55 protein-coding genes, 2 tRNA genes and 1 rRNA gene (1 of these 58 running past the window's edge) are annotated in these 55366 nt (G+C 41.4%); 24 read left to right on the top strand and 34 right to left on the bottom strand.

Annotated elements, in window-relative coordinates; genetic code table 11:
- From BN3283_RS14605 to sufB, 9 genes are all read right to left on the bottom strand, one after another.
- A 16S ribosomal RNA gene (locus BN3283_RS14605) occupies nucleotides 1-106 on the bottom strand; the annotation flags it as partial.
- A 126-nt stretch (nucleotides 107-232) separates the two neighbouring features.
- Nucleotides 233-436, bottom strand: coding sequence for a hypothetical protein (locus BN3283_RS02350; RefSeq protein ID WP_146216431.1), 204 nt, complete (start codon nucleotides 434-436; stop codon nucleotides 233-235).
- A 270-nt stretch (nucleotides 437-706) separates the two neighbouring features.
- A complete protein-coding gene (gene queG, locus BN3283_RS02345; protein ID WP_059025512.1) occupies nucleotides 707-1633 on the bottom strand; it encodes a tRNA epoxyqueuosine(34) reductase QueG in 927 nt (308 codons plus the stop codon).
- Nucleotides 1634-1695: 62 nt separating this feature from the next.
- Nucleotides 1696-2010 carry a metal-sulfur cluster assembly factor gene (locus BN3283_RS02340; protein ID WP_041502236.1) on the bottom strand — a complete coding sequence of 105 codons (315 nt, stop codon included), beginning with the start codon at nucleotides 2008-2010 and terminating at the stop codon, nucleotides 1696-1698.
- A 12-nt stretch (nucleotides 2011-2022) separates the two neighbouring features.
- Nucleotides 2023-2439, bottom strand: coding sequence for a SufE family protein (locus BN3283_RS02335; RefSeq protein ID WP_041502237.1), 417 nt, complete (start codon nucleotides 2437-2439; stop codon nucleotides 2023-2025).
- Between the two features lie 63 nt (nucleotides 2440-2502).
- Nucleotides 2503-3723 (bottom strand): aminotransferase class V-fold PLP-dependent enzyme, encoded by a 1221-nt coding sequence (locus BN3283_RS02330; RefSeq protein ID WP_059025511.1) that lies wholly within the window; start codon nucleotides 3721-3723, stop codon nucleotides 2503-2505.
- Between the two features lie 7 nt (nucleotides 3724-3730).
- A complete protein-coding gene (sufD, locus tag BN3283_RS02325) occupies nucleotides 3731-5092 on the bottom strand; it encodes a Fe-S cluster assembly protein SufD (protein WP_059025510.1) in 1362 nt (453 codons plus the stop codon).
- Nucleotides 5093-5148: 56 nt separating this feature from the next.
- Nucleotides 5149-5916 (bottom strand): Fe-S cluster assembly ATPase SufC, encoded by a 768-nt coding sequence (gene sufC, locus BN3283_RS02320; RefSeq protein WP_059025509.1) that lies wholly within the window; start codon nucleotides 5914-5916, stop codon nucleotides 5149-5151.
- 92 nt (nucleotides 5917-6008) lie between these two features.
- Nucleotides 6009-7454, bottom strand: coding sequence for a Fe-S cluster assembly protein SufB (gene sufB, locus BN3283_RS02315; RefSeq protein ID WP_041502241.1), 1446 nt, complete (start codon nucleotides 7452-7454; stop codon nucleotides 6009-6011).
- Nucleotides 7455-7669: 215 nt separating this feature from the next.
- Here sufB and thiL point away from each other — a divergent pair, with 215 nt between their 5' ends.
- Both thiL and BN3283_RS02305 read left to right on the top strand, forming a co-directional pair.
- Complete coding sequence (gene thiL, locus BN3283_RS02310; protein WP_059025508.1) at nucleotides 7670-8719, top strand: thiamine-phosphate kinase; 1050 nt, start codon at nucleotides 7670-7672, stop codon at nucleotides 8717-8719.
- Between the two features lie 10 nt (nucleotides 8720-8729).
- Entirely contained in the window at nucleotides 8730-9338 is a 609-nt protein-coding gene (locus tag BN3283_RS02305) for a hypothetical protein (RefSeq protein WP_059025507.1), read from the top strand.
- Between the two features lie 36 nt (nucleotides 9339-9374).
- Here BN3283_RS02305 and rbp read toward each other — a convergent pair whose 3' ends face one another.
- Nucleotides 9375-9680 (bottom strand): RNA-binding regulator, encoded by a 306-nt coding sequence (gene rbp / locus BN3283_RS02300; RefSeq protein WP_041502244.1) that lies wholly within the window; start codon nucleotides 9678-9680, stop codon nucleotides 9375-9377.
- Between the two features lie 236 nt (nucleotides 9681-9916).
- Here rbp and BN3283_RS02290 point away from each other — a divergent pair.
- Both BN3283_RS02290 and BN3283_RS14735 read left to right on the top strand, forming a co-directional pair.
- Nucleotides 9917-9989, top strand: a tRNA-Phe gene (locus BN3283_RS02290).
- A 98-nt stretch (nucleotides 9990-10087) separates the two neighbouring features.
- The gene (locus tag BN3283_RS14735; RefSeq protein ID WP_082667044.1) at nucleotides 10088-10276 is read left to right on the top strand and encodes a TetR/AcrR family transcriptional regulator; all 189 of its coding nucleotides are present in this window, start codon (nucleotides 10088-10090) and stop codon (nucleotides 10274-10276) included.
- Here the strand turns inward: BN3283_RS14735 and BN3283_RS02285 are convergent.
- On the bottom strand, nucleotides 10246-12462 hold the full coding sequence (locus tag BN3283_RS02285; RefSeq protein WP_059025505.1) for a tetratricopeptide repeat protein: 2217 nt from the start codon (nucleotides 12460-12462) through the stop codon (nucleotides 10246-10248). The genes BN3283_RS14735 and BN3283_RS02285 overlap by 31 nt on opposite strands.
- Before the next feature lie 205 nt (nucleotides 12463-12667).
- Nucleotides 12668-13216, bottom strand: coding sequence for a DJ-1 family glyoxalase III (locus BN3283_RS02280; RefSeq protein WP_059025504.1), 549 nt, complete (start codon nucleotides 13214-13216; stop codon nucleotides 12668-12670).
- Nucleotides 13217-13506: 290 nt separating this feature from the next.
- On the opposite strand from BN3283_RS02280, the gene BN3283_RS02275 reads away from it, so the two are divergent.
- From BN3283_RS02275 to BN3283_RS02255, 5 genes are all read left to right on the top strand, one after another.
- Nucleotides 13507-14382, top strand: a complete 876-nt coding sequence (locus BN3283_RS02275; RefSeq protein ID WP_041502254.1) for a Cbp1 family collagen-binding glycoprotein adhesin — start codon at nucleotides 13507-13509, stop codon at nucleotides 14380-14382.
- A 228-nt stretch (nucleotides 14383-14610) separates the two neighbouring features.
- Nucleotides 14611-15435: a type I methionyl aminopeptidase gene (gene map, locus BN3283_RS02270; protein WP_041502481.1), complete on the top strand. Its 825-nt coding sequence runs from the start codon at nucleotides 14611-14613 to the stop codon at nucleotides 15433-15435.
- A 244-nt stretch (nucleotides 15436-15679) separates the two neighbouring features.
- On the top strand, nucleotides 15680-16552 hold the full coding sequence (locus BN3283_RS02265; protein WP_041502255.1) for a helix-turn-helix domain-containing protein: 873 nt from the start codon (nucleotides 15680-15682) through the stop codon (nucleotides 16550-16552).
- Nucleotides 16553-16798: 246 nt separating this feature from the next.
- A complete protein-coding gene (locus tag BN3283_RS02260; protein WP_059025503.1) occupies nucleotides 16799-18718 on the top strand; it encodes an AAA domain-containing protein in 1920 nt (639 codons plus the stop codon).
- A 369-nt stretch (nucleotides 18719-19087) separates the two neighbouring features.
- On the top strand, nucleotides 19088-19597 hold the full coding sequence (locus BN3283_RS02255; RefSeq protein WP_041502257.1) for a bacterioferritin: 510 nt from the start codon (nucleotides 19088-19090) through the stop codon (nucleotides 19595-19597).
- 55 nt (nucleotides 19598-19652) lie between these two features.
- Here the strand turns inward: BN3283_RS02255 and BN3283_RS02250 are convergent, their stop codons facing one another.
- Together BN3283_RS02250 and BN3283_RS02245 are read right to left on the bottom strand one after the other, a co-directional pair.
- Nucleotides 19653-20951 (bottom strand): NAD(P)/FAD-dependent oxidoreductase, encoded by a 1299-nt coding sequence (locus BN3283_RS02250; protein ID WP_059025502.1) that lies wholly within the window; start codon nucleotides 20949-20951, stop codon nucleotides 19653-19655.
- Between the two features lie 287 nt (nucleotides 20952-21238).
- Entirely contained in the window at nucleotides 21239-22624 is a 1386-nt protein-coding gene (locus BN3283_RS02245; protein WP_059025501.1) for an OmpP1/FadL family transporter, read from the bottom strand.
- 185 nt (nucleotides 22625-22809) lie between these two features.
- Between BN3283_RS02245 and BN3283_RS02240 the strand changes: the two genes are divergently transcribed.
- The gene (locus BN3283_RS02240; RefSeq protein WP_041502260.1) at nucleotides 22810-23016 is read left to right on the top strand and encodes an RNA-binding S4 domain-containing protein; all 207 of its coding nucleotides are present in this window, start codon (nucleotides 22810-22812) and stop codon (nucleotides 23014-23016) included.
- A 432-nt stretch (nucleotides 23017-23448) separates the two neighbouring features.
- Here BN3283_RS02240 and BN3283_RS02235 read toward each other — a convergent pair whose 3' ends face one another.
- Nucleotides 23449-23883 (bottom strand): OsmC family protein, encoded by a 435-nt coding sequence (locus BN3283_RS02235; RefSeq protein ID WP_059025500.1) that lies wholly within the window; start codon nucleotides 23881-23883, stop codon nucleotides 23449-23451.
- A gap of 633 nt (nucleotides 23884-24516) precedes the next feature.
- On the opposite strand from BN3283_RS02235, the gene BN3283_RS02230 reads away from it, so the two are divergent.
- The 4 genes from BN3283_RS02230 to BN3283_RS02215 all read left to right on the top strand — a co-directional run bounded on the left by BN3283_RS02230 (nucleotide 24517) and on the right by BN3283_RS02215 (nucleotide 28209).
- A complete protein-coding gene (locus BN3283_RS02230; RefSeq protein ID WP_059025499.1) occupies nucleotides 24517-25839 on the top strand; it encodes a tyrosine-type recombinase/integrase in 1323 nt (440 codons plus the stop codon).
- Between the two features lie 175 nt (nucleotides 25840-26014).
- The gene (locus BN3283_RS14455) at nucleotides 26015-26848 is read left to right on the top strand and encodes a hypothetical protein (protein WP_147625524.1); all 834 of its coding nucleotides are present in this window, start codon (nucleotides 26015-26017) and stop codon (nucleotides 26846-26848) included.
- 107 nt (nucleotides 26849-26955) lie between these two features.
- A complete protein-coding gene (locus BN3283_RS02220; protein ID WP_059025497.1) occupies nucleotides 26956-27246 on the top strand; it encodes a helix-turn-helix domain-containing protein in 291 nt (96 codons plus the stop codon).
- 3 nt (nucleotides 27247-27249) lie between these two features.
- A complete protein-coding gene (locus BN3283_RS02215; RefSeq protein WP_147625523.1) occupies nucleotides 27250-28209 on the top strand; it encodes a DUF6371 domain-containing protein in 960 nt (319 codons plus the stop codon).
- Between the two features lie 191 nt (nucleotides 28210-28400).
- Here BN3283_RS02215 and BN3283_RS14450 read toward each other — a convergent pair whose 3' ends face one another.
- The gene (locus BN3283_RS14450) at nucleotides 28401-28610 is read right to left on the bottom strand and encodes a hypothetical protein (RefSeq protein WP_147625522.1); all 210 of its coding nucleotides are present in this window, start codon (nucleotides 28608-28610) and stop codon (nucleotides 28401-28403) included.
- Between BN3283_RS14450 and BN3283_RS14445 the strand changes: the two genes are divergently transcribed.
- From BN3283_RS14445 to BN3283_RS02195, 4 genes are all read left to right on the top strand, one after another.
- Nucleotides 28576-29310 carry a rolling circle replication-associated protein gene (locus BN3283_RS14445; RefSeq protein WP_434059163.1) on the top strand — a complete coding sequence of 245 codons (735 nt, stop codon included), beginning with the start codon at nucleotides 28576-28578 and terminating at the stop codon, nucleotides 29308-29310. The two genes, BN3283_RS14450 and BN3283_RS14445, sit on opposite strands and share 35 nt — an antisense overlap.
- Nucleotides 29311-29321: 11 nt before the next feature.
- On the top strand, nucleotides 29322-29483 hold the full coding sequence (locus tag BN3283_RS14440; protein WP_154665521.1) for a hypothetical protein: 162 nt from the start codon (nucleotides 29322-29324) through the stop codon (nucleotides 29481-29483).
- A gap of 4 nt (nucleotides 29484-29487) precedes the next feature.
- Nucleotides 29488-29913 (top strand): DUF5675 family protein, encoded by a 426-nt coding sequence (locus tag BN3283_RS14730; protein WP_350308227.1) that lies wholly within the window; start codon nucleotides 29488-29490, stop codon nucleotides 29911-29913.
- 186 nt (nucleotides 29914-30099) lie between these two features.
- On the top strand, nucleotides 30100-31200 hold the full coding sequence (locus tag BN3283_RS02195) for a hypothetical protein (RefSeq protein ID WP_059025492.1): 1101 nt from the start codon (nucleotides 30100-30102) through the stop codon (nucleotides 31198-31200).
- A gap of 60 nt (nucleotides 31201-31260) precedes the next feature.
- On the opposite strand, the gene BN3283_RS02190 is transcribed toward BN3283_RS02195, so the two are convergent.
- On the bottom strand, nucleotides 31261-31983 hold the full coding sequence (locus BN3283_RS02190; protein WP_059025491.1) for a leucine-rich repeat domain-containing protein: 723 nt from the start codon (nucleotides 31981-31983) through the stop codon (nucleotides 31261-31263).
- Between the two features lie 309 nt (nucleotides 31984-32292).
- Nucleotides 32293-32535, bottom strand: a complete 243-nt coding sequence (locus tag BN3283_RS02185) for a SymE family type I addiction module toxin (protein ID WP_059025490.1) — start codon at nucleotides 32533-32535, stop codon at nucleotides 32293-32295.
- Nucleotides 32536-32892: 357 nt separating this feature from the next.
- On the opposite strand from BN3283_RS02185, the gene BN3283_RS02180 reads away from it, so the two are divergent.
- Nucleotides 32893-34776 carry an AAA family ATPase gene (locus BN3283_RS02180; RefSeq protein ID WP_059025489.1) on the top strand — a complete coding sequence of 628 codons (1884 nt, stop codon included), beginning with the start codon at nucleotides 32893-32895 and terminating at the stop codon, nucleotides 34774-34776.
- Complete coding sequence (locus BN3283_RS02175; RefSeq protein WP_059025488.1) at nucleotides 34763-35674, top strand: hypothetical protein; 912 nt, start codon at nucleotides 34763-34765, stop codon at nucleotides 35672-35674. The genes BN3283_RS02180 and BN3283_RS02175 overlap by 14 nt, the downstream gene beginning before the upstream one ends.
- Before the next feature lie 282 nt (nucleotides 35675-35956).
- Here the strand turns inward: BN3283_RS02175 and BN3283_RS14430 are convergent, their stop codons facing one another.
- From BN3283_RS14430 to BN3283_RS14420, 3 genes are all read right to left on the bottom strand, one after another.
- Nucleotides 35957-36202, bottom strand: a complete 246-nt coding sequence (locus tag BN3283_RS14430) for a hypothetical protein (protein ID WP_147625518.1) — start codon at nucleotides 36200-36202, stop codon at nucleotides 35957-35959.
- A gap of 74 nt (nucleotides 36203-36276) precedes the next feature.
- On the bottom strand, nucleotides 36277-36501 hold the full coding sequence (locus tag BN3283_RS14425) for a hypothetical protein (protein ID WP_147625517.1): 225 nt from the start codon (nucleotides 36499-36501) through the stop codon (nucleotides 36277-36279).
- A gap of 67 nt (nucleotides 36502-36568) precedes the next feature.
- Nucleotides 36569-36727 carry a hypothetical protein gene (locus tag BN3283_RS14420; RefSeq protein WP_154665520.1) on the bottom strand — a complete coding sequence of 53 codons (159 nt, stop codon included), beginning with the start codon at nucleotides 36725-36727 and terminating at the stop codon, nucleotides 36569-36571.
- Between the two features lie 129 nt (nucleotides 36728-36856).
- Here BN3283_RS14420 and BN3283_RS02165 point away from each other — a divergent pair, with 129 nt between their 5' ends.
- Entirely contained in the window at nucleotides 36857-37546 is a 690-nt protein-coding gene (locus tag BN3283_RS02165; protein WP_059025486.1) for a hypothetical protein, read from the top strand.
- 379 nt (nucleotides 37547-37925) lie between these two features.
- On the opposite strand, the gene BN3283_RS02160 is transcribed toward BN3283_RS02165, so the two are convergent.
- The 5 genes from BN3283_RS02160 to BN3283_RS02140 form a co-directional block, all read right to left on the bottom strand.
- A tRNA-Lys gene (locus BN3283_RS02160) sits at nucleotides 37926-37998 on the bottom strand.
- 117 nt (nucleotides 37999-38115) lie between these two features.
- On the bottom strand, nucleotides 38116-38721 hold the full coding sequence (locus BN3283_RS02155; RefSeq protein ID WP_059025485.1) for an IMPACT family protein: 606 nt from the start codon (nucleotides 38719-38721) through the stop codon (nucleotides 38116-38118).
- A 28-nt stretch (nucleotides 38722-38749) separates the two neighbouring features.
- Entirely contained in the window at nucleotides 38750-40177 is a 1428-nt protein-coding gene (gene dnaA, locus BN3283_RS02150; RefSeq protein ID WP_059025484.1) for a chromosomal replication initiator protein DnaA, read from the bottom strand.
- Nucleotides 40178-40545: 368 nt separating this feature from the next.
- Nucleotides 40546-41733 carry an MlaD family protein gene (locus BN3283_RS02145; protein ID WP_059025523.1) on the bottom strand — a complete coding sequence of 396 codons (1188 nt, stop codon included), beginning with the start codon at nucleotides 41731-41733 and terminating at the stop codon, nucleotides 40546-40548.
- Between the two features lie 10 nt (nucleotides 41734-41743).
- Nucleotides 41744-42832 (bottom strand): N-acetylmuramoyl-L-alanine amidase, encoded by a 1089-nt coding sequence (locus BN3283_RS02140; RefSeq protein ID WP_041502264.1) that lies wholly within the window; start codon nucleotides 42830-42832, stop codon nucleotides 41744-41746.
- 166 nt (nucleotides 42833-42998) lie between these two features.
- Here BN3283_RS02140 and BN3283_RS02135 point away from each other — a divergent pair, with 166 nt between their 5' ends.
- Nucleotides 42999-45563 carry a putative LPS assembly protein LptD gene (locus BN3283_RS02135; protein WP_059025483.1) on the top strand — a complete coding sequence of 855 codons (2565 nt, stop codon included), beginning with the start codon at nucleotides 42999-43001 and terminating at the stop codon, nucleotides 45561-45563.
- Nucleotides 45564-45597: 34 nt separating this feature from the next.
- Here BN3283_RS02135 and rlmB read toward each other — a convergent pair whose 3' ends face one another.
- Nucleotides 45598-46341 (bottom strand): 23S rRNA (guanosine(2251)-2'-O)-methyltransferase RlmB, encoded by a 744-nt coding sequence (gene rlmB, locus BN3283_RS02130; protein WP_041502266.1) that lies wholly within the window; start codon nucleotides 46339-46341, stop codon nucleotides 45598-45600.
- A 10-nt stretch (nucleotides 46342-46351) separates the two neighbouring features.
- The gene (locus BN3283_RS02125) at nucleotides 46352-48310 is read right to left on the bottom strand and encodes an ABC-F family ATP-binding cassette domain-containing protein (protein ID WP_059025482.1); all 1959 of its coding nucleotides are present in this window, start codon (nucleotides 48308-48310) and stop codon (nucleotides 46352-46354) included.
- 294 nt (nucleotides 48311-48604) lie between these two features.
- On the opposite strand from BN3283_RS02125, the gene pruA reads away from it, so the two are divergent.
- A complete protein-coding gene (gene pruA / locus BN3283_RS02120) occupies nucleotides 48605-50236 on the top strand; it encodes an L-glutamate gamma-semialdehyde dehydrogenase (RefSeq protein ID WP_059025481.1) in 1632 nt (543 codons plus the stop codon).
- 150 nt (nucleotides 50237-50386) lie between these two features.
- Here the strand turns inward: pruA and BN3283_RS02115 are convergent, their stop codons facing one another.
- Nucleotides 50387-50995 (bottom strand): recombinase family protein, encoded by a 609-nt coding sequence (locus tag BN3283_RS02115; protein ID WP_041502269.1) that lies wholly within the window; start codon nucleotides 50993-50995, stop codon nucleotides 50387-50389.
- 341 nt (nucleotides 50996-51336) lie between these two features.
- Between BN3283_RS02115 and BN3283_RS02110 the strand changes: the two genes are divergently transcribed.
- Nucleotides 51337-51630, top strand: a complete 294-nt coding sequence (locus BN3283_RS02110) for an HU family DNA-binding protein (RefSeq protein ID WP_041502270.1) — start codon at nucleotides 51337-51339, stop codon at nucleotides 51628-51630.
- Between the two features lie 102 nt (nucleotides 51631-51732).
- Here BN3283_RS02110 and pyrI read toward each other — a convergent pair whose 3' ends face one another.
- The 5 genes from pyrI to BN3283_RS02085 all read right to left on the bottom strand — a co-directional run.
- Complete coding sequence (gene pyrI / locus BN3283_RS02105; protein WP_041502483.1) at nucleotides 51733-52191, bottom strand: aspartate carbamoyltransferase regulatory subunit; 459 nt, start codon at nucleotides 52189-52191, stop codon at nucleotides 51733-51735.
- A 14-nt stretch (nucleotides 52192-52205) separates the two neighbouring features.
- Nucleotides 52206-53117 carry an aspartate carbamoyltransferase gene (pyrB, locus tag BN3283_RS02100; RefSeq protein ID WP_041502271.1) on the bottom strand — a complete coding sequence of 304 codons (912 nt, stop codon included), beginning with the start codon at nucleotides 53115-53117 and terminating at the stop codon, nucleotides 52206-52208.
- A 228-nt stretch (nucleotides 53118-53345) separates the two neighbouring features.
- Nucleotides 53346-54542, bottom strand: coding sequence for a bifunctional phosphopantothenoylcysteine decarboxylase/phosphopantothenate--cysteine ligase CoaBC (gene coaBC / locus BN3283_RS02095; RefSeq protein WP_059025522.1), 1197 nt, complete (start codon nucleotides 54540-54542; stop codon nucleotides 53346-53348).
- A gap of 98 nt (nucleotides 54543-54640) precedes the next feature.
- Nucleotides 54641-54997, bottom strand: coding sequence for a DNA-directed RNA polymerase subunit omega (locus BN3283_RS02090; RefSeq protein WP_041502272.1), 357 nt, complete (start codon nucleotides 54995-54997; stop codon nucleotides 54641-54643).
- Between the two features lie 17 nt (nucleotides 54998-55014).
- A protein-coding gene (locus BN3283_RS02085) for an outer membrane protein assembly factor BamD (RefSeq protein ID WP_052634406.1) crosses the window boundary here: on the bottom strand, nucleotides 55015-55366 show its final stretch. It continues 524 nt past the right edge of the window; 352 of the gene's 876 nt are visible here — the last part of the coding sequence; its start codon lies off the right edge, out of view; its stop codon occupies nucleotides 55015-55017.

The raw sequence follows: 55366 nt of genomic DNA, 5'->3' as shown, positions 1-55366 counted from the left end.
GTGCCGGTCGCCGGCAGAGTGTTGCCACTCCCCGCTGCCCCTCGACTTGCATGTGTTAAGCCTGTCGCTAGCGTTCATCCTGAGCCAGGATCAAACTCTTCATGATAATAAAAATCTTTACTTTTTTGTTCTTCCTGTCCCGGTTTAATTCGCGCGCTAATGACAACGTGTGTCATCAAAAGCGCCGCTCGCTTTTTGTCACTTCAATATCTTTAAGAACTCGTCTGTCTATCTACCGGCTCCCGCCTTTTTTAGTGGCGAAAGCGGATGCAAAGATAACACCTTTCACCCATTCCCTCCAAATCTTTTTCCACTTTTTTTCAAACTTTTTTCCGGCTTTCCCGTTATATCTCTCTTCACCCGGTGTCAATCCATTTTCCTCTGAAAACGGCGACAAAGATATAATTTCATCCTCTTTTTTTCCAAATTTTTTCACCCCAATTTTTAATAAAAATTCACCTCCCAACGCATCGACCTGCTTTTCAATCGTTTGGAAATAAAAAATGGCTTTTCCCCACCTGACACGGGATATGGCAATGGTATCGCCCTGTTCTCCCTCCCCGGAAACATCTGAAATTTCAGACTGTAAATTAGAAGTATTCTATGATTTAGTGATTTAATGATTACGTGATTAAGAGATTAAGAGATTGGGGAAAATTTACAATTCGGACTCTATACTTACGATTTAAAGGGACAAGCTCAAAACTCAGTCATAAAATGACGTATCCACAAGGTTATCCCGCAACTTATTTAATCCCGCACGAGCTAAAGGCGAATCTTTAAATCGCGTTTCGAATGTTTTCTCATCCAATTGAAGCCATTGCTCCTTTGTCCATTCCATGATCTCTTTTCCGGGTTGAAACTCAACTACCTCATTAAATATTCCTTTCCGGTTCCAAGGACAAACCTCCTGGCAAATGTCACACCCGAATACACGCAAACCCATTTTCTGCCGAACAAAATCCGGGATTTCCCCCTTGTTCTCTATTGTATGATAAGAAATACACCGTCGCGCATCCAAGGAATAGGCCGTTAATGCTCCCGTAGGACAAGCCTCCACGCAACGATTGCAATTCCCACAAAAACGACTTTCGAAAGAGGAAGAATAGGTATCAAACTCCAGATTCGAAATAATTACCCCGATAAAACAAAAAGAGCCCCACTTCCGGTGAATAAGCAAGGTATTCTTACCGATCCAACCTAACCCGGCCCTCCTGGCCCATTCATGTTCGAATACCGGAGCGGAATCGACAAACACGCGTCCATTCACGGACCTATTCGCCTCTTCTTTTAATAAAGCAAACAACCGATGCAATCGTTCCTTCAAAACAAAATGATAGTCTTTACCATAGGCATAACGGGCAAAGACCGGAGTCCCTTCAGCCTGTCGACGGCACGGATAATAATTGGTCAGCGTGACAATTACCGAACGGGCTCCTTCAACCAACAACCGCGGATCACCTCTCTTTTCAATATTATTTGCCATGTAGGACATCCCGCCATGCTTTCCTTCTCCAAGCCATTCAAGTAAACGTTCCTTTTCCCGCGGCAAGGCCCCTGCCAGAGCTACACCGCAAGCATCGAAACCGGTCTCTTTCGCGTATTTCTCCAATGTCGAAGAAGATAAAACCATATAACTACTTATTAAAACAAAGAGAGTGTTTAACCACCCTCTTTCCATATCTTTCGAATAAATCAGATCCCGAATCCCAACTCCAATTTAGCCACCTCACTCATTTTCTCCGGTCCCCAAGGCGGGTCGAATACCAAATTAACGGTAACCTCTTCTATACCGTCTATCGTCATAACGACATCATGTACCTCCTGAACGATTTGATCGGCAATAGGGCATCCCGGGGCCGTTAAAGTCATAGTTACGATCACCTCATCTTTTTTCGGAAATTCAATACCGTATACTAACCCTAACTCCCAAATATTTACCGGAACTTCCGGATCATATACGGTCATCAACTTCTCTATCACCAAATCTTCCATTAAACTTTTTCCCATAATCCCCCGATTTTACGCCTTCGAATAAGCTAAAGCATAATACTTAATCTGTTTGATCATAGACAACAATCCATTCGAACGGGTCGGTGAAAGATGCTGTGTCAAACCGATTTGATCGATAAAACTCAAGTCCGCATCCACAATATCCTTCGGACGCTGCCCGGAAAAAACCCGCACCAACAAACCTGCAATCCCCTTGGTTATGATCGCATCGCTATCGGCCACAAAGTAAAGCTTGTCCTCCTTCATTTCCGCGTGAAACCATACCCTCGATTGGCATCCCTTAATCAGGTTATCATCTGTTTTACAAGCCTCATTCATAGACTCCATTCCCGTGCCGATCTCAATCAGATAAGCATACTTATCCATCCAATCATCGTACATGGAAAACTCTTCTACGATCTGATGCTCTATCTCTTCTATTGTCATTTGATCCTCTTATTTACCTATTCTCTGTTTACATTACAAATGTATTAAAAAACGGAAAATATACTACATCCGGAAAAGTTTTTCCACCTTTTTCACTCCCTCGCACAGCCTATCGATCTCTTCCCTCGTATTATACATTCCGATAGAAGCCCTTACCATCCCGGTAACATCATAATGCTGCATCACCGGCTCGGCACATAGCTGTCCCGTCCGCACAGCAATTCCCATCTTATCTAACAAGGTTCCCATATCAAAATGATGAATCCCCTCGATTCCAAAAGAAATGACAGAAGATTTTTCAGGTGCTTCCCCGTATAATCTGATATTCGGAATTTCCCGCATACGCTCCATGGCATATCGCAATAATTCATGTTCATAAGGGGCAATCTGGGCCAAACCCACGGAATCCACATATTTAATAGCCTCTCCCAATCCTATTATTCCTATAAAATCAGGAGTTCCCGCCTCAAATTTAAAAGGAAGATCATTGTAGGTCGTTTTTTCAAAACGCACCTCCTTGATCATCTCTCCTCCCCCTTGCCAAGGTGGTAGTACTTCCAACAGATTCTTTTTCCCGTACAAAACACCGACTCCGGTCGGCCCGTATATCTTATGACCGGAAAATACAAAGAAATCGCAATCCAAGTCCTGCACATCAACCGGAATATGTTGTACGGCCTGTGCCCCGTCGACCAGCACGTAAGCACCGAAACCGCGAGCCGCTTCTATTATCCGCCGTACCGGATTTACCGTACCCAATACGTTTGAAACATAGGCTACCGCTACCAACTTCACCCGTTCACTCAACAGGGCCGAAAAAGCCTGCATATCCAGCTCTCCGTTATCCTTGAAAGGAACGACCTTCAACACGGCCTTTTTCCGGTCACACAACATCTGCCAAGGTACGATATTGGCATGATGCTCCATTTCCGTAACCAATATCTCGTCACCTTCATGAATAAAAGCTTCCCCGAAAGAGTGAGCCACCAGATTAATACTCTCCGTTGTTCCCCGGGTAAAAATCACCTCTTCCACAAAAGCCGCATGGATAAACTCCCGAACGATCTCCCGCGCTTCCTCATTCGCATCCGTACATTTATTACTTAAAAAATGTACTCCCCGATGCACGTTCGAATTATAACGGAGATAGTACTCGGTCATCTTTTCCACGACACTACGAGGTCGCTGCGAAGTCGCACCGTTGTCTAAGTAGACCAGAGGTTTACCGTAAACTTTCTCTTCGAGTATCGGAAAGTCTTCTCTTATTTTACAGACATCCAACATAATCCCCCTATTTTTTACAATGCATCACGCAATTGTGACATTTTGTTAACTCTCCTCTTAACCTCTTTTCAACCAATTCATCTATCTTTTCTCTCAAAGGCTCCAGCTTCACTCGTCTTACAATCTCGTGAGCAAAACCGAACATCATCATCATGCGCGCCTCAGCCGCACCGATTCCCCGCGAGCGTAAATAAAACATAGCCTCTTCATCAATCTGCCCCACCGTAGCACCATGACTGCATTTCACATCGTCGGCATCAATTACCAACTGAGGTTTCGTATTTACTTGTGCCGTATCCGTCAACAACAGATTGTTATTAGCCTGGTAAGCTTCTGTTTGCTGCGCGTCGGGACGAACCGTAATTCTTCCCGCGAAATTAGCCACGGCAGCATCATCCAATACTCCTTTAAAATGCTCATTACTCGTACAACGAGGAGCCATATGATCAATCGACGTGAAATTATCCACATGCTGCTTTTTATCCGAAAGATACATCCCGTACAGATTACATTCACATCCCTCTTCGGTTAAAGCTGCAAACAAATTATTCCGGATAAAACCTCCGTATAAAGAAATAACATTTGCATCATAGCGGGAATTACGTTTTTGCGAAACAAAAACGCTATTGATCTGAGATGCTTCTATATGCTGATTCTGAACATGATAATACTCGAAAGCGGCGTTTTCCCCCACAACGACCTCGGTCGTATTATTGGAAAGAAAAGAATCATCCGACAAGGTATGATCGCAAACCAAAACCGTTGCCTTAGCCTCCCTACCGATGATCACCAAATTACGCTGGAACGACATCAGATCCGCATTAGCCCGCATCAGATTAACCACCTGCAAAGGCTTATCCATTATCACCCGATCCGGAACATAAACAAAGATTCCGTCCTGCGCAAAAGCCGTGTTCAACGAAATCAAACTATCGTTTTCGCCCGGTTTCGCGTATTGATTATAATGGGTTTCAAACAACTCTTTATGCTTTCGACTCGCTTCGGACAGACTGCAAACAACAACTCCTTCCGGTAGCTCCAGCTTACCGTTACCATCGAAGAACCAACCATTTATAGTCAAGACCAGATTCGTATTCAAGTCTGGAACATTACATTGAAAAATCTCTCCGAGATCCACTCCCTGCTTTATATTTTTCAACACGACTTTATAATCCCGGTCAAAAACAGGAAGCAAGTTCGAATAAAGGTAATCTTCTGTCTTATACGGAATCCCTCCGATGGTTTCGAAACGACGAAAAGCCTCTTCCCGGTACCGATTCATAATCTCTCCGCACCCCTCCCTCAACAAATTCCGTCCCTCCTGAAAAAGAGCCTTAAAATCATTATTTATTTTCTCTATTTTTTCCATTCCCAGTAATTTGCATTTATTTTAGTCCCCATTCCGGAAGACGTCGTGTTCCACGTCTATTTAGACTCTTCAATCTCTTTCTTTATCCAATCGTAACCGTGTTTTTCCAACTCCGCAACCAATTCCTTCCCGGCCGTTTTTACAATACGGCCGTCATACAACACGTGTACTACATCCGGTATGATATAATCCAATAAACGTTGATAGTGTGTAATCACAATAGTCGAATTATCCGGCCGCTTCAATTTGTTCACCCCATTAGCAACAATTCTCAAGGCATCTATATCCAATCCGGAATCCGTCTCATCCAAAATCGCCAATTTGGGTTCTAAAACCGCCATTTGAAAAATCTCGTTTTTTTTCTTTTCGCCTCCCGAAAAACCTTCATTCAAAGAACGATTCAATAACTTACTATCAATTCCCACCAACGCCATCTTCTCTCGAATCATCTTTAAAAAATCCCCGGCAGGGTAAAGCGGAAGCCCTTCGTACTTGCGATGCTCGTTTACGGCTGTCTTCAAGAAATTCACCGTACTCACTCCAGGGATTTCCACCGGGTATTGAAAACTTAAAAATATACCTTCACGAGCCCGGTCTTCCGCCGGCAACTCTAACAAATTCTTACCGTTAAACCAAATCTCTCCCTTGGTAACCTCGAAACACTCCCGTCCGGTCAACACGGCCGACAAGGTACTCTTTCCCGCCCCGTTAGGTCCCATGATAGCATGCACCTCTCCCTTCTTAACGTCCAAGTTGATTCCCTTCAATATCTCTTTTCCGTCTATAACGGCATGTAAATCTCTTATCTTTAATAATTCTTCCATAATCTTAGCTTTTTATCGATCCCGTAATTCCCTTTTTTAAATCACCCAATCACTTAATCTCTCAATCACTTAATCTCTCAATTATTATATTCTTATCCGACGCTACCGGCTAAACTGATCTGCAACAACTTTTGTGCTTCCACCGCAAATTCCATGGGCATTTTGTTGATAACATCCCCCGCGTAACCCTTAATAATCAACCCGATCGCATCCTCGGTAGATATGCCGCGCTGATTACAGTAAAATATCTGATCTTCACCTATCTTGGATGTCGTCGCTTCATGTTCCACTTGCGCTGTCGGATTAGCGACCTCCAGGTACGGGAATGTATGTGCCCCGCACTTATCGCCCAACAACAAGGAATCGCATTGAGAAAAATTCCGGGCATTCTGACAACTCTTTACCACCTTCACCTTTCCCCGGTATGAATTAGAACTATACCCCGCAGATATACCTTTCGACACGATACGACTACGGGTATTATTTCCGATATGAATCATTTTAGTTCCGGTGTCTGCCTGTTGGTAATTATTGGTTACGGCCACGGAATAGAATTCACTCACGGAACCGTCCCCTTTCAGTATGGTACTCGGATATTTCCAGGTAATAGCCGATCCGGTTTCCACCTGCGCCCAAATCAACTTGGAATTATCACCCTTACAAATCCCCCGTTTCGTCACGAAATTATAAATTCCCCCTTTGCCGTTCTTGTCACCCGGATACCAGTTCTGCACCGTACTGTACTTTACCTCGGCATTCTTCTCCACAACAATCTCGACGATAGCGGCATGCAACTGATTCTCATCTCGTTGTGGCGCCGTACATCCCTCCAAATAACTCACGTAGCTCTCTTCCTCCGCCACAATCAACGTACGTTCGAACTGTCCGGTTTTTGCCGCGTTGATCCGGAAGTAGGTAGATAACTCCATCGGACAACGTACCCCCTTGGGAATATAAACAAACGAACCGTCGCTAAAAACCGCCGAATTCAAAGCCGCAAAAAAATTGTCATTGTAAGGCACAACCGACCCCAAATAACGTTTGATCAGATCCGGATGATCTTTCACCGCTTCAGAAAACGAACTAAAGATCACCCCCCGTTCGGCCAACGCTTCCTTAAACGTCGTTTTGACGGAAACACTGTCCATAACGGCATCCACCGCTACTCCCGAAAGCGTTTTTTGTTCGTCCAACGGAATACCCAACTTGTCAAAAGTGGCTTTCAACTCCGGATCCACATCATCCCATGATTTCTTCTCCTCTTTCTTAGGAGCCGCGTAATAAACAATATCCTGATAATTTATAGAAGGTATATCCAATTTTGCCCAGGTCGGCATCTTCATTGTCAACCAATGGCGGTAAGCTTTCAATCGGAATTCAAGTAACCAGTCCGGCTCCCCCTTCTTTTCCGATATCAACCGAATGACCTCCTCATTCAACCCTTTCCCGATCATTTCGGTTTCCACATCAGAAACAAAACCATATTTATATTCACCCTCGGTTACCTCATTCAATATCTCGTCTTGTTCTTTAGCCATAACTTTACATAATATGAAAAAATAAAAATGGAGAATTGAAAATCATCCACTTCACCAATCCGTGCAAAAGTACAAAAAAATCTCACCCGCCCAACCGGATCGGAGTAGATAATATCTATTACGTGATAAATGTATATTATGGTTCAAAATCGACTCTTTTGTTTATTGCGTCATTCATCATTTTAAACTACTTTTGTTGAAACAAAATTTATGACATGAGCGAGAAAAAGCCACTGACTCAGCTCTCCACTTTAGGGGAATTCGGGTTGATCCGACACTTGACAAAAGATATAAAATTAAACAATCCGTCTACTATAAAGGGAGTAGGAGACGATGCCGCTGTCTTAGATTACAAAGACAAAAAAGTTTTAGTGAGTACCGATATGCTGATCGAAGGTGTACACTTCGACCTCACCTATACCCCGCTCAAGCATCTGGGGTACAAATCAGTAGCAACGAACGCCAGCGACATATTCGCCATGAACGGTACTCCCCGACAAATCACGGTCTCACTGGCCCTTTCCAATCGTTTTTCTTTGGAAGCGGTCGAAGAGTTATACGCCGGTATATATTTAGCCTGTGAACATTACGGGATAGATTTGGTAGGTGGAGATACGACCTCCTCCAAGACAGGCATGTGCATCAGCATCACCGTCATCGGAGAGGCTGAAGAGAACGATATCGTTTACCGGAACACGGCCAAAGAAAACGATCTGATTTGCGTCAGCGGTGATTTAGGAGCAGCTTACATGGGACTCCAGTTATTGGAACGGGAAAAAACCGTATACAACGGGAATCCGGAAGCACAGCCCGATTTTACCGGTTACGAATACATACTGGAAAGACAGCTGAAGCCGGAAGCCAGAGGAGATATCATTCGCCTGCTAAAAGAAAAGAATATCAGACCTACCGCCATGATGGATATTTCCGACGGGCTCTCGTCGGAGATATTACATATCTGTCATGACTCAGGTGTCGGCTGCCGGATATACGAAGAGAAAATTCCCATCGACTACCAAACTTATAAAATGGCGGAAGAGTTAAATATGAATGCCACGGTCTGCGCCCTTTCCGGAGGAGAAGACTACGAACTCCTATTTACCGTACCGCTGAAATACCTGGACACATTAACCACGCTCGAAGACATCAGCATTATCGGGCACACTTGTAAAACCGAAGAGGGATATACCCTTGTCACCCGGGACGGGAACGAATTCGAGTTAAAGGCGCAAGGATGGACCAATTTCAATACAACAGAAAAATAATTGAATCGACATGTCCGAACTAAAAGATATTTTAAGCGAAATAGAGCAACACAGTAGAAACGGCAACCGGAAAGAGTTATCCGCTTTATTAAAAAGAAGCATTCCGGAAAGACTGAATTATTACCACGAAAGCCAAGAGATCACCCGCCAGGAAGCATTTGCGGACATGCTGTATAAAACGCTTCTGCTCGAACTGGACGAGGAAGAAGAAGAGAGCATAGAGATGGCCGAATTGGCCTATTTAAGCATGAGCGAAAGCATCAACGGCCTCCCGGAAAAGATGTACGAAAGCGTCAAAAAACGCGTTATCCTTTTACACTATTTCGCCGACTATTTTACCGATAGCCTGATCGAACTTTTTTTAAAAAAATACAGAAAAGATAATCTTTTGATGGCCAGGAATCTGGCATTAGAGTCCATCGCCCGCATGCAACTCTCCGATCTGTTCTACATAGAACAACATTTCGGGGAGCGAATCGACAGAGATGAACAGTTAAACGATGTTTTCAATGCCATTGAAATCGCACCGAATCTTTCCGAGGAAGAATTAAAGGAAGCTGACCTGATGCACAAGGTCCTGTATGCCTATTTGAAAGTAAAATATAAAAAACAGAGTTAAAAAAAGCGCCGTTCGGGTTGAACAGCGCTTCATTCATCAATCTTCTGAATTAAATCTTCTTTCCCTGTGATATCTCTGGCCTCTTGAATCGCCGCCCTCTTCTTTGGGTCTGGCTTTTTTTACAACAATTTTTCTTCCTTTAAATTCTGTTTCATTGAGGGCATTGATAGCGTTGAAACCTTCCGTCTCATCCTCCATTTCAACAAATCCAAAACATTTAGAATTTCCAGTTTCTCGATCCGTAATTACTTTAGCTGAAGAAACGGTTCCGTGCTCTGAAAAAAGAGCTTGCAAGTCCTCTCCGGTGGTAGTGGAACTTAGCTTTGCAACAAAAATATTCACAATAAAAAAATTAAAATTAATAATACATGTAGAAGGTTACGTAGAGATATATCTTTGGTTTCAACGATACAAAACTATTTTCTTCTATCGGGACAAATATAACTAATTTATTAATAATCAAAAAGAATATTATATTTTGTTGCCTTATAAAAAAATATTTTTCCCGCTTTTTCCTTTTTTTCCACAAAACACTTGCAAATTCACGAATTTCCATTACTTTTGCACCCGTTAATGATGGTGCCATAGCTCAGTCGGTAGAGCAAAGGACTGAAAATCCTTGTGTCCCCGGTTCGATTCCTGGTGGCACCACTGAAACAGAGAGAGTTACAAAAGTAACTCTCTTTTTTTTATTAACGATTGTAGATCAGGAATGAAAGTTTTTAATTTGCAATTTAACTTTATAATGATTGGAATTCGGTAAATGGGATGTTTTATGGCTGCTTGATAGCACTTTAACCCCGTCCCCAAGTGTTACCCAAAAGTTATTTCTGCGGAAAGGCTACCTGAAAACCTCTACGCGGGAAATTACAAAAAGGGCCGATGCCGGTTTGGGTGATATATACAACTATTTTTCCAATACCTTACCTGCCCGGTAAAGATTCATGACATAAACAATCAAAGGATTATCCGAGTATTGCTGAGCTTCACGCAAAGCAAGGGACAAAAGAGCTTTCCCTTCCCGTTCCTCACCCGTCTTGATTTGATAGACACCATAATAAATATCCGAAACGATCCGATAAGGGACATAAATGGAAGAACGGATAACGCTATATTCCGAAGCCAGACGACGAGCTTCTTGCAGGTAAAAGAGAGACTCCGTCAAACGGCTCTCCGAGAAAACGAGCGAACTCAGATTCATTAAAACGGTGATTTTATAAGATGCATAACCAACGGAATCCACCAGAAACAGTCGCTCGTAAATTTGTAACGCTTCTTTATAACACCTTTCAGCATCCTTCTTATCATTCATCTCTAAATTAACCGTTGCCAAATTTGCCCATATTTCGGCATGAACGGATTCATCCTCCGAACCATATTTTCTTTCTAAAATCTTTCCATTCAGAGCCGTTTCCAAATAATCCTTTGCCGTTTTCCACTCTTTCTTATACATATATATCCCTCCCAGCCGGGAAAGAATCCGCATATAATCTTCCGCTTTTAACGAAACATCCTCTCCTTGAAGCAAACACAGGTCTCCGGCCTCTTTATAATAAACAAGGGCATTCTCCGCATCTCCCATGACCAATGCCACCTCTGCTCCTAAAAAACAGACATCGGACAGAAGCGAAGTATAGCTCAACATATCAGACTCATACAATAATTTTCCATGCTGCAACAACTCCGGTATAATCTCTTGAACACCCTCCACATCCTTTTCTTTATATAAAAAAGACGCAAGATCCCGCTCACACGCAACAAGCACCCCGAAATGGCTTTCTTTACCGCATACCAACAACTTTTTCAAAACCTCTCCGATTTTCCGGTAATACTCGTCCGATTTGAGCCAATCGTTTTTCCCCGCGTACAACCTACCCATAAAACAAAGACTCTCCGTGTAAAAGGCGGAATAACCGGAAGGATTTTTTTCATAAAGATTCCGGGCCACAATCTCCCATTGTTGAAATAAGGGTAAAGCTTTATCCCATTGACGGGATAAAGTGAACCACCGGATAGTATAGTCCATCGCTTTCCGTAAAGGTTCGTATCCGGATTCATCTTCTTCAGCCATCTTTCCCCGGATATTAATCAACTTATACACGTAGGAATTCATCTCCTCGTATGCTTTTTCCCGGAGCAAGAGAGACATCAACATTTCATACAAATTTGACAATCCGGTTCGATAACATCCGGAAGTAAATTCCGGCAACTTCTCACCTATTCTGATCTCTTCCCGATACATTTGTACTCTTTCATCGTTCCCCCTCCCTTTTAAAAACATCTGGATATCAATAAGATCAGCCAATGCAGACGATTTCTCCGCATCATCCCGGATACGATACAAATCCCGTATCAACTTTTTCCGCAAAACAGCAGCTCTCTTTTTTTTCCCTACACTCTCATTCAAAAACATCTGTAATGCATATAATTTAACCGTTTCAACAGGTGTCCGAGCTAATTTCGATGCACGCTTAGCTTCCGCAAAAGCCTCTTCCATATTTTTTTGTTCAGCCAGGGCATAGGCATATTGAAAAGCGTTCTCGTAACTTTTCTTATCGGAAAAAACCAATATTCGGTAAATTGCTAAAGCCTTATCCCTATACTTTTTTTCTCCCGTAAAAAGACAGAGCATTGCATAACGATGTAATATTTTCACGTCCGAAAGTGCAAATTTTCCTTTTACCTCCTCGATTTTTTTTATAACCGGTTCTTTTTCATAAACACGAAGAGCACTCGGTATATCCCCTTTTATGAAAAGATCGTAGGCCTCCCGTTCTGTATCACTTAACTCTTTTATTTCCCGAGAAGCCCAAAAAGAAGAATACCTGCTCAATAAAAACCGACAACTTTCCATTTCACGCCCCAAAACTATCAACCTTAACTGTCTCTCCTCTTCCGTGATCCGATGCAAAAGCGCCAAAGAATCAATTTTTCCTTTTTCTTCGGAATATCTCTTACTATTATACAGACTACCTACCCGATACAGTTTTTCTTTTAACAAAATGGCTTGCTCGGCCGGCACCACGTTACCTTCCAAGGTATCGGTAAAAATACCATTCTCCCCACACTCCCCTTCTTGAACACTTACGAATAATAACAACAAAAACAAAAAAAAGCTTCTCATAGCAATATTAAAGATACTGTAATATAACCGGTTATAATTATACCTTCACGAACCTTCCCATGATACAATAAATAGCCATTTCCACCGTAAATTTTAAGACACGATCTCAGGACCCTCCACTCCTACTGGAAAATCCAGACATGGAAAATGCAGGACGTTAACCATCCGTCCTGCAAACCAATCCACTATCGTCAAACTTAAAAAATCATCTTAACATACCCCGAGCAACCTCGTCAGCAGCCTTTTGAGACACGATTTCCCGCAACACCGTCAACCCGAAATCCAAGGCAAAAGCCGGTCCTTTACCTGTTACGATACGTCCGTCAACGACAACCCCGTCCGCAACAACATCCGCGTTGACCAGGTATTTTTCGAATCCCGGATAGGTCGTCATCCTATATTTTCTATCGGTTTTCAGCTTACTCAAAACCAAAGCCGGCGCTGCACAGATAGCCGCAACACGTCCGCCCTGGTCGAAATGATCTTGCAATAATTGAATCAACCGAGGGGAATTCGATAAGTTTTGCGCCCCGGGAAGACCTCCGGGAAAGATCAGGCATGCCGCATCTTCTTCCGCCACTTGACGCAATACGACATCCGCTTCCATCGACACGCCATGAGCACCTCTCACGTTCAATTGATCCGAGACGGATACAATCTTTATATCGACACCTCCTCGACGCAACACGTCGACAATTGCAATCGCTTCCATCTCCTCAAAACCTTCCGCCAAAAAAAGAAATGATCTTTTCATAATTCTCTTGTATTATAGTTCAACTTTTCAAATTTACAAAAAAAAGATGACTTTAATAGCATATTCCGTTTTTATACCGAATTTAATCTTTCGTCCTTCACTCCCCAACCAACGTGTAGAGAAATTCCACAGTGTGGAACGAGTATTCCTCACTTTTTTAATTATACGTACCAATACAAAAATATATAACAACATGTATATCAACATCATAATAAAAATATAGTATTTTGGCACACCCCTTGTGCTAAGAAAAACAGCACGAATAAATGTAAACTTAAAAATTAACAATCATGAAAAAGATTTTTTTATCAATCGGAATATTCTCTCTGTTATTCCTCGGCAGTTGTGTTGAGAGCTCGCAAAAATACAAAACCCTGGTCGCCAAATACGACTCGTTAAACACAGTTAACACGAATCAGAATGCAGAGATGGAGAATATACTCTCCGGCTTAAACGAGATCACGGCAGGAATGCAATCTATTCGCGAAGCAGAACATCTTTTGGCATTGGAATCGGCTAAAGACCAAAAAACAAACACAACCAAAGAGCAAATAACCAAATTAAAAGACGATATCAACGCTCTCTCTGGAGCAATCAGTACCTACAAGGATCAGATTGCCAAGTTGGAAAAACAAAATAAAAGTCAATCGGCCCAATTCAAGAAGCTAATTGCCGGCTTGAACGAAGAACTGGATCAAAGTAAAACTAAAGTACAGGAAATGACTCGTTTATTGGCAGAGAAAGAAAAGGAACTGGGCATAAAGAATCAACAAATTGCAGAGTTAAACCAAAATGTTTCCAATCTACAGGAAGAGTCTACCTCTCAAAAAGAAACCATTTCAAAACAAGATGCCGATATTCACACGGGACATTACCTGATCGGCAGCAGAAAAAACTTGAAAGCAGCTAACGTTATTTCACGTCAGGGAATCTTCTGTCCGCCGATCGTCTCCACTCAGGCTCAGAATGCAAGATTTGAGAACATCGACATCCGTGAAACGAAATCAATCGCACTGAACTCTAAAAAAGCAAAAATACTATCCGCTCATCCGGCCAAATCATACACTTTAGAAGCCGATGAAAACGGAATGCAAAAATTAAACATCAACGACGAAAACGCTTTCTGGAAACAAACGAAATATCTGGTTGTAATGATTTCAGAATAACACTTCACACATAATCAACACACACGACGGTAGATGTCCGGAAAATTTTTCCGGACATCTTTTTATTCTATTTTACCATTCAACACGGAATAATCTCTAACAAAAATCCGTACCTTAGCGACAAACTTTTAAGTAATCTCATTTTTGCCTCCAGAGTCTTTTTTTCTCCGGGACAATTATTAAAACATTGCAAATATGATATTCAAAAAAAGCAACGGTTTACAACCTATGAAAGATTTCAAAAGCCTTTCATTCGAAGAAAAATTACAGGTATACAGACGTTTAGGTTGTACTGTTCCTCCCCGGAAAATCATAAAAAACGCGGAACAGATTCAAGGTATAAAAAAGAGTGCCGAAATAAATACGGCGGTATTGGATCATGTGTCACAACATATCAGAGCGGGAATATCCACGGAAGAGATAAATTCCATGGTACACGATTTTACAGTTGCTCATGGAGCAGTTCCGGCACCCTTGAATTACGAGGGATTCCCCAAAAGTGTCTGTACCTCCATTAACGATGAAGTGTGTCACGGAATCCCCGATAAAGATATCATCTTGCAAGAGGGAGATATTATCAACGTAGATGTCTCCACTATCTTAAACGGTTATTTTTCGGATGCCTCCCGCATGTTCATGATCGGAAAGGTCGATAAGAAATTACAACGATTGGTAAAGGTGACCAAAGAGTGTTTGGAAATAGGCATAGCCGCTGCCAAGCCCTGGGGATTTTTAGGAGATATAGGAGCCGCCATTCAGGCACATGCCGAAGGCAACGGTTATTCCGTAGTTCGCGATTTTTGCGGACACGGGGTAGGTTTACAGTTTCATGAAAAACCGGAAGTGGAACATATCGGTAAACCAGGAACGGGCATGGTATTGGTTCCCGGAATGATATTTACCATCGAACCGATGATCAATATGGGTTCCCATGAAATCTTTATCGATGAAGACAACGGATGGACGGCTTTGACGGAAGACGGTTTAGCGTCAGCCCAATGGGAAAACACGATCCTAATAACAGAAACAGGAGTTGAAATTCTTACTTGGTAAGTAAAAATAACCGAATCCCCACCGTTTCTATATACTTATTCGCACCGGACTCCTGAAGAGTTTCGGGAAAAGTTAAAGTATAGAATTTATTTAAATATAACTAATTAATAATAAGCAACATAAAAACAACTTTTTATTTCACTTATCACATTGAGCTTATTATGAGATCATTTGACCTCTTTTCATACATTTAAAACACTCAAAGCTGATACTTTTGTATAAATCAAAAGGTGCAAAATCGGTTATGAATACAAACCTATGTAATCAAAAGGATTGTTCATATTACAATTCTCAAATCGTTAATGGATTTGAATTATACAAAATTCCGGCTAATCAAACTATTCTCCGTAAAGGCAATCAGAACTCACATTCACTTTTTTTTATATTATCCGGAAATGTTTCTCTTTCGTTAAGTACCCATCCGACCCTCATTTTCGAAAAAGGAAATCTACAATTAATCCCCAAGGGATATTCCGTTACTTTCCAAACCGGAAACGAAGAGTGTGAAATTCTTATTCATCGCTTTACCGGTCTCGAAATATATTGCAAACAGATTAATCTGGCTTCAATAAATCAAAACAATCGTTTTGATTATAGGTTCCAACCTTTTCCGATAGAATCCCATCTGTTAAAATTCCTCGAATACATCCGCTATTCTTTGGACTCAGACGCCTTTTGTCAATTGGTGAATGAATCATCCAGAAAAGTTTTGATCTCCATATTCATCCAACATTATTCTAAAGAAGCTATTTATCAAATTTTCTATCCTATTATGGGAAGAAATGAAAATTTCAGGTCTTTAGTCATTCAAAACTATCACAAGGTAAATAGCATTCCTGACTTCGCCAAAGAAACAGGTTGCAGTTTATCTACTTTTAAACGAAAGTTCAAAACCACTTTCGGAGAATCTGCTTACAAATGGTTACAAACCCAGAGAGCCAAAGAGGTGGAGGCCTATTTACAAGATATAAGAATTGATTTCGCAGATATTATTGAAGAATTTCGATTTACTTCACACAAAGCATTATATCATTTTTGCAGGATGTATTTAGATGCGAGTCCCTCGGAGATCCGTAAAAAAGCTACGTCATTTTCGAAACAGGAACAAGTGAAATAGATCCTTTTGAAGAGACATTAAAAGTAAGCCAATCAGGGGTTGATTTATATTATTTTTAATGTAATCAGGTGTTGGGGTCGCAAGCAATTACCAGTAATGTTGCACCCCACGCCTGTTCAAAATAGAGATCCCCTTACGATCGATTTTTTTGAAAAAAATCTCCTCGATAACCATTCATTTACCTGATCTGCCATTCGGGTATGAGAATTATATATACTTTTGTGATTGAAATACTCCACAAAGCGTATGAGGCCCGAAACCACTATTTCTCCGTTAGTCGACCTGTTACAACAATACAAATTATTGCAACAGGAATACGAGTACGAGAAAGAGCTATTTTTTCAACATACTCAGCATGCCGGAATAATAAAAAAAATCCGGCAAGGAGTGTGCTGGCATCCTGTAACTATCTGCAAAAGTCATTACAATCCACTGAATCAATTTATTATAGAAATCAAGCGAAAAGAGGGAGAGGTGACCGAACACGCTTTTGAATACGGTCGCCCCGTTTGTTTCTTTAAATCGGATCCCGTGACGGGACGACTTCATTACTTCGGCTTTACGGGAATCATCAGTTATGTGCAAGAAAACACCATGTCGGTCGTTATGCCTCATTCCAACGTACTTCTTGATCTGCAAGGCGACCATACGTTAGGGGTACAACTCTGCTTTGACGGGACTTCATATAAAACCATGTTCTCCGCCTTAAAGGAGGTTATGGAAGCTAAAAACAATCGCTTAGCCCACCTGAGAGAAGTCATTTTAGGAAATATTCCCTCTCAATACAAAGAGATAGCGGACACCCATTTTTTTTGGTTAAACCGATCTCAGGAAAAAGCTGTCAACCGGGTCATCTGCGCGAAAGAGATCGCGATCGTACACGGACCTCCCGGAACAGGAAAAACAACGACCTTGGTAGAAGCTATTTATGAAACGTTACGACGGGAAAATCAAGTTCTTGTATGCGCTCAAAGCAACACGGCAGTAGACTGGATATCCGAAAAATTATTGGACCGGGGAGTAAATGTCATGCGTATAGGGAATCCGACACGGGTAAACGAAAAGATGCTTTCCTTCACCTATGAACGGAGATTCGCATCACATCCTGCCTACCCTGCCCTGTATAATACACGAAAAAACATCCGGGATATCATTACACAAATTAAGAAGACCAAAGGGGATAAAAGAGGGACACTTCTATCCCGTCTACGCCAGTTAAAGGAAAAAGCCATTGAATTGGAGATTCGCATAGAAAAACAACTTTTCGGAGAAGCACGTGTCATAGCCTGTACTCTTGTAGGATCGGCCAATAAAACATTAAACGGAAAAAGATTCTCAACCCTCTTCATTGATGAGGCCGGTCAAGCATTAGAAGCCGCTTGCTGGATCGCCATCGCTAAAGCCGAAAGGGTCATTTTAGCGGGGGACCACTACCAACTTCCCCCCACGATAAAATGTTATGAAGCAGCTTGTCAAGGACTAAACAGAACTCTTCTACAAAAAATCATCCAGCGAAAACCAGAGACCATCTCCATGTTGGAAATTCAATACCGTATGCACGAAGAGATCATGCGCTTCCCCTCTTTCTGGTTTTATCATAACCGTTTAAAAGCGGCTCCCGAGGTTTCACAACGAAATATCCTCGCGTGGGATACTCCTATCGTCTGGTACAATACGGCATCTTGTGCATTTACGGAAACTCCGGTCTCGGAGACTTTCGGACGCATCAATAAACCGGAAGCGGAACTATTGGTCAAAATACTTCAAAAGTACATAGAAGAGATCGGTATCGAACGGGTCATTGACGAACGTATCGATTTCGGACTTATATCACCCTACCGGGTACAAGTCCAATACCTGAGGCAACTTATCAAAAAAAATCGTTTTTTTATACCGATCCGAAAATTATTGACCATCCATACCGTGGACGGCTTCCAGGGACAAGAGAGAGATGTCATACTGATTAGTCTCGTCCGAGCCAACGAAAGAGGTGAGATCGGATTCTTAAACGATCTCCGTCGAATGAATGTCGCCATCACGCGTGCCAGAATGAAGCTAATGATCATAGGAGACTCCTCCACCTTAACCTGTCATCCGTTTTACAAGGCGCTGTACAAATATATTGCAGAAACCGGAAAGGTAACCGAGATTTTGAAGCCGGAATAGCATTTCTCCTTTTCTGTTGAAAGAAGCGATCACATTGCTGGCAAACAGCATATTCCAATATAGTTCCGAGAATCCCCCCTATTCCATCTCGGTCTTCATGACATTCAACCAAGACTCAATCCGCTGGTCCCGATTCCCCTTTTGTTCGTTCTCCTCAATACCTGTTCAATGCCGCAGGACAAAAATAAGAGACAAGGATGTTCCCGCAACTCCCCATTGGCAGTAAAAAACCGACTCTCCCCACGAATGGCGAACAGTTGTAAAAATAGATCCGTGAATACTCTTAAAATGCGGTAAGATTTTATGTTTATTTACTTTTTTTTCTATCTTGCATCACAATAGATTGTATAACCACTTATTCAAAAAATTATGAGCAAAAAGGAAAAAAGCATTGAATTATTAAACAAAGCCGTTGCAGATGAATTAGTTGCCGTTCATCAATACATGTATTTTCATTTCCGTTGTGACGACATGGGGTATGATTTACTATCCGGCCTATTCAAACGCACGGCCATTCAAGAGATGATGCACGTAGAGCAATTAGCTGAACGTATTCTTTTTCTAAAAGGAGAAGTTGAAATGAAACCTGCCTCGGACATCAAGCATATTCACGATCCGAAAGAGATGTTGGAAACGGCAACGATGATGGAAGAAGGCAGCGTGAATGACTACAATAAATGGGCGAACGAATGTGCTGCCAACGCGGACTCCGTATCTAAAAAATTATTTGAAGCCTTGGTTGCGGAAGAAGAAGTACACCAGGATCAATACGAAACGGAATTAGATAATCTCGGTAAATTCGGGGCAAATTATCTGGCACTACAATCCATTGAACGCAGCAAGAGCGTAGCAACCGGAGCCCAACCTGCCGGAGAATAAAAACAGAAGACTTGGAGCACTGCCTGAACACAAAATTGGACAGTGCTTTTTGTTTTCAAGAAACTTTTTTTTGTTTTTCTTCCGGTCGAATCCATAAACGCAAGGCTTGATCATAGGTAACATAGCTCCACATCCAATTGATAAAAATAAACAAACGATTCTTCACGCCTACAATACTCATCAAATGAACGAACAACCATAACATCCAGGCCATTGCTCCGCTAAAACGTATTTTATTCAATTCCACCACGGCAGAATTACGCCCGATCGTTGCCATTGCCCCTTTATTCCTATACTTGAACTCCTGTAAAGGACGTCCGGCGAGAATACGATACAGGTTCTTAGCCAATAAACGGGCTTGTTGTATTGCCGGTTGAACAACCTGAGGATGTCCGTGGGGGTTGCCTGAAGTAATCATTATAGCCGTGTCTCCTATTGCAAAAATATCTCCCATTCCCTTTACCCGACTAAATTCGTCCACGATCAAACGATAGCCCTTTCCATACGTATCAGGGGAAAAACCTTTTAATCCGTTCGCTTTCACTCCGGCTACCCAAAATACATTGCACGTTTCAATCGCTTCCCCATTTACAAAAGTCAATGCCTTACCGTCATACTCCTTCACCAAAGCATTTAAACGTATTTCAACTCCCTTATCCTTCAAATACCGTTCCGCATAATCGGAAGACCCGGGGGTAAAAGCTCCCAACAGGCGATCCGCCCCGTCAACTAAAATAATCCGCATCCTATTTACATCCAAATCCGGATAATCCGAAGGAAAAACGAACCTCTTCATTTCGGCCAAAGCTCCGGCCAACTCTACCCCGGTAGCTCCCCCTCCGACAATGACGAAAGTCAATAAACGCCCTTGTTCTCTCTCATCCTCACTATTCAAAGCCCTTTCAAAACTCTCAATGATTTTATTCCGATCGAACAATGCTTCGGAAGTATTTTTCAATTGCATGGTAAGATCTCCCAATTCCTGGTTTCCGAAAAAATTAGTCCGGCTCCCGGTAGCAATGACTAAATAATCGTAATCGATAAAACCGATCGAAGTCAATAAGCGATTTTCATCCGGAAGAACCTCCTCTGCCCGACATACTCGAATATGAAAATTTTTCCGGCGTTTAAAAATCCGGCGAAAAGGAAAAGAGATTTCACTCGGCTCAATAGCCGACGTGGCTACCTGATACAAAAGAGGTTGAAACAAATGGTAATTGTTTTGATCAATCAATATGATTTGAAATTTTTCATCATCCAACTCCCTGGCTAATTTCAAACCGCCGAACCCGCCACCGACAATCACCACTCTTTTTTTTGTTCCCTTTTCCGGAATATGACTCATTTTCTCCATACTTATCATTTTTATACAATATACGTATCGGAATAAAAAAAGTCACGGGTGCCCGAATATTTATTCTCTTCTCTTACAATCTCTTCTTCCCAAACGGGACATTACCACATGCCAGAATCATGAACAGAGATTGTTTCATACTTTTAAGTACAGCCGGAAGCGACAGGAAACATGTCATTCCATAAACAAAACGCCTGTAAGGTCGGATAATCCTTACAGGCGTTAACTATAATTATTAATTTCACTTATCGCACGACGAAAGAAATTTATACTTTCCGGTATTTTTATTAAAATCGGTACGCAATTCCCAAAGAAGGAGAGAACGCTGTGGATTTATACTTTCCGGAGAATACATCTTTCTGCCCGGGAATAACCACATTCTGAGAAGTATAATTTCCATGGCGGCTGAATCCCTGAATGTACAAAAAGGCAAAATCGATTTCCAGGTTTTTGTAAGGAGAAAAAGTCAATCCGGCAGAGAGGCCCAACTTATTCATTCCCGGAGTCTCCGGATTGTAGTGATTTTTCCGTATCGGGCTTTGATCGTAATAAATTCCGGCACGCAAATCCAAACGATCCGTTGTTTTATACTTAGCTCCTATCCGGTATATCATGGTGTTCTTGTAATTCTTTTGTGCTTTAATGGGTTTAATTCCCAGCTCCGCTTCGTTGAAATAGACATTCAGGGAGTCATAGGCCTGCCATCCCACATATTGTAAATCCAATGCCAACTCCCAACGATCGGTAGGACGATAGCTAACGCCTAACGTCGTGTTGGAAGGCAAGGGAAGCTCGGCATGAAAAGTACCTTGATCGTATTTAGGAATAGACAGGTCCGGAACAATAGCTCCCAATTGTCCTAATAGATTTTCAATATTCTGGTTTGCATAAGTTAATTCGGCCTCACCCTCCTTTACTCTCATTTCAATTTTCGAGCGATAGGAGAACCCTATCGTCACTTTTTCACAAGGCTCATACATCACCCCTACATTAAAACCAACCCGCACATGAGCTTTTCCGTCCAAACGAGCATAAGCCGGCGGAACTTTAGTTCCCTTTATCAACTGTACAATCGTCTCTTTCTGTTCATCGGGAATAGGGAGAGGAGCACTCTCTATCATCTTTCCGACGGTCTGAAATTCATTAACACTCAATAAAGCACGCGAAAGATTTACCTCGCCAAAAGCTAACTGCAAGCCAAAACCCACACTTAAACCATCCATAATTTTATAAGACAAAGTAGGTTGAATTACATAAGCTTTTAAACTTATATCCTGAATCAAATTGGCACCTAACCAGTTTTTAGGCCACTTCAAAGAGTTTCCGTAAGGAGTATTGAAAGCGATACCCGCAGCTAAATTATCATAAATCCGGAATCCGGCATAAGCATATATCGGGGTACTGACAGGATTATCCGTTTTAACAGAATACCCATCCGATGAATATTTCGCTTGCGCCATGACAGCCGACATTCCAATCGATAGATCTACGGCCTGATTCATAAAAACCAACCCTGCCGGATTAAAATGCATACTTTCAGCCCCTAACTTCATCGCCACCCCCACGTGCCCCATTCCCGTCTGCTTAGTGCTTAACAAATTGACCTGAAAGCCTTCAGCAAAAGAAGACAAACTACATATACATACGAATACGAATACAAAAAATTTTTTCATGCTAATCTATTTTACATTAAAACTAACCGAAGGTCTCTTTTAACCTTCTCCCCCTTGAAAAGGAAAACATGTAAATCCTTTATCATTTTTAAGAGATCGCAAAAATAACAAGTCGAACTTCAAGTTGTTTCTACTTTACGGTATGCTGCAAAAAATAGTTACCTTTGCAATAAATTTGCAACATCATGATAACGTTCGAACTTACAACAGCATACATCGAGTTAATCAAATTACTGAAGATTACCCGTATCGCGGAAAGCGGCGGTATGGCAAAAGTATTAGTGGAAAATGGAGAAGTGCGCCGAAACGGAGAAATAGAAACACGAAAAAGAGCCAAAATAACCAAAGGAGAAACCATTACAGTATTAGGGAAAACCATCCAAATCGTCTGATCAGTCTACCCTAAAAACAGAAAGAGACCCGAAGGTCTCTCCGTTTTAGTTGGTAAACTAAGTGGTGTTAACAGTACAAATATAAAAAAAATCTTGTCAGAAAAAAATATACAATTAAGACATTTTTATGTCCGTTCCCTTATCCCGGTTCAACCTCAAGCCATTACAAAATAAAAAAATACTGATATTTAAATATTTCCGTAATTTTAACACTATCTCTTCAAGAGAACGATACCGGAACGAACAGATCCTCCTCTTTTCCTCGTCGGGTTCTTACCCCTCGGTCTGACCGCAAGAGCCGATGAACCGCACTCTTCCCCCCGCTTCTCGTCCCAACGATCGGGTTAATAAGCGAGATCACCCGAAATCCGCACACGCGAGACCGCAAGCAACGTCAGGAATACAAGGTGTCTTGTAATAAGGCTCCTTGTATTATTTCAAAAGAATATCCACCGGGGTAATATGACTGATCGTATCACTCACCGGGCAACGTTCCTTAACCGTTTTTATCCACCTTTCCAATGTATCCGAATCGGCGTCCGTATCGGCTTTTATCACCACTTCTATTTGTTTGTAGCCGGCCCTGTCCTCACTCTTTTTTCCAAACAACTTATCCGGGTTCAGGCTACCTGACAACTTAATCTCGAGCTTTCTGAGCTCAAAGTTCATCTCTTGGGCCACCATGTGACACACGACATTTAAACAACCGGATAAAGCCGCCAGTAAATATTCCACGGGATTAGCTCCCGCATTCGTCCCTCCCAATTCGGCGGGCTCATCAACCACCATCTCAAAATTCCGTACTTTCACGAAAGTCTTCGTGGGATTCTCGCTATGCGCTCTCGCACGAAAAGTCAAATCTGCCATAACTACTACATTTAAAAAAGTAAGATCTTTCCCATTTTCATCGTTTACAGTAATAAAATCTTCGCCTTATCGTTCGACGGATATCTTACACGAAACAAATCTTTATTTCGTTTTAACGATATATAAAATAAAAGGTTTACGGTTTCCTTACCCTTCGCTACATCCGTATGGCCATGCAAGCAACTTTGTTGCCTCCCCGCCATGCTAAAAATCCGACTTTTCGCAGTAATAGATACGACAAAATGTATATATTTGGAAAAACAAACGGAATAACATTATAATGCCGGTATTCACGAGACGTCTTTCCCGTCATACGGATAAAAGAACTTACTAAAAACAATACTGACTTTTGAGGACACGATCAACGCTATAAATCACAATGGGAAAATCCGAAGATAAAAAGCAATGAAAAAACCCAAATCGTCTTTGCGTTGATTTGGGTTTCATTTGGTGATCCAGCTGGGAACATAAAACCTGCATTTTTTAACACTTAGCCAGATTTAATATCACACATAATCTATTGTTTTTCAGACAACTATTCACTATATTTGTTTAGTACGATAAAGAGAGGTTTCAGATTGGTCGTGCAACAGTCGTGCAAATTAAAAAATAAGCATCACTAAAAAAAATGTTATGGCTACTGTTTCTTTTGGAATACGCACAAAACGCAAGGATATTGATGAAGTAAATATTCGTGTCCGGTTTTTCAATGGTCGTAAATGCCAATTATATGGCAAAACACCATATTCCATTCCGTTGAAGGCTTGGGATATAAAACGTGAGACCATAAAAGATGATGCACAGATTTTTTCTGATACTTTCACGTTTGAATATGCACAGGATTTAATAGAAGTCCTCACAGATTTAAGGAAATATATCATTTCCTCATTTAATAGTTCGTATGGTGCAAGTTTACCCTCTACCTGGTTACAATCGGTTATTAATAAGTTTTACGAGATCAAAGCAGAGAAGGCGAAACAAACTTCGCCTATTTTGAAAGAAAATTTCTACAAATATTTAGAGCGTTATAAAAAAGAAATAAAAAATGGAACAAGGTTGACAAAGAAAAACACGCCATTTACTCCTGATACAGTGCGCAGTCGCAATAATAGTGTGAATATTATAATCAAATTTATACAAGAAAAAAACTATCTCTATTTTGAGGATGTTACAATGGATTTTTACAATGAATTTCTTCATTATTGTAACAATCAAAAATTCACACCCCAGACTACCGGCAAACACATAAAAGTTCTTAAACAGTTAGTTGATCAGGCAAGAGAGGAAAAATTGCATACCAACACTCAGACTACTTTGAAATCATTCAAAACTATTACCGGAGAATCTGACACAATATACCTGACCGCTACCGAAGTCAAATTATTTGAAAAGGTTGATTTGACAGATCATCCTGAACTCCAGTGTTCGAAAGATATATTTCTCTGTGGTATCTATACAGTGCAGCGTTATAGTGACTATCATCGAATAAATAAAGACAACCTGATCCAATTGTCCAATCATAGAAAAGCGCTTAAAATAAGACAAAAAAAAGGTGGCAAACATGTTGTTATTCCTATTTCGCCACGTTTAAACCGAATCCTTAAGAAATACGATTTTGATCTTCCAAAATCATATAGTAAAAAAATAAACGAGGACATAAAAAAAATTGGAGAACTTGCCGGAATTACTTACAAGGTAGATCATCAGGAACAGAAAGGTACCATGGTAATAAAAACAAAGGTTGAAAAATATAAATTAATTACCAGTCATACAGCTCGCCGTACCGGGGCAACTCTCCTGTATCTGGCAGGAATGGACACTTCTACGATTATGAAAATCACTGGTCACAAAAGTGAACGTGATTTCTATAAATACATCCGTGTCACAGCCGAAGAAAATGCGTTAAGACTTAGTAAAACGGACTACTTTAATAAAGGGATTTTTTCATTAAATTGATATTCGATTAATAATTCATAGCTTTACGTACTAACAACGTGCGATGAAAAATTTCACATTCGTTTCTGCACGCCCCTTCTTCAGGCGTGTGTTATTTTTACACACCTTTCCCGGCTGCTGATAGTACCCGGCAATCCTGCATTATTGTATTACCACCTCTCAACCCCGCACAATCATGAAAATCCTGCACAAATCCCTTTGCTTCATTAAATTGGTCGCTTTACTTTCCGACAAACTCAACGAACTCGTTGACTCTCCCGGCGACGTGATAATTGCGTTTGAATTTCGGTTCAGCACATTTACCCTGGAACAATTTCTTTATCACCTCCGGATGTGTTCTGCCGACCTGATTTCAGCGGAAATTATAGAACTGTGCCTGTCAACCACGCAAATCACACTCTTCTTTAAACTTTTTGACAGCCAGGTCAAACACACCGCCTCCCAGATCGGGAACATACAACGCCAGTGGAACCGCTACGATTTCAGGCACTACTTCCCGCCCGAACAATACACCCGGCTCGATGGAGCCATCAACACCCTGTCAACCACCTGCGACAACGTACTCGAAACCACCTCCCGTCTTCGTCTTTTCGCCGGAGTTCCTGACTCCCTTCCCGATATCCCGCCTTCAAAACCCCACTTCAACCGGTACGCCATAAAAACCGACGAACCCGGAAAGCTCCACACGCTGCTTATCCGTCATAAACTCATCCATTCCAATACCCAACCCGAAACAACCGCATATATATTTTACGGTATTGGTTCACCTTCTTCCTGGCAACCCGTCACCTGGTTAAAAACTGTCGCCGATCTCTCGTACTTCATTGACATGTTCTTCGGAATATCCGATCAGCGCAACAAATGGCGCACCGCTCACGATTCATTCCGTGATAAACGCCGGCACAAATTCAATTACAACTCCCTCCGTGGCAAACAATATAATTACCTCTCGAACCGCAGTTCCGAAACCCTCCGCATCATAGACCACATCAGGCGGGAACTCAAATAACATTGCAATCCATTGCAACATATTGCACCCCTCGTTGCAATGGATTGCAATTCGTTTCCCTTCTTTTCTTATATTCTTTTGTTCCACAACTTTTAAAAATCTGAGTTATGGAACAATCAATCATTATCCCCGTTTCCCTGGATGATTTAAAACAAATCGTTTCCGAGGCAGTCACCCGTGCTTTCACCGGTTCGCTCGACCGTTTTATTCCCGAAGAAAAAAAGTACCTCACCCGTAAAGAAGTCGCCCAAAAATTCCACGTTTCCCTCTCGACCGTCCACGCCTGGATAAACTCCGGAAAAATCCGGGCTGTTAAAATCGGTCGCCGCACCCTGTTCGACCTCTCCGAGGTTGACAACGCCGCCAGCCCCAAATACAAACGTCTCCAATATTCATGAGCCATGAAAACCTATCGTTACAGACTTCAGCCATACGGCGGCATGGCTTCCCGCTTCACCTGTCCGGCTTGCGGGGCCACACGTAAATTTGTCCGCTACATCGACACCGTCACCGGGCAGTTCGTGAATGAAAAAGTTGGCCGCTGCGAACGTTCCGAATCCTGCGGTTATCATTACACCCCACGGGAATATTTCCGTGACCTCCGCCGCCTGGGAATTGATCCGCCGTCCTCCCCCGGACAATCAGCCCCGGTTATCAAATCCGACACCTTTTCCATCATTCCCCCGGAACTGCTCGGCGGTTCCGCTCTCGCGTCACAACCCGAACAAACCGCCCTCCTGAAATTTCTTGTTTCACATCTTCATCTCACCCCCGCTCAGCTCAAACGACTCGTTGACACCTACCGCCTGCAATCCGCTTCATACGGCCGCATCGTTTTCCCGCAAATCGACGTCAGCGGGAACTACCGGACAGCCAAAATCATGGCCTACAACCCAGCAAACGGCCATCGCATAAAGGACCGTCCCGGCTCCTTTAACTGGCTCCACCGTACCCTCGTTTCCCAGGGCAAACTTCCCACTGATTTTCAACTCCGGCAATGCCTGTTTGGTGAACACCTCCTTCCATCCCATCCCCTCAAACCCGTTGGAATCGTGGAAAGCGAGAAAACAGCCCTCGTTTGTGCCCTTACTTATCCCAAACTCCTGTGGTTGGCTACCGGGGGTAAATACAACTTCACCCCTGACCGCTTCATCCCGTTAGCCGGGCGGATCATAAACGCTATTCCGGATGCGGGGAGCTACCGTTTCTGGGCAGTTAAGGCAAAAGCCATCACCCGCCTCGTGCGCTGTCAGCTCTATGTATCCGATTGCGTCGAACGTGTGGCAACCCCCGAACAGCATCAGGCGGGTATCGACATCGCCGATCTCGTTCTGGCAGGGCATCCGCCCCAATTCTTTTGACATCGTAACCTGATTGACGGGGGAGAGTACCTCCCCTTCATCACTCACTCGCATATTGGTTTATCTAATACTCCCACATCTCAAAAAATCATGATAAAAATACCTTCCATATCCATCAAACCTTACGGAATTGCCATATATGAGCAATACCCCACGGCTTTTCACCGCCGGGAAGACGACTTTCCACGTCCTCACCGCTGGCAACCGCCACGCCGGAACTCCCCCGAGGGCATCATCTCGGCGAAGGCTGCCCGCCGCATCCAGTCAGCCCTCAAATGGCTCCTTTTCTTTTCCAAAACCAAAAAAGCGTACAACCGGGAAACCCATCGTTGGGTAAGATTCCGGGTATCTCTCGTCACACTCACCCTGAGCGGTCCCCAACACCATTCCGACCAGGTCATCAAATCCCGCCTGTTCAATCAGCTTCTCACCGAACTCCGGGAACAAAACGGCATGATCCATTACGTTTGGAGAGCCGAAAAACAGGAAAACGGAAACATCCACTTTCACCTGGTCACCAACGTGTTCATCCATGCCGCCAAACTACGGGAAAAGTGGAACCGCATCCAGAACAAACTCGGCTACGTCGATGCCTACGCCAACCGGATGAACGCACAAATTCACTCTTTTGCCGATTACTACAACACCTTTGCAGGACAGGCCAACACCGACATACTCCGGCAGCGTTATATTTACGGGACGGCAACCCGTTGGCGAAATCCTAACAGTACCGATATACACAGCGTTCGCCAGATTCGTGACCTCGTCCGTTACCTGTGTAAATACCTTTGCAAAAACCTGCTCTCTGAATACACCTCCTATGATACAATTCCCCCGCATCTGCTTGTACATGGAAAACTTTGGGGATTGTCCCAGACCCTGAGCGCACTTAAAAACGTGACCGCTGTCGTTGATCGCTTCCTTTTCGACGATCTCACCACCCTGTGTACTGAATTTGCCGGCCGGATTATCCGTCACGACTACTGTACTTTCATCCCCGTTTCCTTTACCGAAATTATTCACTCCCGGTGTTCAGCCATACTCCGCTGCATTTACGAACGCCTCAAAGAAATCGGAATCCACATGTTACAACTCACTTAATCCACCTGATCATGAAAAAACGTACCTACTACTGTGGCCGCTGTCGTTATTTTCTTATTGACCCCAACCAACCCGATCGGGAAAAAGGAAAATGTCACGGTCTGAAAAAGAGAACAATCCTGGCCCGTCAAAAGGCTTGTAAACACTATCATCCCAAAAACCTGAAAAATTAACCCCATGCAAACCAATCTAAACACTCTGATTCTCGTTCGTGAAGAATTTTACACCGATCGTACCCTCGGTTCCATTCTTTTCCGGAACAATCTCTATGTCCGCACCCTTGAACCGCCGTACTATCCTCCCGGTCACCCCCGTCATAATGCCCGTCGTACTGCTGTCCCGCTGGGGCTTTACCGCCTGAAATTTCACGACAGTCCCCGTTTTGGCCCGTCAAAAATCTACCTCTCGGATGTTCCCCACCGTTCCGGCATCCTGATCCACGCCGGCAACACTCCCCCCGACACCACCGGGTGTATACTCGTGGGCTGCGATCTCCGTTCCGGACGTCTGACAGAATCTTGCGTGGCACTCCAACAGCTTGAAACACTCGCCCGGCGGCTTCACACCACCCACCGGGAAATCTTCCTGTACATCACCCGATAACAACTGGCATAAACACCCTGAAAACCATGTTTAAAAAACTCACCCCTCAAAACATCCGCCGCCTCCAAAGAAAAGCCACAAAATTTGGAGGACAGTTATATGTTCGAACTGGAACTTATAGACTAATTCTTCCGGAATATTGTATATTTTCATTTTATTCATTTTCGGCCCTATGGAACTTTATTCATGAATTACAAAAAAAACAAATCACATAAGATAGAGCTTTGGAAAATGGTTATTTTTGTAGCAAAATCAATCATGATGAACGCAAAAAGTGTTTTTATACAATTAAAAGATAATGCTATAAAAAAGAAAAGGAAGTGTATGTTTCCGGGTTGCTCTTGCGAAGCTATTAACTACTCTCACGTTTTTCAAAAAAATAAAATTTTAAATCAACTTGTTAGCAATGGGCATTTAATGATATTTGATTATAAAAATGATGGTGGATGTATATACAGATCGAAAGGTGTAAATAAGGCTTTTACTTTTAAAGGACTTTGCCAAAAGCATGACAATGATCTTTTTGCATCTATTGAAAAAGAGGAACCTAACTGGTTTGATACGAAGTCCCAGTATTTGCTTGGTTATAAATCAATATGCAGAGAATTTGCTATAAAACAAATTGCCGTGGAAATTAATTCCGAATTTGTAATATCTCTCAATAAGGGAATAGAATCTGATTATATAAAAGTTTTCAATCGTGACGTTGAACCTGAATTTGTAAAATCTTTTGAAGAAAATGTTGCTCTTTATCAAATATATAGAAAAAAACTTGTAGGGGAAAAGTTAGGGCTTTCAGATTTTCAAACTTATAAAGAACATCTTGAACAAGATATAATAAATGAAAGTTTTGAGAAATTTGAATTTACAACCATTGAACTTCCTTTTAAATTAGAAGTATGTATTTCAGCTCCTATATCAAATTCATATTCAGAAATTCCTAATGAAGATATTGCAAGAGCTGATCTGCCTGAAATGAATGTAATTAATATATTCCCATATCAAAATAAAACGATGGTAATAATAGGTTCTATTAAAGGCTTTCCCAATACATGGGCAAACAAGTTCATTAATAAATTGAAATCAGGAAATCAGACTACTCAACTTAAAGCAATAAGTGATCTTATTGTTTACAGGTGCGAGTTTCATTGTATGTCTGAATCTTTATTCAGAAAAATAGGAAAAGAAAAATTTCAACAGTATTATAATCTCTTTCGTCGTAATTTATATACTATGCGTGATATAGATATTGATTTAAACCTCTTTGAAAATTGTTTTGAATGTTAATAGGCCTAGTTTTATTTCAGGGATAATGAAACTTCAACTCTTACTATATAAGAGCTATCATTACATCCAATTCCGGTGACGTTCATACTTCCATCCTTTAGCTATCATCATTTGCCTGTATTTTAACCTGAATCCCGGATTCTTATTTCCATAAAAGCAACCGTAAGGTATTGAACGTTCCGGCAAACTGTCCAATAATTCTGAAAACCTTTTCATACCCAGTTTATTCGTGGAACAGGATAAAAATTTAAGATTCCCGCACCCTTCCACTTCCACTCCTTCCAGAACATTCTTACTGCATTCCAGTTCATACAATTCTTTACGCTCTCTCAAATTCAGCCAGCTCAATCGGTTACTCCTGCAATCCACGTATTTCAATTTCGCACATCCTTCAACATTCAGTCTCACCAAATCATTCGAATTACAAATCAAAACTTCCAGTTCCGGAACCTCTGATAAATCCAGAACTTCCAAAAAATTATACCCGCACCGCAACTCCCTTAATTTTCCACACCTTCCGAAATCCGCATCCGTCACACTGCATGCCGATATATCCAACCTCCGCAAATTCCTCCCAATCAACACCACTTCATACATCCCCTCATTTTGATAAACATGGTGACACCTGCCGTCATCCGTTCCGTCTCCCCACATCACCGAAAACTTTGTCGCTTCAATACCCATCCGGACCTTTCCATTCTGCTCGGTCATGATCTTCATACATACATAACAAAATCCCTTTAATTCTTTCGGTAAGTCCTTCGTGTAATCTGGTCCATCCATACTAATCAGTGTTTTGTGGGGACACAACTACAAAAAGAAAGAGTGAGCACCCCGAATTGTCCTTTCCCAGGGAACAGCGACGGACCCCATCACGGAACAAAACGGAGGCTCACGTATCTGCATACGTCGAGCCTTCCGCAAAGTTCTCCGTGATTCTCAAAAGTCGCTGTTATTTGGGAAAGGAGACTTTAGCGTTAAACTAAAACGTCAATATGTCTTTATTCATTTGTATTTCTACTGTACAAATATAGGAAAAATTTTGTAAAACAACACTTCATTACACTTTGCCCAACCATTTACATCCCAACATCACGAATCTGCCCTGTTCAGGTTTTCCGGAATCTTCTCGCAACGAATCACCAGCAATCCATCCGATACGGTAATCCTGGCAAAATCCCCGACCTCAAACCCTGCTTCTTTCAACCACACTCCGGCCAGGAAAATGGAAGGTAGCTTTCGCCCGTAGGTAGACCGGGGCGAATGAAGACACCTGATTCTCCGGGTGTCCACTTCATTTGTTTTTTTCTTGGGTGTTAGATCAACGGTCCTCATAACTTATTTGTATTAAGTGAGGGCGGAAATAAAAAAGACGGCTCCACCTTTCCCGTTGACTGACACCACAAAGGCCGAGGGCACATTAATGCTCCTCACGGGGGTACAGAGCCGTGTATCAGATCAGCGGGCATAAAAAAGCCCGCCGAAGATAAGGCAGGTTTCCCGGCCTTTGTGTATGTCAGTCACTCCAAATATACGACTTTATTTTATTTTATGAAATTTCTTTAATTAAAATATCATATACCTCTAGGATCAATTTATTTTATTGGTTATAATAAATATTTTTTAGATACCTTTGTTTATTAAGCAGTGAAAGTGGTAGAGGCATCAGATTTTCATAAAAATATTTTGACAATGGAAATTGCGAATCTTAAACAGTTAGTGTTTTTTTGGGTTGAACATTATAGAAATTTGAATGATGTTGGAATCAACTTTGGTTCAGATTATACATTTCAGATCAATCAGGAGTCGAATAGATTGAAATTAGAAAGAATAAATAATGATAAATATGTAACAAATTTTTTTCTTTCTGAAACAGGGGGAAGAGTAAATAATGTATCTGCTATAATTGGAGAAAATGGATGTGGTAAATCAAATTTACTTGCGGCATTGCGGATAGCTATCTCCGGTTATTGGCATCATCATCTCTTTGATACAGTAGATAGTAGATATATAATGATATTTAAAACAAATGAAGGATTTGGATACATTAGTAATTCAGATGTTTATTCAGAAGAAAAATTTGAATCAATAAATCGTGATAATCTTACAACTGTATTTTTTTCTCCAGTAATTGATTTCTCTAATTACTCACCTGGTTATCCTAATCTGAAATATGATGTATCGTCCAATGTATTATTAAGTGAAGATCATATAGATATTCGGGGATTTCGTCATGAAATAAAAGACCCAATACTTTTTCATAAACACCAAGATACTTGGCGGCAAATTAATTTTATAAACAACATTTCTAAAGCCCAACGGAAAGCTATTGATGATTTGATACATCTGCCAGAAAAAGTTATTATAACAACATATCTAGCTAAAAATGTAAATGAAAAAAATGTTCCTTCTGATTTAAATAAATGCTTTAAATTATTACTTGATAAATTTAGAAATGGAAATATTGATGATGTAAACAATACCAGATATAAGGAGAAACCTCTCTATAAACGATTAATTTTAGAACAACTTATAACAAACTTCTACCTTTGCTTTGATATTGAATACCCTCAGTATAACTATCCTTTAGATGATGTTATAGGATTGGTACAACCAGTAGATATTGATGCAGAAAAAGGATTCAAAATCCTCTTAAATACTTTAAATCAAAACAGAGAACTCGGTTTGAATACATCTTTTATTTTAGAGTTTTGGGAAGAATTGAAATTATCTTTAAATAATTCTGAATTAGTCGATCATGAAGGTGTAATAAGTACATCATTTAAACTCCCTTTATCTCAAACCAAGAGACTACTTGATAAATACATTAGATATCTTGTTGAGTTAAATAAATACAGTCCAGATATAACTAAAGAAAGCAGATATCAGAATTTTGGTTTTTTGGATATTGATTGGCATGAACTAAGTAGTGGTGAGAAAGCATATTTGAACTTATTTTCCCGATTATATAGTGTAAGAGAGGACTTTAGTAGACGGAAAGAACGATTTCCAGATAACATTTTATTTCTTATTGATGAAGGAGAAACTGGTTTCCATTTACAATGGCAAAAAAACTATATTAATAATCTACTTCAAATAACTTCAGAAATATTCACTCTGAGAAAAGGTTATACTAACGAAAGAAATTTGAACCTTCAATTTATTTTTGCTTCACATTCTCCGGTCAGTTTGTCTGATATCCCCAATTATAATATTGTTTATCTAACGGCAGGTAGAGTTCTGGAAGGACAGGAACGTCCTTCTAATTCTTTTGCTGCTAATATTCATAATTTAATGACACATTCATTTTTTCTTAAAAATGGATTAGTAGGACAATTTGCTATAAATAAAATTAATCGTTTAATCTGTGATCTTCAGTCAGCTAACAATATTGATTATTTAGATTCCAAAAAAATAATTGAAATTATAGATGAACCTATTTTAAATCAACAATTACAATCGATGTGGGTAAAAAGATTCGGGAAAGAGGAAGAAATTATTATTATTCAGCAAAAAATCAATGAATTAAAAAATCGATTAGAAGAACTAAAAATGAATTCCAATGATAAACATTAGTACACCTAATACCCAGTCTGCTTTAAAAGAACATTTGAAAGCGTTAAGGCCGATATTGGAAAAACGTATAAAAGGACTGAATATAACTATTGCTGAATGTGAACAAATAATTAAATGTAAGCCTGAAGATATGCTTAAAATGTTTACAGAATGGAAAAAACAAGGTAAAATACAAATAAAGCAAGAGAAAAAGAAAGAAAATATAATAGACATTCAATATATTGGAGATAAAAGAATTACTAAGATTTTTAATTATGCGGAGTTTGCGAAAAAGGGAAATGAGGAAAAAGGGAAATATGGTGCTTATCAATTAGCAAAGAACTTAGATATTCGAGTTTGTCCATATTGTAATAGAATGTATACAGTTACAGCTATACATTCGAAAAATGAGTTTATAACTCGACCAGAATTTGATCATTTTTTTCCTCAGAGTACGTATCCTTTGTTTGCACTTTCATTTTATAATTTAATTCCAAGTTGTACGATATGTAATGGAGTAGTAAAAGGCAAAAAAGAATTGAATTTACAAGATTACATACACCCATATGTTGACAATAATATTGCAGACTTTAATTTTGATTATATCCCTGAAGGAGTAAATCAGGTTAAAGAAATTACGATCAATGTACGAAATGATTCTAAAATTTCTAACACATTAGATTTTTTTAAAATAAAAAAAATATATAATGAACATAGAGATGTTGTAGAAAACTTGATACAATTAAAAGATGTTTTTTCAATAGATTATTTAAAGAGTTTGCGAGATACATTTCAGTTAGATATTGATGAAGAATTATTATATCCTCTTATTTTCGATACGTGTTTTAATGAAACTGATTTCCATAAGCGTCCTTTCTCTAAATTGAAAAAGGATATTGTAAAAAAACTCAATTTATAATTAATGAAGCAATTATTTATTCAATTTTGTACAGTTGATAAACTTCAATAATTGAGTTTATCGTCTTTTCCCCCCGCTTTTAAGTAACATAATCCCATCGGGATTATGGAACAGCCCCACGGATCACCCCACGACCGAAGCCGTCCCACAATCCGGATTATGTTAAATAAAAGCTCCTCGCCATCCCTGCCAAACCCGCAAACCCCTGATATCCCATTCCGCCACCCTTGCCATACCCATCCGCCACACCGTCCTATACACACCCCTGATATCCCGCCTCCATCACAACACGCCCTCTGCCGCTTCTGCCAGTCTCTCCGGAAATGCCCGACAGTAACCCGGTCTCTTTTTCCACTGTCCTCTCACGGGCACACCCCGCCCCCCGCTGAGCCTGCAGCTACGGCTTCCATGTCTCTGACGGACGAAGCCATTACCATCCCTCGCTCCCCGCCACACCTTTTTTGCCGTTGTCCCAGCACATGCCCGACAGCAAACAAACCGTTCTTTCCATCCTTTTCTCACGGGCATCTACCCGCATCCACCCACATTTGACCCTCTATTTATTGTGACTATTCCCACAACCTTCCCACGACCCAAAACAGTCACAAAAAATTCCCCTTCACTCCATATCGCTCCATCGCTACACTCCATCCACCCGTCCGCAAAAATGGGAGCCTTTGAACCCACATCCCGCTTTTCAAAAGCTCCCATCTATGCGTCCCATGCACCACACCTCGCAATCCGTTCCCGTCCGTCCCCGTGCTTGTGCCTGGTGATTCCTCCCCCTTCTGACAATAGAACAGACCGGTTCCCCCACATCCTCTCACACTTCCGGTCCGTTCTATTGTCCCGTGCTTCGCCTCCCTTCATTAATCACTAGGCACCGCCACCACCTCACACCCGCAAACACGCCCTTCCCACCGCTTTTCCCGTCGCCCTGCAAAGCGCCGACAGAAACATCATCACATTTGCCATCGTCATCTGCGGCGCCAGTATCTCCATTCGAAAAATGTACCAATTGTCACCGGCATATCTTCGGCATACTGCCGGCATACGTCATACAAAAATTGAAATACACGTTATCCCATCACTCGTGTTAAAGCCTTCATTTAAATATATAATGATCTGCAAATAAGCATATATTGTGATAAATCACCGATCCATCACATAAAAATTACAGTCATGAAAGCAAAAACAAACGAATTATTTGAAGATTTCACCGGCTCAACCGGTAACATTACCGCTGCCCATTCTGCCGGTCATTTGGTTGTACGCAACAAAGTTATTCCAACCTACACGGATACAGAGTATCAGCGGGTTTTACGTCAGAATTTCAGCCGTTTTGCAAAGAACTGGCAGGATTTAACGGATACACAACGGGCACTCTGGGCTGAAAAGTCAAAAACCGTTTCAGCTTCCGGTTCTTATTACGGGATATCCGGAAAGATCAGCGGGTTTAACCTGTATGTCCGTTGCAATATGAACCTCGAACTCATTGGTATCACCACGCCATTGACCCAACCCGCAGACGATCTGACCAGTCCATTGCCTGGCTTCGCTTCCTTGACACTGGCAGATTCAGCCCTGAAAATTTCATTTGACGGAAACGTGAGTGAAAATGATGTGTTGCTTGTTCGCATTACTCCGTTGTCGGTAGGGCAGAGTACTAACATCAACGGACTTAGACAGGTTGGAACTGTTGCAGGAGGAGCCGCCGAAGCAACTATCACTGAAAAATACACCGCACAATTTGGTGTACCGGTAGTTGGTGAAAAGGTACAGGTGCAGATTTATGCCATTAATGCTATCAGTGGTTATGCTTCGGCACGACAGATTTTTGTTTCTAACATAGCCGGGGCATCTGCCGGTTAATTAAACTCAGGCATGGCCCTGTAAGAAAGGAGGTAATTATGGCAACGAATTGGAAAAAGACACTTTGGGACATTATTCTCACGATTCTTTCCCTGGGAATTTCCCATATCCAGAAACGTAAAAAAAAATTAGAGGAGGAGAGCAAAAAATCCACAAATACGTCCTCCGGAAACTAATCATTTACCTTTATTGTGTGTATAAGCGGCTCTGAAAAGGCCGCTTATCTTTTATAGTGGGTTTAAAATATGATCTTTCTAATAGGATAAAATACACTGAAATTTAAAATTAGTCGTGCAATGGTCGTGCAAATTGTAAAAATAACTACAAAAAAACAAATGCTAAATAAGTGATTTACACATATTTAGCATTTTCGAATCTGTGATCCAGCTGGGATTCGAACCCAGGACCCCAACATTAAAAGTGTTGTGCTCTACCGGCTGAGCTACTGAATCGTCAATTGTTTTTTACAATTGCGGTGCAAAGATAGTGATTCCTATTGATTCTACAAGAATTTAGGCGGAAATTTTCAAAAAAGTTTGTCATAAAAGAGCGTCCGTACCGCAGAGAAGTCAGGCTTCGGCTATTTCTATATGCAGGGATTCGATTTTCAATAAACGTTCCTGAAGGCGGGCAGCATCTTTTTTTCTAATACTCAACAACATATCGCAATCCATCTCAAAAGTTCGCTCCAAGACCTCCGCTTCTTCCTCTTTCAATACTTTCATTACATCATTCATCACCAAATAGCTGAATCTGATATGAAATATTTCATTCACGGTCTTTTCAATAATTACGGCATGGGCAATCGCGTCGGAGGCAGCTTCCCTATAGGCCTGAATCAACCCGGAAACCCCTAATTTTGTCCCTCCAAAATACCGGATCACGACAATCAGTACATTCGTCAGCTCGTGCGCATGAATCTGTCCAAGAATCGGTTTCCCGGCTGTGGAAGAAGGTTCTCCATCATCGTTAGCCCGAAATCTCAACTTGTCTGCCCCCAAGCAATAAGCATAGCAATGATGGCGGGCATCATAGTATCGGGTTTTTACTCCGGCTATAATTTCTTTGATCTCGTTCTCATCGGATACCGGATAAACATAAGAAATAAAACGACTGCCTTTCTCCTTATACAGGCCTTCGGCAATCGCTTGTATTGTCTTATAGGTATCTTCCATAAACAATTACAACATGCTATTGTTCAGGTTAATTATTACAATACAATTTTTTCTGCAACTCTTCCACTCGAGAACGGAATGCACGATCCGTTTCCATCTGGTCGGAAACGGCCTTACAAGCGTAAAGAACAGTCGTATGATCTTTTTTTCCGATCTGGTTACCGATATAGGAAAGGGAAGCATTGGTAAAATTTTTACTGAAATACATGGCTAACTGTCGAGCCTGCACTACTTCCCGCTTCCGGGTTTTCTCCTGCAAAAGTTGAGCCGGCATGTTGAAATACTCGCATACCACTTCCTGAATACGCTCTACGGTAAGCTCCGCCATTTGTCGTTTCACCATCTTACCCAATATCTCTTTCACGACTTCGACCGTCAGATCCTTTCGGTTAAAAGTGGACTGAGCCAACAGAGAGATCATAGCACCTTCCAATTCGCGCACGTTATTATTCACGTACTTACAAATGTATTCCAATATCTCATCCGAAAAGTCAATTCCGTCCTTCTTAGCTTTAAAACGGGCAATCTCCATACGAGTTTCGAAATCCGGCGCTTTGATCTCTGCGGACAAGCCCCATCTGAAACGAGAAAGCAAACGTTCTTCCAAACCACTCAACTCTGCCGGAGCTCGATCGGAAGTTAAGATCAATTGCTTACCGGATTGGTGAAGATGATTGAAAATATGGAAAAAAGTATTTTGAGTTGCGGTTTTTCCAGCCAACTCATGAATATCATCCAGTATCAAAACGTCTATCAGTTGATAAAAATGCAAGAAATCATTGATCTCGTTTTTACGAACGGCCTCGGTAAACTGCGTTTGAAAAACATTCGTCGTGACATACAGCACCACCTTTTCCGGAAAATTCTGTTTTACCTCCAATCCGACAGCCTGAGCCAAATGCGTTTTCCCCAAACCGGACCCCCCATAAATCAATAAAGGATTAAAAGCGGTTCCCCCGGGACTTTGAGCGATGGCGACACCTGCAGATTTCGCCAAACGGTTACAACTTCCCTCTATATAGCTTTCCAGCGTATAAGAAGGATTCAACTGAGAATCGATTTGCAAACGATTATTACAACGTTCAAACGGATTTTTCAAGGCTGTTCCGTTTGCCGTTTTATCGTAATAGGCGGTATTAGGTTCAATTTTTTTCGTATGGTTAGATGACATTTTTACCGATAAAGGTTCCGTACGACGACTCTCCTCGACGACAACAGAATATTCCAACTTCGCAGTCGGACCGATTACCGAACGAATGGCATTTCTCAATATCTCCACGAAATGCTCCTCCAAGCACTCGTAGACATATAAACTCGGAACTTGAATAATCAACACATCTTGCTGAAAACTCAAAGCATGTATCGGCTCAAACCACGTCTTAAAGGTCTTTGGCGGTACCTGCTCCCGGATCAAACTTAAACATTCTGCCCAAATACTATTACAATCCATTCTCATTTGTATATCTTTTAAATTTCACCTTATCGTGAAATGGAATGCTAAATTCGAAAAAAAAAATCAGAAAAAAAATGTCGGTTTTGTTTGTTTTTTATCAATTCCAGCTTACAAATTATATATCAGCCGTTTAGACACAATCACCTATCAACAAGAATGTTACACGAAAAACTTAACATAAAATCCTCTCTCCATTAATTCAATCCACTTAACATAATTGTAACACAATCGAAGGAGATTCAAAAAAGGTAAAGCTTTAAAACATAGAGAAGAGAAACCATTTATTTTATCTTCAAGATACAAAATAATACACATAATTATGTTAAGTAAACAAAATCCCCATTTTTATTATTTAGAACAATTCTATTTTGTCAAATGAAGTCGATTTTAACAATATATGCGTTATTATATCGTTTCATAACATTATCCAACTGACGTTGCGCTGACTTCAATTTTTTATACGTATTCCAAATGTATAAATACTTCCCTTTATATCTAACTTCCTTTAAATTAGGATTTTGCTTATATATCTCAGCCTCAGGCGATAAACGATTTTCCGATTCGTAAATCACAATACCATACTCCATATTATCTTTTTTACCGGAGGAAAAATCTATTAACGAAAGGTTAATAAACTTCTTGGGATTATACCTGAACTCGACTAAAAGCCTATTCAGATTCTCTGAAACCTGATTCAGATTGTAATAAAATTCATCATTATTAACAAATGCGCCTAAGGTACCTCTACCCTCATTCATTTTAATCAAGATGGAATCGACCTCAGACAAAGCATTTTGCAAAACGAGCAAGGTTTGCTTCAAATTTGCCTGCCGAATGGAATCGCTAATTGCGGCAAAATTGGATAAAGTCCTTGAAATCTCGCCGTTATTCTGTTCCAGATTAGCCGTTATGCTATTTATATGTTCCAATATCTGGCTGATACGCCCGGCCTCCCCTTCGATCAAGGTATCCAGATTCCCCGAAGCTCCTTCCAAATGATGTAGTGTCCGATCAATACTACGAAAACTATTAGCCAAATTTTGCTTCGTATCTTCATTAAATAGTCCTTGTATAATGGATAGAACAGAATCCAAAGATGAAAAAAGATGCTCGGCTTTCTGCTTTAAAGGTAACATCTGGTTGCTTACCTGCTCCATCAACCCCTGTTCCAACTGAGTTCTTAAGGTATCCCCGTTAACTGCCAATTGCTGAGCATTTCCCGGAATCAAATTAATGATCTTCGATCCCATTAAATCCGCACTTTGAATATAGGCGGAAGTATTCCGCGCCAATTCCAATCCCTTCTTGACTGAAAATTCCACTAACACCTTATCGAAACGTTCTCCGGTAAAAGAGATCGAGAGTACTTGTCCCACCTGATATCCCCGGTAAACCACACCGCTTGAAACCTTCAACCCGTCAACCCTATCATAAAGTCCGTAAAAGACATTTCTGGACTCAAACAAAGAACTTCCTTTCAGAAAATTTATTCCCCAAATCAAAATAATTACCGCCAACAATGCCGTTATCGCTAATTTAACCTCCCTTTTTATCTTCATAAGCTGCATTTTATTTCTTTTCCCATTTTTTCACTTCGGACAACGGTACGACCCGACCGTTCGATATCGCGATCACAAAACAGTCTTTTACGCTTTTACGCAGTCGCTTTTGTACTTTCTGAACCTCTTCATAAGAAGAAAATTTACCCACATAATATTTATACCGACCGTCACTCCGTATCTCCTCGATCTTATCTTTCAAACGTAAACGTTTCAGATCCGTAACCCTGGTAGCAGAAGAGAGCACTTGTACGGCGTAGAACCATTCTCTATCGGACGATACGGCTTTAGGCTCTTCCTTCAATACGATACTCTTCTTCTCCATCTTATTTTTGTATTCTCTAAATGCACTAAAAATCGCCTGAGCCATTTTTTGTTGTCCCGATTCACTTGTCAGGTATTGCAAATCTTTAGCGTTGGAAATAAAACCGGTTTCAACCAATATGGCAGGCATGCCGACATCCATCAGCACGATAAAACCGGCTTGCCTTACTTCCCGATTGACCGATCCTAAACTTTTCACCAACTCCTGTTGAACCGGAGTAGCTAATTCCATGCTGTTGATCAGGTAGCTGTTCTTCATAAAATTGAACATGATATACGACTCTGTCTTTTGCGGATCAAATCCGTCGTATTTCACCGTATAATCCTCCTCGTAATGAATGGCTTCATTTTCCTTCATGGCAACCTGCAAGCTGGCCTCCGATTTATGCAACCCGAGCACGTATGTTTCCACCCCCCGGACCGTCGGATTCTTAAATTTATTCACATGGATCGAGATAAACAGCTGGGCTTTTTCCTTGTTGGCAATCTTTCCCCGTTCCCTCAAATCAACGGCCACATCCTTCTTGCGGGTATACACTATTTTCATATCAGGATAATTCTTGTGAATCAAATTCCCTAATTTCAGGGCAATAGCCAAAGTAATATCCTTCTCTTTTACCTTTCCATTTATCGCTCCCGGATCCTTTCCGCCATGCCCTGCATCTATACAAATACAGGAGATTTTTCCCAATTGATCCTGTGCCGACAGAGGGCCGAAAAAACCAAACAAGCAACAAATAAACATTAAAACAATAATCCCGTACCGATTTATCATGTTATTTAAAACTTTTTAAAAAGAAACATGAGTATTAACATCAATATTTTTTACTTTTGCAAAGCGAAAAGCTGTATCACGTCAGTAATATTAGTCACAAAAATAATATATTAAATTGCAAATTAGATTATATACAGGGCTTTTTATTAAGAAATGCATCATTTTTATGGCTATTGCCCTGCCTATTATACTCTCGTCGAATAGTTTTGCTGCCGAATATTTATTCGGGGGATCGCTATGGAATATGACGGCTGATACGACTGGACAACCGGGAGACAGTCTTCGGATCGTATATGATTCTATCGGAAACCCTGTCGACACCATCCGGAGAGACAGCACCCCGGAGGCAGAACCATTATTTGACGACCTAATAACTTACGAATCAGCCGATTCTGTCAGATTTTCCATTGCCGACAAAAAAGTTTTCTTTTACAAGGATGCTCTCATCAAATACATTAGAACGGAATTAAAAGCCGATTATATCGACTTGGACATGGAAAAAAAATTGGCTTTTGCTTCCGGAGTACCCGACACGGCAGGAACCCTGATCGGTAAACCGCACTTCAAAGACGGGGGACAGGAGTTTGACAGTAAAGAGTTACGGTATAATTTTGAAACCCGTAAAGGTTTCGTGAAAGAGATCATCACCCAAGAAGGAGAAGGATACCTGCAGGGAAAATTAACTAAAAAGCAAAGCGACTCGGTCTATTGCGTAAAAAACGGATGGTACACGACTTGCGACGAGCACGACCATCCTCATTTCTATTTCCGTATGAGCAAGGCCAAGATGATCAAGGACAAAAAAGTTTTCGCCGGTTTCACCAACTTGGTTTTGGAAGACGTACCTCTTCCGCTCTTTCTTCCATTCGCTTATTTTCCGATCACCAAAAAAGGAACATCCGGTATCATTATACCTACTTACGGAGAAGAAAGGATGAGAGGGTTTAACTTACGCAACGGGGGGTACTACTTCGCAATAAGCGATTACATGGATCTTACCATCACCGGAGACATATACACAAATGGCTCCTGGGGCGTGAGATTAGGGTCCACCTACAGAAAACGTTACAAATTCAACGGTAATTTCGATTTTTCGACGAGTAAAAACTACGTCAGCGAAAAAGGGATGCCCGATTATCAAGAGTCAAGCGATTGGTCCGTACGTTGGACCCACTCTCAGGATGGAAAAGCAAATCCTTATAGTACATTTTCCGCTTCCGTGGATATGTCTTCTGCCAACCAAAACTATTTTAACTCTACCAACATCAACGAAATAGCCAATCAGCGAAAGCAATCCAGTATCTCATGGAGCAAGAAATGGCCTGAAAAACCGTTTAGCTTAAGCGGTTCGTTCAATCATAATCAGAACAGTCAGGATTCATCCATATCCGTTACCCTGCCCAATCTGAGTTTCCGTATGAGCCAGATCTATCCTTTTCGCAAAAAAGGGAAAGTAGGAGAGATGAAATGGTATGACAATATCGGTATTTCTTATTCGGCCGATTTAAAGAATAACATTCAAACCAAAGAGGACAAGCTGTTCAAATCCTCCTTTACCAGAGACTGGAATAACGGATTCAGACACAATATTCCCCTCAGCCTGTCTTTTAAATTGGCAAAAGACATCACGCTCACACCTTCACTCAATTATAACGGCTACTTGAACCTGAAAACAATTGAAAGAGTATGGGTTCCGGACACCACTTCAAGCGGCGGACATTTCGTTCAGCGAGATATCCCGGGCGTCAACTATTCTCATGATTATTCCGCAAGTGCTTCCATCGGCTATACGCCGACCATATACGGTATGTTCCTGTTTAAACCGGGTTCTAAGGTCTATGCCATACGGCACGTGATACGTCCTTCACTCTCGGCGTCCTATACGCCACCGATCAGTCCGCTGGGGAACTACACGAAAACCTATACCGACGGGGTTACCGTTACGGAATATTCCATATACGAGGGTATGATTTACCGTCCTTCCACTCAAACCAGTAAACAGGCGGGAAGTGTCAGTTTCAGTTTGGACAACAACCTCGAGATGAAAGTGAGGAACGATCAGGATACGACCGGCGAGGAACAATTCCGGAAGATCAAATTATTAGAAAGTTTTAGGATACAAGTCAGTTACAATCCATTCGCCGAAAAATTCAAATTCAGTACTATCGGTTTAAGTGCCCGGACAAAATTATTCAATAGCAGAATCGACCTCAATTTCACGGGGACCATAGATCCTTACGCATTGGATGAAAAGGGTAATAAATTGAATAAATACCATGGAGGAATCGGGCGACTCACAAACGCATCTCTCAGCACCGGTATCAACTTTTCCGCGGACAACGGTAAAAACAAAGAGGAAAAAAACGAAATGGTCGGAGGGTACTACGAGCAATACTTAGACTTCGATGTTCCCTGGTCCATCAATATCGATTATACATTCAGCTACAGTAAACCCGCTTTCAAATCCACGGTAACACAAATGATGGGCATCAACGGAGACTTCTCCTTAACGCCTAAATGGAAAATCAGTTTCACCAGCGGTTATAACTTCGCCACCAAAGAAATTTCAGCAAGTAGTTTCCAGATCACACGCGATCTGCATTGTTGGGAAATGAGTTTCAACTGTATCCCGTTCGGTCAACACCAGTCTTATAATTTCCAGATCAACGTACGCTCCAGTATGCTAAAAGATTTAAAGTTAACCAAGAGAGCTTCCTGGTATGACCTATAAAAAAGCATCCCGCAAGGGGGGGATGCCTTTTTTCTTATCCTCTTTGTCTGACGGCTTCATACAAAACGACGGCAGCAGCAGCAGACACGTTTAACGATTCAATATCTCCCTTCTGCGGTATTTTTATCTGCTCATGGGCATGTCTCAATAACTCTTCGTCGATCCCGGTATCCTCCGAACCCATAATGATAACGCACCCCTCTTTCATATCCACCTCCGTGTAATACTTCTCCCCTTTTTCACTGGCAGCATACACCATCATCCCCCGACGTTTCAACTCTTTGATCACCTTCTTCAAATTTTGCTCCCGGCATACCGGCAAATGATAGAGAGCACCCGCCGAAGTTTTAATGGCATCTGACGATATCTTCGCCGAATTCTTAGTCGGAATGACAAGAGCATGCACGCCGGCACATTCTGCCGTACGGGCGATTCCACCCAGGTTACGCACATCCGTGATGCGATCCAGTATCAGGATCAAAGGCATCTCTCCGGCCGCGAGCACCCGATCCACCACCTCATCGATATCCCGATAAGTGATAGGAGAAACTTCCGCCAATACCCCCTGATGATTTCGTCCTTCAAAAGGTTTGAATACCTCTTCGGGTACATACTGAAAAGGGATCCCCTTATCTCTCACCATAATGAACAGTTTCTGAAAGAGTTCTCCTTCCCTCAACCCCTTTTTAAACATCACCTTATCGATCTCCTTTTCCTGTTGAATAGCCTCGATCACGGCACGAAGCCCGAATATACACTCTTGTTTATATTTTGCCATACCTATTATTTTACGATTTATAATTATCAATTGTAGCTTTCAAATGCTCTAAATTTTCGTTCTCCTCGCTCCATTCACTCATAGCCTGATCCAATCTCGACTTTTTCTCCTCATACATTTTAAGCAGCTCTTCATTTACAACCCCTTCGGACATCTTCCCTTCGATATCCGCAATTTTATGTTCCAAAGTCGCAATCTCCTCTTCCAACTTCCCGACCCGGACTTCAACACGCTTTATCTCCTTATTGAACTGCTTCCGTTCCAAAAATGCCTGCTTATTTTCCGAAACACTCTCCTCGTTTTCTTCTACGCTTACAACCTTGCCGCGTCCCGGATGCATTCGCTCGTATTCCCGGAAACACTCCATTTTTTTTGTTTCCAGAAAACGAGTAACCCCACCCAGATGTTCCTTTATTTTTTTATCCGCAAATTCATATACCTTATCGGCCAGACCGGTCAGAAAATCCCGATCGTGCGAGACGACAATTACGGTTCCTTCAAATTTTTTCAACGCTTCCTTCAAGATATCCTTCGTGCGCATATCCAGATGATTGGTCGGCTCATCAAGGATCAACACGTTATAAGGCTCCAGTAACAGACGAACCATAGCCAAACGCGTCCGTTCTCCCCCGGAAAGCACCCTTACTTTTTTTTCCACCTCCTCCCCGGAGAAGAGGAATGCACCCAAGATGTCCCGGATTTTTTTCCTGATCTCACCGACGGCCACTTGATCCACCGTATCCAAAACACTCAAGGAGGAATCCAACAAGTCGGCTTGATTTTGCGCGAAATAACCGATATTCACGTTATGACCGATTTTCAGCGTTCCTTCATATGGAATCTGGTCCATAATCATCCGTACCAACGTCGTTTTCCCCTCTCCATTACGTCCCACGAAAGCCACTTTCTCTCCCCGCAATATATCGATATCAACATCTTTCAACACCAAATGATCTCCGTAAGCCTTAACCAAATCCCGGCCGTGAACGACCACGTCCCCGGAACGAACTGCAGGCTGAAAACGCACGCAGATCCGGGCCTTATCCTCCGGCTCCACCTCTATCCGCTCTATCTTATCCAACTGTTTGATCCTGGATTGGACTTGCACCGATTTGGTCGCTTTATAACGAAAACGTTCAATAAAATCTTCCGTATCCTTGATCTGCTTCTGTTGGTTCTCGTAAGCTCTCATCTGCTGTTCAATACGCTCCTTTCTCAACTCCGTGAACCTCGTATAAGAAACCTTATAATCGTATATCTTCCCCAAAGAAATTTCTATTGTACGCGTCGTAATATTATCTAAAAACGCCCTATCATGCGATACCAACACAACAGCCCCCGGATAGCTTTGAAGAAAAGACTCCAACCAGGAAATAGATTCTATATCCAAATGATTGGTCGGCTCATCCAATAGAAAAACGTCAGGACGTCCCAACAATATCTTGGCCAGCTCTATACGCATGCGCCATCCCCCGCTGAACTCTTCGCATCGACGATCCAAATCCTCCTGTCGAAACCCAAGGCCTTTCAAAACGACCTCGACCTCCCCATTCACATTCTCTCCGCCACGCATCCTTAATTGTTCGTCTTTCACATTCAATCTATCGATCAACTTCATATAATCGTCCGACTCGTAATCCGTCCGTTCGGCCAACTCCAGGTGCAAGCGTTCGATCTCCCCCCGCAAAGCCAACAGATCGTCAAATGCCGACTCCGCCTCTTTTCTGACGGTTTTTCCTTCGGCATACACTTTTGTTTGAGGTAAATACCCAATTTTCAAATCAGAAGGCATGGCAACATTTCCTTCCGAAGGCTCCTGTACGCCGGCCAGAATCTTTAATAAGGTAGATTTACCCGCTCCATTGCGCCCCGTCAAACCAATTCGATCTCTTTTGTTGACCAAAAAAGAAACAGATTCCAACAGCGAGAAACCTCCAAATAAAACGCTAACATTGTTGACAGATATCATATCCCTTCAAAAAATTAAATAAGATGCAAATATACGAAACTTATTTTATTGAATCACGCAAACAAGAGGTATCCCTTTAATTTGTCCGTAAATAGTCCATCTCCTAAATAAATGCAATCGTAAAAACAAGGCAGATTGCCTTAACAACGGATTCATTTTTATTTAACCCTATTTCAAAAACTGACATTTGTCTTGTTTTATACGTCAAATATTTTTTATATTTGAAAAATTCATCCTAAAACAAGGGGTACAAAATTGTAGAAACATAATATTAACTGCTAAAATTGATATAAAATGCCTAAAGGAGTTTACAGACTACCGAACATTACCAACGAGCCGATCAAAAGCTATGCTCCTGGTTCACCGGAAAGAAAAGAGTTAAAAACACAAATTAGTGAAGTAAAAGCAACAACCGTAGACCTTCCCATGATTATCGGGGGGAAAGAGGTACGTACGGGAAAATTGGCTGACATTCGTCCTCCCCACGACCACAAGCATCTGTTAGGACATTATCATCAAGGCGATGCATCTCATGTACAAATGGCTATCGAGGCGGCATTAAAAGCCAAACCGGCATGGGAAAAAATGGGATGGGAAAGCCGGGCTGCCATTTTTTTAAAGGCCGCAGACCTGCTTACAGGTCCTTATCGCCAAAAAATGAACGCGGTCACCATGTTGGGACAATCCAAAAATGCTTTTCAGGCAGAGATCGATTGCGTGTGCGAGCTGGCGGATTTCTTTCGCTATAATGTAAAAAATATGTACGAGATCTACCATATGCAACCCAATTCCGCCCCCGGAATTTGGAACCGTACCGTATGGCGTCCGTTAGAAGGTTTTATTTTTGCCCTTACTCCATTCAACTTTACCTCCATCGCCGGAAACTTACCGGGAGCTCCCGCACTAATGGGAAACGTTTGCGTATGGAAACCGTCTAAAACCGCCGTGTATTCGGCACACCTGATCATGGAGATATTGAAAGAAGCCGGTCTTCCGGATGGAGTCATCAACCTGGTATATTGTTCCGGACCCACCGCTGCCGATGTTATTTTCAAACATAAAGATTTTGCCGGAGTACATTTTACCGGTTCGACAGCCGTCTTTAACGATATTTGGGCTAATATAGTAAATAACATAGACAAGTACCGCTCCTACCCTCGAATCGTAGGAGAAACCGGAGGCAAGGATTACATATTTGCCGATCCTACCGCTTCAGCAAAAGAAGTTGCGACGGCAATCGTAAGGGGAGCCTTTGAATATCAAGGACAAAAATGTTCTGCGGCTTCCAGAGCATACATCCCTTCTAATCTATGGCCGGAGATCGAAACATTGGTGAAAAAAGATCTGGCCGAAATTAAAGTCGGAGGAATAGAAGACTTCAGAAACTTTGTCAATGCGGTAATCGACGAAACCTCGTTCAACAAACTATCCGCGACCATCGACGCAGCCAAGACTTCCAAAGATGCAGAAATTGTGGCCGGCGGTACTTATGACAAATCCGTCGGATATTTTATACAACCCACGGTTATCCGTGCTCTAAAACCGGATTACATCACCATGCAAGAAGAATTATTCGGCCCGATCATTACCATTTACGTGTACGAGCCGGATAAGGTAGAAGAGACGTTGGATATACTCGACAAAGGTTCTGCTTACGCCCTTACGGGAGCCATTTTCTCCAATGATCGCAACCGTATAGAAAAACTAACAGAACGTTTGACACACACGGCAGGTAATTTCTATATCAACGATAAACCGACCGGTGCCGTTGTGGATCAACAACCATTCGGCGGAGGACGGGCTTCCGGAACCAATGACAAAGCAGGAACCGTATTCAATCTCTTAAGATGGGTATCGCCTCAGGCAATTAAAGAAACGTTCGTTCCCGCAACCAATTACATGTATCCGAATTTTCTGGAAGAATAAATCAACAGGCAAACGCAGATTTCGGTTTGTCGATCTTCAACCAGAGAATTTTCGCTTACAATCATGAAATGAAGTGAATTATAAGTATTTTATTAAAATATTTAGAACAAAATCACAAAAATAGAATAAAGGTGCTGCTCTTCAGCACCTTTATTTATTCTGTTCTATAAGATGGTAATTGCGATTGGCCGTATAAAATGTTTCTCTGGAAACCTTATAATGACGACAAATATAAGAAATCGACTTACCCGCCTGATACATTTTCTCGATCTCCTTTCGACGTTCAAGCAAGAAATCTTGTTTGGTGGTACCTCTCGGACGTCCTAATTTAACACCCTCCGCTTTTCTTACGGCCAAAGCTTCCCTGGTTCTCATCGATATCAGATTGTGTTCTATTTCCGCAACTAATGCAAAAGCAAACGCCAAAACTTTGCTGTTGATACTGTTGTCAAAAGCATAGCCGTCTTTGGTACTGTAAATAATAATCTCTTTTTCAAGACACCGATTCAGAATAGACATAATATCCAACAGCGTCCGACTCAAACGGGAGAGTTCGGTGACAATCAACACGTCACCTTTCTGCAACCCACCCATCAATTTCCCCAGTTTCCTCTCTTTCTCTTTCTTTTTTCCACTTACGATTTCTGTTACCCAACGTTCGATTTTTAAACCTTTTCGTGAAGCATACTTCACAATTTCTTCCCTTTGATTAGTTAAATGTTGTTTTCCCGTACTAACCCTCAAATAAGCGATTACCATAATTATCATATTAAAGTTCACAACACCTATACAAAGAATTGCAAACTTTCCCATATGTAAAGAGTTAAATATCAGTGACGAAAAAATAAGATAATTTGTCTTATAAAACGTTCGCTTTTTCGGACAGGAATTATGTAGTTTTTATAGATGGAATTTATACTCTCTTCATCTGATTAAGTTCTTTATATAGAATATTTTTAAATCGTGTTTTTTCTTTATTTTGAAATTTATTATATTTGTCCATCACAAGGAACGATTATTATGACAGAAGTGTGCAAGAAACAATCATAAATTATCTTAATAGAATCATATATAACGTTAATCATTATTTTTGGACCGTCATGAATAAAAAAGAACTTACCAAAAAAGTTGCCTTAAAAAGTGGGTTGACACAAACATTAACTGCCAACATCGTAAATACGGTCATTGAAACAATCCGAGAATCTCTTGCAACAGGAGAAAGCGTCACTATTCACGATTTTGGGACTTTAGCCGTAAAAAAACAAAAGCCGCGGGGACGTTTCAATCTGAGCACCCATGAAGTAGAAGATGCCGTGCCCAGGGAATTCATTAAGTTCATTACCAGCAAGTCCCTCAAACTACAACAAAAAAACAAAGCACAGGTTTCGAATTAGAAGATAATAGTCACGGAGTTCTAAAAAATAAGGGCAAGATTTTAATGTCTTGCCCTTGTAAGTCAAAACCGCCAACGCAGTTTTTTTCTACTTATCCGTTAATTAAATAATCACGATATGCTCCTGATCCGTCAATTTTTCACAGTAATGACATTTTAACACGATAGGTTCGCTTCCCACCACAACGAATTTTGTCCGAACATGCTGATTATTCGTGATACATTTCGGATTCACGCATTTCACAATACCTTCCACGCGTTCCGGAACACTAACCGTCTTTTTTTCCGCCACTTCAAAATCTTTAATAATATTGATTTTTGCAGAAGGTGCTACCAAGGCCAACTTATTAATTTCATCGTCTCTCAAAAATTTATCGGAGATTTTAATAATCGCCTTTTTACCGAATTTGCTACTTGACAAATTATACCCGAAAGTAACGGTATTCTCCGTGTGCTCAATACCTAAAATATTAATCACATCAAACAATTTATCAGCAGGGATGTGGTCAATCACCGTACCGTTTTCCACGGCACTTACCTGTAACTCTTTTTTTGCTGCCATATCTTTTTTCTTTATTACCATTTTAAATCTAATGCCTTAAATATAATTGCCTGACGGGTATAAACACCATTCAATGCTTGTTGGAAATAGTAAGCCTTTTCGTTCTCATCCACATCTTCATCGATTTCGTTTACCCGGGGTAGCGGATGTAAAATACGCATATTCGGTTTCGTTCCGCTCAGCATGGCATTCTTTAAAATATAGACGTTCTTCACTTTTTCGTACTCTAACGGATCGGCAAATCTTTCTCGTTGCACCCGGGTCATATAAAGGATATCCGCCTCATTAATTACCTCATCCAATTCCGTATGTTCATAGTAGGGAATATGCAATTCATCCAGGAACAATTTATAAGCAGCCGGCATTTCCAACTCTTTGGGCGAGATAAAATGGAACGTCGGATTAAAATGACTCATCGCTTGCAATAAAGAATGTACCGTTCTTCCGTATTTTAAGTCTCCCACCATAAAAATATTCAGGTTCTCCAAAGTTCCCTGTGTCTTATAGATCGAATAAAGATCGAGCATTGTTTGGGTCGGATGCTGATTGGCTCCGTCCCCAGCATTAATTACAGGTACGGAAGCGACCTCACTTGCAAAACGGGCAGCTCCCTCCAAAGGATGGCGCATTACGATCAAATCGCAGTAATTATCCACCATTTTCGTCGTATCTTTCAAAGATTCTCCTTTTGTTGTACTGGAAGAAGAAGCATCGGAAAATCCTACAATCCTTCCCCCCATGCGACTAATTGCAGTCTCGAAACTCAACCTGGTACGTGTTGAAGGTTCGAAAAACAAGGAAGCAACTACCTTACCGGCCAATAAATTGCGGTTCGGATTTTTTTCAAATTCTGAAGCGATTTTCAAAACTTCCAGAATCTCCTCTTTCGAGTAATCGGTAATGGATACTAAACTACGTTTGTTCATATTGTTTATATATTAAAGATGTTTGCTTAAACGTTTATCCACAAAAAAAAACCAACAATGCTATCGAAACAATGTTGGTCTTTAATATCTTATCAAAACGGCTTCCCCTTTTCTGCCTAAACTGGAGGCAAGAATAAAACGTATGCCGAATATTTTGATGTTCAATCTTCATATCGGAATACAAATATAGATATATTTCTATCCCGAACAAACTATTTTCGCAATTTATTAAAAAAATTCCGCTATCCGATCCGCAATATCAATAGCCACTTCCGATTTTGTTTTCAAATCGTAAATCAATTTATTCTCCTCCTTATCGATCAATGTCACCTTATTGGTATCTCCCCCGAAACCGGCCCCTTCATCCCGCAAGCTATTCAACACGATTAAATCCAAATTTTTCCTCTTCATTTTCGAAACAGCATTATTCTCCTCGTCGTTAGTTTCCAACGCGAATCCGATCAACCACTGCCCCGCTCTCTTCTTTCGCCCCAACTCAGCCGCGATATCTCTTGTCGGAGCCAACTCCAACTTCAAATCATCTTCTCCCCGTTTCAATTTTACAACAGCCCGTTCCATAGGGGTAAAATCCGCCACGGCAGCACTCAAAACAGCAATATCGCTCTCCGGAAACACCTCGATAGCCGCCCGATACATTTCGGACGCCGACTCCACATCTATTCTCCGGATCCGTTTATTGGATAATTTCAGATTTACCGGACCGGCAATAAGCGTAACTTCAGCCCCCCGGGCAGCCATCTCTTCGGCTATGGCAAATCCCATTTTCCCGGAAGAGTAGTTGCCGATAAAACGTACGGGATCTATTTTTTCATAGGTAGGTCCTGCCGTAACCAACACTTTTTTACCAGCATAACGCGCGTCTGCAGCAAAAAAACGGCTCATAAAAGACACGATCTGATCGGGCTCCTCCATTCTTCCCTTCCCGATTAATCCGCTTGCCAGCTCTCCGTTTTCAGGTTCGATAATCAAATTCCCGTAAGATTTCAATATTTGTAGATTCCGTTGAGTCGCCGGATGAAGATACATATCCAGGTCCATGGCAGGAGCCACTATAACCGGACACTTAGCAGACAAATAGGTTGTCAACAACAAATTATCCGCTATACCGGCGGCCATCTTACCGATTGTATTAGCGGTTGCCGGAGCGATCAGATAGGCATCCGCCCACAACCCCAAATCCACATGCGAATTCCAATCTCCATTTTCGGGATCATAAAAATCCACCAGAATAGGATTCTTCGACAACGTGGCTAAAGTCAAAGGGGTGATGAATTCCTTTGCCAAAGGCGTCATTATTACCTTAACGTTAGCCCCTTCTTTCACTAAGCCTCGTATTAACGGAGCTGCCTTATAGGCCGCAATACTTCCCGTTACTCCCAATATGATATTTTTTCCCTGTAACATAATTCTTTTTTTAATCACCTGAAAAAAAGAGGCTGTCCGAAAATTCATCCGACAGCCCTTTTATCTTCTCTGATAATCCTCCCGTTATCCGTCTTACTCTATTCTTCCTCTTCCTCCGACTTTACCCCTCCTTTTTCCTTTGCCGGATTACGAAAATAAAGTTCGCCATCCTCAAACTCCTGAGTAGCGATCAACACCGGTTTAGGAATACGCTCGTAATACTTGGAAATCTCGATCTGTTCGCGATTTTCAAATATCTCCTCCAAATTATCCGCGTACGAGGCAAACTCCTGAAGTTTCCTGCTCAACTCTTCTTTCATTTCAACCGAAATCTGATTGGCACGTTTTCCAATGACAGCAACAGCTTCATAAATATTATCCGCCTTACCGGCTAACGCAGCCGTATTCCTTGTAATGGTATTATTCGGTGCCTTTACTTTCTTAAAATCTACCATGGTTAATTTGAATATAATTATTTATTCTGATTATTCTGACCTTCTTGATGCGCGGAATCCGTTTGACTGTTCAGCTCATCCTCCTTGTATTCGTCCGGATCGTCGTATTGTTTCAGGAAATCGTTCAATACTTCGTATTTCTTGGCCATCTCCTTCGCATACACACTATTGGGATACTCATCCACGAAATAGTAATACTCTTCTTTCGCTGCCGTGTAACGTTCGTATTTTTTATCCTCCACGCTATTCACAGCCATCTCGTATTTGGAATTAAACAACATCCACATGATTCTCTCCCGGTATTTCGTTCCGGGGAAATCTTTCAGACAATTCTCCAGGCTGACGACAGCGGCCTTGTAATGTTCCCGC

Origin of the sequence: Gabonibacter massiliensis (assembly GCA_001487125.1) — a bacterium.
Classification (GTDB): Bacteria; Bacteroidota; Bacteroidia; order Bacteroidales; family Marinifilaceae; genus Gabonibacter; species Gabonibacter massiliensis.
The sequence above is the reverse complement of the archived record's forward strand: the minus strand, read 5'-3'. Positions and strand labels throughout refer to the sequence as shown.

Bases quoted from the DNA above. Each gene is read 5' to 3' on its own strand.
- queG (WP_059025512.1), bottom strand. From the start codon at position 1,633: ATGGTTTTATCTTCTTCGACATTGGAGAAATACGCGAAAGAGACCGGT.
- BN3283_RS02340 (WP_041502236.1), bottom strand. From the start codon at position 2,010: ATGGGAAAAAGTTTAATGGAAGATTTGGTGATAGAGAAGTTGATGACC.
- BN3283_RS02335 (WP_041502237.1), bottom strand. From the start codon at position 2,439: ATGACAATAGAAGAGATAGAGCATCAGATCGTAGAAGAGTTTTCCATG.
- BN3283_RS02330 (WP_059025511.1), bottom strand. From the start codon at position 3,723: ATGTTGGATGTCTGTAAAATAAGAGAAGACTTTCCGATACTCGAAGAG.
- sufD (WP_059025510.1), bottom strand. From the start codon at position 5,092: ATGGAAAAAATAGAGAAAATAAATAATGATTTTAAGGCTCTTTTTCAG.
- sufC (WP_059025509.1), bottom strand. From the start codon at position 5,916: ATGGAAGAATTATTAAAGATAAGAGATTTACATGCCGTTATAGACGGA.
- sufB (WP_041502241.1), bottom strand. From the start codon at position 7,454: ATGGCTAAAGAACAAGACGAGATATTGAATGAGGTAACCGAGGGTGAA.
- thiL (WP_059025508.1), top strand. From the start codon at position 7,670: ATGAGCGAGAAAAAGCCACTGACTCAGCTCTCCACTTTAGGGGAATTC.
- BN3283_RS02305 (WP_059025507.1), top strand. From the start codon at position 8,730: ATGTCCGAACTAAAAGATATTTTAAGCGAAATAGAGCAACACAGTAGA.
- BN3283_RS02285 (WP_059025505.1), bottom strand. From the start codon at position 12,462: ATGAGAAGCTTTTTTTTGTTTTTGTTGTTATTATTCGTAAGTGTTCAA.
- BN3283_RS02280 (WP_059025504.1), bottom strand. From the start codon at position 13,216: ATGAAAAGATCATTTCTTTTTTTGGCGGAAGGTTTTGAGGAGATGGAA.
- BN3283_RS02275 (WP_041502254.1), top strand. From the start codon at position 13,507: ATGAAAAAGATTTTTTTATCAATCGGAATATTCTCTCTGTTATTCCTC.
- map (WP_041502481.1), top strand. From the start codon at position 14,611: ATGAAAGATTTCAAAAGCCTTTCATTCGAAGAAAAATTACAGGTATAC.
- BN3283_RS02265 (WP_041502255.1), top strand. From the start codon at position 15,680: ATGAATACAAACCTATGTAATCAAAAGGATTGTTCATATTACAATTCT.
- BN3283_RS02260 (WP_059025503.1), top strand. From the start codon at position 16,799: ATGAGGCCCGAAACCACTATTTCTCCGTTAGTCGACCTGTTACAACAA.
- BN3283_RS02255 (WP_041502257.1), top strand. From the start codon at position 19,088: ATGAGCAAAAAGGAAAAAAGCATTGAATTATTAAACAAAGCCGTTGCA.
- BN3283_RS02250 (WP_059025502.1), bottom strand. From the start codon at position 20,951: ATGGAGAAAATGAGTCATATTCCGGAAAAGGGAACAAAAAAAAGAGTG.
- BN3283_RS02245 (WP_059025501.1), bottom strand. From the start codon at position 22,624: ATGAAAAAATTTTTTGTATTCGTATTCGTATGTATATGTAGTTTGTCT.
- BN3283_RS02240 (WP_041502260.1), top strand. From the start codon at position 22,810: ATGATAACGTTCGAACTTACAACAGCATACATCGAGTTAATCAAATTA.
- BN3283_RS02235 (WP_059025500.1), bottom strand. From the start codon at position 23,883: ATGGCAGATTTGACTTTTCGTGCGAGAGCGCATAGCGAGAATCCCACG.
- BN3283_RS02230 (WP_059025499.1), top strand. From the start codon at position 24,517: ATGGCTACTGTTTCTTTTGGAATACGCACAAAACGCAAGGATATTGAT.
- BN3283_RS14455 (WP_147625524.1), top strand. From the start codon at position 26,015: ATGAAAATCCTGCACAAATCCCTTTGCTTCATTAAATTGGTCGCTTTA.
- BN3283_RS02220 (WP_059025497.1), top strand. From the start codon at position 26,956: ATGGAACAATCAATCATTATCCCCGTTTCCCTGGATGATTTAAAACAA.
- BN3283_RS02215 (WP_147625523.1), top strand. From the start codon at position 27,250: ATGAAAACCTATCGTTACAGACTTCAGCCATACGGCGGCATGGCTTCC.
- BN3283_RS14450 (WP_147625522.1), bottom strand. From the start codon at position 28,610: ATGACCTGGTCGGAATGGTGTTGGGGACCGCTCAGGGTGAGTGTGACG.
- BN3283_RS14440 (WP_154665521.1), top strand. From the start codon at position 29,322: ATGAAAAAACGTACCTACTACTGTGGCCGCTGTCGTTATTTTCTTATT.
- BN3283_RS14730 (WP_350308227.1), top strand. From the start codon at position 29,488: ATGCAAACCAATCTAAACACTCTGATTCTCGTTCGTGAAGAATTTTAC.
- BN3283_RS02195 (WP_059025492.1), top strand. From the start codon at position 30,100: ATGAATTACAAAAAAAACAAATCACATAAGATAGAGCTTTGGAAAATG.
- BN3283_RS02190 (WP_059025491.1), bottom strand. From the start codon at position 31,983: ATGGATGGACCAGATTACACGAAGGACTTACCGAAAGAATTAAAGGGA.
- BN3283_RS02185 (WP_059025490.1), bottom strand. From the start codon at position 32,535: ATGAGGACCGTTGATCTAACACCCAAGAAAAAAACAAATGAAGTGGAC.
- BN3283_RS02180 (WP_059025489.1), top strand. From the start codon at position 32,893: ATGGAAATTGCGAATCTTAAACAGTTAGTGTTTTTTTGGGTTGAACAT.
- BN3283_RS02175 (WP_059025488.1), top strand. From the start codon at position 34,763: ATGATAAACATTAGTACACCTAATACCCAGTCTGCTTTAAAAGAACAT.
- BN3283_RS14430 (WP_147625518.1), bottom strand. From the start codon at position 36,202: ATGCCCGTGAGAAAAGGATGGAAAGAACGGTTTGTTTGCTGTCGGGCA.
- BN3283_RS14420 (WP_154665520.1), bottom strand. From the start codon at position 36,727: ATGCCGGCAGTATGCCGAAGATATGCCGGTGACAATTGGTACATTTTT.
- BN3283_RS02165 (WP_059025486.1), top strand. From the start codon at position 36,857: ATGAAAGCAAAAACAAACGAATTATTTGAAGATTTCACCGGCTCAACC.
- BN3283_RS02155 (WP_059025485.1), bottom strand. From the start codon at position 38,721: ATGGAAGATACCTATAAGACAATACAAGCGATTGCCGAAGGCCTGTAT.
- dnaA (WP_059025484.1), bottom strand. From the start codon at position 40,177: ATGAGAATGGATTGTAATAGTATTTGGGCAGAATGTTTAAGTTTGATC.
- BN3283_RS02145 (WP_059025523.1), bottom strand. From the start codon at position 41,733: ATGAAGATAAAAAGGGAGGTTAAATTAGCGATAACGGCATTGTTGGCG.
- BN3283_RS02140 (WP_041502264.1), bottom strand. From the start codon at position 42,832: ATGATAAATCGGTACGGGATTATTGTTTTAATGTTTATTTGTTGCTTG.
- BN3283_RS02135 (WP_059025483.1), top strand. From the start codon at position 42,999: ATGGCTATTGCCCTGCCTATTATACTCTCGTCGAATAGTTTTGCTGCC.
- rlmB (WP_041502266.1), bottom strand. From the start codon at position 46,341: ATGGCAAAATATAAACAAGAGTGTATATTCGGGCTTCGTGCCGTGATC.
- BN3283_RS02125 (WP_059025482.1), bottom strand. From the start codon at position 48,310: ATGATATCTGTCAACAATGTTAGCGTTTTATTTGGAGGTTTCTCGCTG.
- pruA (WP_059025481.1), top strand. From the start codon at position 48,605: ATGCCTAAAGGAGTTTACAGACTACCGAACATTACCAACGAGCCGATC.
- BN3283_RS02115 (WP_041502269.1), bottom strand. From the start codon at position 50,995: ATGGTAATCGCTTATTTGAGGGTTAGTACGGGAAAACAACATTTAACT.
- BN3283_RS02110 (WP_041502270.1), top strand. From the start codon at position 51,337: ATGAATAAAAAAGAACTTACCAAAAAAGTTGCCTTAAAAAGTGGGTTG.
- pyrI (WP_041502483.1), bottom strand. From the start codon at position 52,191: ATGGCAGCAAAAAAAGAGTTACAGGTAAGTGCCGTGGAAAACGGTACG.
- pyrB (WP_041502271.1), bottom strand. From the start codon at position 53,117: ATGAACAAACGTAGTTTAGTATCCATTACCGATTACTCGAAAGAGGAG.
- coaBC (WP_059025522.1), bottom strand. From the start codon at position 54,542: ATGTTACAGGGAAAAAATATCATATTGGGAGTAACGGGAAGTATTGCG.
- BN3283_RS02090 (WP_041502272.1), bottom strand. From the start codon at position 54,997: ATGGTAGATTTTAAGAAAGTAAAGGCACCGAATAATACCATTACAAGG.